At 61.5% G+C, this 42,721-nt stretch carries 31 protein-coding genes (1 of these 31 only partly in view); 12 read left to right on the top strand and 19 right to left on the bottom strand.

Annotated elements, in window-relative coordinates:
- Positions 1–152 precede the first annotated feature (152 nt).
- From OP498_RS06830 to OP498_RS06815, 4 genes are all read right to left on the bottom strand, one after another.
- Positions 153–779 (bottom strand): amino acid ABC transporter permease, encoded by a 627-nt coding sequence (locus tag OP498_RS06830; protein WP_280549887.1) that lies wholly within the window; start codon positions 777–779, stop codon positions 153–155.
- Positions 780–841: 62 nt separating this feature from the next.
- Positions 842–1,699 carry an ABC transporter substrate-binding protein gene (locus OP498_RS06825; RefSeq protein ID WP_280549889.1) on the bottom strand — a complete coding sequence of 286 codons (858 nt, stop codon included), beginning with the start codon at positions 1,697–1,699 and terminating at the stop codon, positions 842–844.
- Positions 1,700–1,999: 300 nt separating this feature from the next.
- A complete protein-coding gene (locus OP498_RS06820) occupies positions 2,000–3,496 on the bottom strand; it encodes a protein adenylyltransferase SelO (RefSeq protein ID WP_280549891.1) in 1,497 nt (498 codons plus the stop codon).
- 97 nt (positions 3,497–3,593) lie between these two features.
- Complete coding sequence (locus tag OP498_RS06815) at positions 3,594–4,466, bottom strand: LysR substrate-binding domain-containing protein (protein WP_280549893.1); 873 nt, start codon at positions 4,464–4,466, stop codon at positions 3,594–3,596.
- Positions 4,467–4,573: 107 nt separating this feature from the next.
- Here OP498_RS06815 and OP498_RS06810 point away from each other — a divergent pair, with 107 nt between their 5' ends.
- Positions 4,574–5,458 (top strand): DMT family transporter, encoded by an 885-nt coding sequence (locus tag OP498_RS06810; protein ID WP_280549895.1) that lies wholly within the window; start codon positions 4,574–4,576, stop codon positions 5,456–5,458.
- Positions 5,459–5,558: 100 nt separating this feature from the next.
- Positions 5,559–6,065: a methylated-DNA--[protein]-cysteine S-methyltransferase gene (locus OP498_RS06805; RefSeq protein WP_280549897.1), complete on the top strand. Its 507-nt coding sequence runs from the start codon at positions 5,559–5,561 to the stop codon at positions 6,063–6,065.
- A gap of 51 nt (positions 6,066–6,116) precedes the next feature.
- Here the strand turns inward: OP498_RS06805 and OP498_RS06800 are convergent, their stop codons facing one another.
- Positions 6,117–6,791: a GntR family transcriptional regulator gene (locus OP498_RS06800; RefSeq protein ID WP_280549956.1), complete on the bottom strand. Its 675-nt coding sequence runs from the start codon at positions 6,789–6,791 to the stop codon at positions 6,117–6,119.
- A 202-nt stretch (positions 6,792–6,993) separates the two neighbouring features.
- On the opposite strand from OP498_RS06800, the gene dctP reads away from it, so the two are divergent.
- The 7 genes from dctP to OP498_RS06765 all read left to right on the top strand — a co-directional run bounded on the left by dctP (position 6,994) and on the right by OP498_RS06765 (position 14,184).
- Positions 6,994–7,989: a TRAP transporter substrate-binding protein DctP gene (gene dctP, locus OP498_RS06795; RefSeq protein WP_280549898.1), complete on the top strand. Its 996-nt coding sequence runs from the start codon at positions 6,994–6,996 to the stop codon at positions 7,987–7,989.
- A gap of 91 nt (positions 7,990–8,080) precedes the next feature.
- A complete protein-coding gene (locus tag OP498_RS06790) occupies positions 8,081–8,602 on the top strand; it encodes a TRAP transporter small permease (protein WP_280549899.1) in 522 nt (173 codons plus the stop codon).
- The gene (locus OP498_RS06785) at positions 8,603–9,931 is read left to right on the top strand and encodes a TRAP transporter large permease (protein ID WP_280549900.1); all 1,329 of its coding nucleotides are present in this window, start codon (positions 8,603–8,605) and stop codon (positions 9,929–9,931) included.
- Between the two features lie 13 nt (positions 9,932–9,944).
- Positions 9,945–11,300, top strand: a complete 1,356-nt coding sequence (locus OP498_RS06780) for a malonyl-CoA decarboxylase (protein ID WP_280549902.1) — start codon at positions 9,945–9,947, stop codon at positions 11,298–11,300.
- Complete coding sequence (locus OP498_RS06775) at positions 11,297–12,814, top strand: malonyl-CoA synthase (RefSeq protein ID WP_280549904.1); 1,518 nt, start codon at positions 11,297–11,299, stop codon at positions 12,812–12,814. Before OP498_RS06780 ends, OP498_RS06775 begins: the two co-directional genes overlap by 4 nt.
- A 9-nt stretch (positions 12,815–12,823) precedes the next feature.
- Positions 12,824–13,423, top strand: a complete 600-nt coding sequence (locus OP498_RS06770) for a 2-hydroxychromene-2-carboxylate isomerase (protein ID WP_280549906.1) — start codon at positions 12,824–12,826, stop codon at positions 13,421–13,423.
- Complete coding sequence (locus OP498_RS06765; protein WP_280549908.1) at positions 13,423–14,184, top strand: haloacid dehalogenase type II; 762 nt, start codon at positions 13,423–13,425, stop codon at positions 14,182–14,184. Before OP498_RS06770 ends, OP498_RS06765 begins: the two co-directional genes overlap by 1 nt.
- A gap of 214 nt (positions 14,185–14,398) precedes the next feature.
- Here the strand turns inward: OP498_RS06765 and OP498_RS06760 are convergent, their stop codons facing one another.
- Both OP498_RS06760 and OP498_RS06755 read right to left on the bottom strand, forming a co-directional pair.
- Positions 14,399–15,049 (bottom strand): flavin reductase family protein, encoded by a 651-nt coding sequence (locus tag OP498_RS06760; protein WP_280549911.1) that lies wholly within the window; start codon positions 15,047–15,049, stop codon positions 14,399–14,401.
- Positions 15,046–16,362: a DUF2252 family protein gene (locus OP498_RS06755; protein ID WP_280549913.1), complete on the bottom strand. Its 1,317-nt coding sequence runs from the start codon at positions 16,360–16,362 to the stop codon at positions 15,046–15,048. Before OP498_RS06755 ends, OP498_RS06760 begins: the two co-directional genes overlap by 4 nt.
- Positions 16,363–16,503: 141 nt before the next feature.
- Between OP498_RS06755 and recC the strand changes: the two genes are divergently transcribed.
- From recC to recD, 3 genes are read left to right on the top strand one after another with little or no spacing between them, the layout of a single operon-like run.
- Positions 16,504–20,229, top strand: a complete 3,726-nt coding sequence (recC, locus tag OP498_RS06750; RefSeq protein WP_280549915.1) for an exodeoxyribonuclease V subunit gamma — start codon at positions 16,504–16,506, stop codon at positions 20,227–20,229.
- Complete coding sequence (locus OP498_RS06745; RefSeq protein WP_280553022.1) at positions 20,226–24,200, top strand: UvrD-helicase domain-containing protein; 3,975 nt, start codon at positions 20,226–20,228, stop codon at positions 24,198–24,200. Before recC ends, OP498_RS06745 begins: the two co-directional genes overlap by 4 nt.
- Positions 24,193–26,562 carry an exodeoxyribonuclease V subunit alpha gene (gene recD / locus OP498_RS06740; protein WP_280553021.1) on the top strand — a complete coding sequence of 790 codons (2,370 nt, stop codon included), beginning with the start codon at positions 24,193–24,195 and terminating at the stop codon, positions 26,560–26,562. The genes OP498_RS06745 and recD overlap by 8 nt, the downstream gene beginning before the upstream one ends.
- A 210-nt stretch (positions 26,563–26,772) precedes the next feature.
- Here the strand turns inward: recD and OP498_RS06735 are convergent, their stop codons facing one another.
- From OP498_RS06735 to OP498_RS06680, 12 genes are all read right to left on the bottom strand, one after another.
- The gene (locus OP498_RS06735) at positions 26,773–30,540 is read right to left on the bottom strand and encodes a hypothetical protein (protein ID WP_280553020.1); all 3,768 of its coding nucleotides are present in this window, start codon (positions 30,538–30,540) and stop codon (positions 26,773–26,775) included.
- Positions 30,541–30,905: 365 nt separating this feature from the next.
- A complete protein-coding gene (locus OP498_RS06730) occupies positions 30,906–31,556 on the bottom strand; it encodes a uracil-DNA glycosylase (protein ID WP_280553019.1) in 651 nt (216 codons plus the stop codon).
- Position 31,557: 1 nt separating this feature from the next.
- Entirely contained in the window at positions 31,558–32,718 is a 1,161-nt protein-coding gene (locus tag OP498_RS06725) for a nucleoside triphosphate pyrophosphohydrolase family protein (RefSeq protein WP_280553018.1), read from the bottom strand.
- 54 nt (positions 32,719–32,772) lie between these two features.
- Positions 32,773–34,779, bottom strand: coding sequence for a TIR domain-containing protein (locus tag OP498_RS06720; protein WP_280553017.1), 2,007 nt, complete (start codon positions 34,777–34,779; stop codon positions 32,773–32,775).
- Positions 34,780–34,839: 60 nt separating this feature from the next.
- Positions 34,840–35,505 (bottom strand): hypothetical protein, encoded by a 666-nt coding sequence (locus OP498_RS06715; protein WP_280553016.1) that lies wholly within the window; start codon positions 35,503–35,505, stop codon positions 34,840–34,842.
- Complete coding sequence (locus tag OP498_RS06710; protein WP_280553015.1) at positions 35,499–35,987, bottom strand: TIR domain-containing protein; 489 nt, start codon at positions 35,985–35,987, stop codon at positions 35,499–35,501. The genes OP498_RS06715 and OP498_RS06710 overlap by 7 nt, the downstream gene beginning before the upstream one ends.
- A 280-nt stretch (positions 35,988–36,267) precedes the next feature.
- Positions 36,268–36,609 carry a DUF427 domain-containing protein gene (locus OP498_RS06705; protein WP_280553014.1) on the bottom strand — a complete coding sequence of 114 codons (342 nt, stop codon included), beginning with the start codon at positions 36,607–36,609 and terminating at the stop codon, positions 36,268–36,270.
- 253 nt (positions 36,610–36,862) lie between these two features.
- Positions 36,863–37,162 (bottom strand): hypothetical protein, encoded by a 300-nt coding sequence (locus OP498_RS06700; RefSeq protein WP_280553013.1) that lies wholly within the window; start codon positions 37,160–37,162, stop codon positions 36,863–36,865.
- A gap of 267 nt (positions 37,163–37,429) precedes the next feature.
- Positions 37,430–38,944: a class I SAM-dependent DNA methyltransferase gene (locus OP498_RS06695; protein ID WP_280553012.1), complete on the bottom strand. Its 1,515-nt coding sequence runs from the start codon at positions 38,942–38,944 to the stop codon at positions 37,430–37,432.
- Positions 38,941–40,926 (bottom strand): ATP-binding protein, encoded by a 1,986-nt coding sequence (locus OP498_RS06690; RefSeq protein WP_280553011.1) that lies wholly within the window; start codon positions 40,924–40,926, stop codon positions 38,941–38,943. Before OP498_RS06690 ends, OP498_RS06695 begins: the two co-directional genes overlap by 4 nt.
- Positions 40,923–42,500 (bottom strand): restriction endonuclease subunit S, encoded by a 1,578-nt coding sequence (locus tag OP498_RS06685; protein WP_280553010.1) that lies wholly within the window; start codon positions 42,498–42,500, stop codon positions 40,923–40,925. The genes OP498_RS06690 and OP498_RS06685 overlap by 4 nt, the downstream gene beginning before the upstream one ends.
- Positions 42,497–42,721 carry the end of a DEAD/DEAH box helicase family protein gene (locus OP498_RS06680; protein ID WP_280553009.1) on the bottom strand. Its footprint extends 2,580 nt past the window's final position, so the window shows 225 of its 2,805 coding nt (coding positions 2,581–2,805); the start codon falls outside the window, past its right edge; its stop codon occupies positions 42,497–42,499. Before OP498_RS06680 ends, OP498_RS06685 begins: the two co-directional genes overlap by 4 nt.

Raw genomic sequence — 42,721 nt, 5'->3', positions numbered from 1 at the left:
TGCGCTTCTGTGCCGTACTGCTCGAGGAAGGCCGGCAGCGACAGGCCGGGCTGAAACTGGATCGGGTTGCGTGCCATGACGTCACCTCCTCTACTGGATATAACCTCAGTATAGGACAAGCTGGCGGAATGGTGGCTGATCAACATGAGTAATCAGGAAAGGCTATTGCCTGTCCGATTGAGGATGAAATACAACAGCGCCACCACGGCAAACACTGTCAACACGTTGCCCTGGGTGCTGGTGATAATGTAATGCGCCTGGCGGGTCAGCTCGACCACCCCGATGACATAGGCCAGAGAGGTCTCCTTGATCTCCGAGGAAAACTCGTTGGTCCAGGGGCCGATGGCATGCCGCGCCGCCTGGGGAAAGAGGATGTAGCGGATCGCCTTGATCTTGGACATGCCCATAGCCCGGGAGGCCATCATCTGCCCGGCTGGCACTGACTGAAAGGCGCTGCGGAATATCTGCGACTGGTAAGCTGCCGAGCGAAGCCCCATGGTCAGTATCGCGGCACCGAAGGCCGAGATGTCGATAACACCCGACATGCCATAGAAGAAGATGAACAGCATGATGATGATCGGAACGCCCCTGAAGACCCGCTCGTAGAGCACCAGCGGCCACTGTACTAGCCGTGTCTTAGGGCCATAGAGCTGCACCAGGCAGATAGCCATGCCCAGCACAAAGCCGATCGTCAGTAGGGCGGCCAACAGCACGATGGCCACCCCCAGCCCCTTCAACAGGAAGGGAAAATCGCGAAGTAGTACGTCGTAGATATCCATGCCGACTTCCCTAACGTGGCGGGCGCCTTCCCGGCCGGGAAGGCACCCGACGTCTCAGCGACTTATTCGTTACCTAGCTCGGGGAGACCGGCCACCGGCTTCTGGTAGGTGTCGACGAAATTCGGCATGTGTCCCGGGATCGGAGGGACGGTGACACCGGGAATGTACTCGTCGACGATCTCGCCCCACTCGCCGGACTCGTAGATGGCCAGGATGCCCTGGTTCAGGTCGCCGAGGATCTCCTGGGGATCATCCTTGGATACCGCCAGCGCCAGGGGCGCACGGATAAAGATCTTGCCCGCCATCTTCACCGGCTTACCAGCATTGATGTACTCCTGGGCGGAGGTATCATCGACGATGACCGAGGAGATACGGCCGATGGCCATGTCGTCCACCGCGGTGACGTAATTGTCGTATTTGGCCAGCTCGACGTCGATATCGCTGGAATTCACCACGTTCTCTTCCATCCAGGCCTGCTGGGAAGAACCACCCTGAACGCCAATGCTGGCCCCGCAGCATACGGCGGTGAAGACGTTGAGATCGGAGCCTTCTGGCACCAGTACCACATCGTTGGTTTCCCACCAGGGAATAGTGAAATCGATATTTTTGCTACGCTGTTCGGTGACGGTGAGGCCGGTAGCAAGGATATCGATCTTCTCCGCCGCCAGTGCCGGAATCAGCGACGGGAACGGCATGTCCTGGAACTCGATTTCGATGCCGATCTCCTCGGCGATCGCCTCCATGGCATCGATGGCGATGCCCTTGAATTCTCCCCCCTCCACATAGGCCCAGGGCGGGAAGGAAGCCTCCACACCAACCGTGTAGGGGTCCTGTGCGTAGGCGGCCGTAGCCAGCCCGCTGCCGATGACCATGGTCCCCATGAGGGCGGCAGGCAGGAGCGATGCTTTTAATCCTTTCATGATATTCTCGCGTGTTGGTGAGTTTTGTTATTCCGCCATGTCAATATGAGTGCGTCGTTTCAAGACTGTCAAATCACCAAAGGTCCTCATCTCCACGAAACTACTGCATGAAGTCTGCTCGAGCCACGTCCACGGAGTGATCGCCGACGCGGGCCGCCGGCATGCAGCATGGATCCTTTCAGTACCCGCTCATCGAATACCAGCCCCGGATAGAACTGCAGCATGCAGGAAACTGAAATGTATCTGGGCTTCATGAACGGATCCGACTGGTAGACGTGCCGCTTATGTACGGATGCCGACTCAGGTCCCGCAGAAGGTGCGGAACACGGCCGCGCTGGACGGCGCCGGCCAAGCGAACGCTTCGCGACCGGGCTGCTCGGTGAAGGGATCGGCCAGCACCTCGCGCAGGGTCTCGAAGGGCGCGAAGTCGCCCTCGGCGGCGGCGGCCAGGGCCTCCTCCACCTTGTGATTGCGCGGGATATAGAACGGGTTGACCGAGCGCAGCCGCGTGGCGATCGCCTCCTTGCCGACGTCCTCACGGGCCAGCCGCTCGCGCCAGCGGGGTAGCCAGGCGCGCAGGCCCTCGTCGTTCTCGAACCGCTCGAGCAGCACGGGGGCGTCTGCCTCGACCGCCTCGCTCAGGCCGCGGAAGGCCAGGGTGAAGTCCGCGCGACCGGCCTGCAGGGCCTCGAGGAAGGCATCAACCAGGGCGCGGTCGCCCTCCTCTGCCTTCTCCAGCCCCAGCTTCTCGCGCATTACCGCCAGCCACTCGGTTTCATACTGCCCCTCGAAGGCCTTGATCACCGCGGTGGCCTTGTCGATGGCCTGCTGCTGGTCGGCATCGATCAGCGGAACCAGCGTCTCGGCCAGGCGCGCCAGGTTCCACTGGGCGATCCACGGCTGGTTGCGATAGGCGTAGCGGCCGCCCTCGTCAATGGAGCTGAACACCGTGGCCGGGTCATAGGCCTCCATGAAGGCGCAGGGGCCGTAGTCGATGGTCTCGCCGGCGATGCTGCAGTTGTCGGTGTTCATCACCCCGTGAATGAAGCCCAGCCCCATCCACTTCGCCACCAGCGCCGCCTGGCGCGCCTGCACCGCCTCCAGCAACCCCAGGTAGCGCTCGGCCTCGTCCCCCTCGGCGAGCTCAGGGCCCAGCAGTTGTGGAAAGTGACGCTCGATGGCCATGTCGGCCAGGGTGCGCACGGCCTCCAGGTCATCGCGGGCGGCGAAGTACTGGAAGGTGCCCACCCGCAGGTGGCTGGAGGCGATGCGGGTCAGCACGGCACCGGGCTCCGGCACGCGCCGGAACACGCGCTCGCCGGTGGTTACCGCGGCCAGGGCGCGGGTGGTGGGCACCCCCAGCACATGCATCGCCTCGCTGACCAGGTACTCGCGCAGCACCGGGCCCAGGGGTGCACGACCGTCGGCACCGCGCGAGAAGGGGGTCATCCCGGCGCCCTTGAGCTGGATATCGCGCAGCCGCCCCTCGCGGTCGACCACCTCGCCAAGCAGCACCGCGCGGCCGTCGCCGAGGCGCGGGTTGAAGTGGCCGAACTGGTGGCCGGCATAGGCCTGGGCCAGCGGATCGGCGCCTTGCGGTACGGCGTTGCCGGAGAACCACTCGGCGGCCTGCCCTTGATCAAGGGCCTCGTCGAAGGCATCCAGGTCGAAGCCCAGCTGCTCGGCCAGCGGCCGGTTGAAGGCCACCAGCCGCGGGGCCTTCACCGGGAGGGGGTCGAAGCGCAGGAAGAAGTGCTCGGGCAGGCGGGCGTAGCGCAGGGTGAACTCGGGAAACATGGCGACTCCGATCGACGGCCGAGGCCCGGCCTGGGGATGAATACCCGAGTATAACGCTCGGGATTGCGGCTTTCGACCTGTCACCCTCTTCTCGGCCTCAGGCGAGGGGGTCGGCCGGCGAGAGCTGCTCGCGGATCAGCTCGGCCAGGCGCCGGGCCGGCTCGGTGGGTCGCCGCGCGGCGCGGTGCAGGGCTAGCTCCACGGCGGGTAGTGGCGGCAGGCCGCTCGACTCGTCCAGGGCACGCAGCTGCGGCGTCAGCATGCTGCGGGTCACCACCACGATGGCCAGCCCCGCCTGCACCACAGGGCCGAGACCAACCATGGACTGGCTCATGTAGGCCACCCGCCAGTCACGCCCGGCGGCGGCCAGCGCCTGCTCGGCCACCTCGCGGAAGAGGTCGGCACCGGGCGAGTAGAGCCCCAGAGGCAGCGGGTCGGACAGTGGGGGCTGGTGCTGCAGCCCCACCGCCCAGGCCAGTGGCTCGCGGCGGATCATCTCGCCGCCCGGGGAATTTCGCTGGCGGGTGACCAGCGCCAGGTCCAGCTCATCCGCGCGCACCCGCTCCATCAGGTGGGCGCTGGTGCCGCAGATCACCTGCAGGCGCACCTCGGGGTAGAGCTGGTGGAACCAGGAGAACACCGAAGTGAGCAGGCTGGCGTAATCCTCGGGAATCCCCAGGTTCAGCTCGCCGGTGACGCGCCGCGCCCGCATGTCGGCCAGCGCCTCGTCATTGAGCGCCAGCAGCCGACGGGCATGGCCCAGCAGGCGATCTCCCTCGGCAGTGAAGCGCAGGCGGCGGCCCTCCCGCTCGTGCAGGGCGACGCCCAGCGCGCTCTCGAGGCGCTGCAGCTGCATGCTGACAGTGGACTGGGTATAGGCCAGGCGCCGCGCGGCAGCGGTGACGCTGCCGGTATCGGCGACGGCCACCAGGGTACGCAGCAGGCCAAGATCGAGGGTCGGAGCACGCATCGATACATCACCAATCTTGATGAATGAGATCAACAATGATCGTTATCGTGATGATTGTGGACCGCCTAGCATGCCCTCGTCACCCATCGGGCAAGGAGTTCATCACCATGCACAGTCAGACATCCCGACTCACGCGCTTCTCCTGGCATGGCACCGGCGCCGCCGGGCTGGCGGTGGTGCTCTGGGCGCTGGTGCCGCTGCTGGTCGCCCAGGCGGGAGAGCTGCCGCCGCTGCGCCTCTCGGCCCTGGCGCTGCTGGCCGGGGCCCTGGGCACCCTGCCCATGGCGCACGGCCGCCAGCGCCGCGGCGCGACGCTCTCCAGGGCCCATGGCGTGGTGGTCCATGTCGGGGTGCCGATGCTGGTGGCCGGGGCGGTGGGCGCCTGCTCCGCCAGCTTTTCCCTGGCGCCCCCCACCGAGGCCGCGCTGATCATCTACACCTGGCCGGTGCTCTTCCTGCTGGCGAGCCGCTGGCTCTTGCAGGGGCGCTTGCCCCTGGCCACGCTCAGTGGCGCCCTGCTGGCGTTCTCGGGGGCCGCCCTGCTGGTCGCGCCCCAGGCCCTGGCGAGCGGGTTCTCCGGCGCCTGGGGTGGCTACCTGCTGGCGCTGGCGGCGGCGCTGTGCTGGGCGCTCTACTCGCTGGCCTGCCAGGTCCCGGGCTATCGGCTCGGCGAGCGCATGCCGCACCTGCTGCTCGTTGCCAGCGTCATGACCGGCGTCGCCAGCCTGGTGCTGGAGGGAATGAGCGAGCTGCCCTCGCCCCCGGCGTTGCTGGCCACCGTGGCCCTGGGCCTGGGCCCCTACGGCATCGCCATGCTCGCCTGGGACCACGCCCTGGGCGACCCGCAGGCGGGGCGGCTGGGCAACCTGGCCCATGCCGTGCCGGTGCTCGCCACCCTGTTCCTGGTGCTGGCCGGGGTCACCGCCCCGGACTGGCGGCTGCCGGTGGCGGCGGTGCTGGTGTTCGCCGGCAGCATGACCGCCTCACGCTGACCGCTGACAGCGCTGCGCATTGCGATACACTCAGGGGTAAAGTCGTTCCGGGAGCCCTGCCCGTGACAGGGCTTCCACCCGCTACCCTGGAGACCAGACGATGAGCCGCGATATCTCTCCCGACCGTTACCTGGATTACTATCACCCGCCCGGCCGCGACGCCCTGGGCCTAATCCGCATCCACGCCAGTGCCCGCGGCATTACCGGAATCGAGTTCGTGGAGAAGGCGGACGCCGCCGCACGGCCGAACGCGCTGACCGAGCGCGCCCGGGAGCAGCTGGCCGACTACTTCGCCGGCGCCCGCCACGACTTCGACCTGCCGCTCTCGCCGACGGGCACCGACTTCCAGCAGCGGGTCTGGGCAGCACTCGCCACCATCCCCTTCGGCGAGACCCGCAACTACGCCGAGATCGCCGAGCAGCTGCGCTGCAAGGGCGGCCAGCGAGCGGTGGGCGCCGCCAATGGACGCAACCCGCTAGCCATCGTGGTGCCCTGCCACCGGGTGATCGGCAGCGACGGTGGATTGACCGGCTATGCCGGCGGCATCGGCCGCAAGCAGTGGCTGCTCGCCTTCGAGGCGGGCGAGGTCCCGCTGGAGCTCACCTGACGGGGACCGGCCCGCTCGAAACGCCGTAAGACGTCCGCCCGGCCGGGCGGCTCAGGCGGTGACTTCCTGGCAGGCCTCGAAACGACGCACGCTGGCGACGAAGTCGCTGAAGCGTTCACCCTGAATCAGCACGTGGTCGCGCATCAGTCGCTCCGCCGACGCGGCATCACCGCCCTCGATGACCGCGAGGATCTCGCGGTGCTCATCCAGGGATCGCCCCATGCGCTGGCGGACCTGCAGCTGCAGGCGGCGATAGGGCTTGAGGCGCTGCTTGAGCTGGCGCGCCTCCTCGGCCAGAAAGCCGTTGTGGCTGGCCACATAGATGGCGTGGTGGAAGCCCTCGTTCTCGTAGTAGTACTCGTCGGTGTCGCCGTCCCTGGCCGCCGCCTCGCAGCGCTCCATCGCCGCACGCAGGGCGGTGAGCTCCTGCTCGGAGATGCGCCGCGCGGCAAGGCGCCCACACATGCCCTCGAGCTCCGCCATCACCTCGAACATCTCGATCAGCTGATCCAGGCCCACCCGGGACACGAAGGTGCCCTTCTTCGGCACCACCGTCACGAGACCACTCGCCACTAGCTGCTGGATGGCCTCCCGCACCGGCGTACGGGACACATCGAACTCCCGGCACAGGGCCTCGGGATCGAGACGTTCGCCAGGCGCCCGGCGGCCGTTGATGATGTCATCCTCCAGGGCATCCCGGAGTCGCTGGGCATTGGATCGCTTGATGTTCACGGATTCTCCCCCTGCCGGTCTGGCGCGCCTCGACGATGGCACATCGGGCCCCTACCCCACTTTTGTCTAACTCCAGACAATTGACACTGGTATGCCCTGAGGGCTATTGAAGTATACATCAGCATAGCTGATGGATGCTTCACAACAACTACACAGGCTCATTTCACAACAACAAGAGTCCCAGGAGATGCCAACCATGAATGCCAAGTTCACACCCGTGGCCGCCGCCGCGCTGACCCTCGCCTTCGCCTCCTCCGCCAGCGCCGAGACCGTGCTGCGCGCCTCCCACCAGTTCCCGGGCGGCCAGGGTGACGTGCGTGACAAGATGGTCCAGATGATAGCCAAGGAGGTCGAGGCCGCCGACGTCGACCTGAAGATCCAGGTCTATCCCGGCCAGTCGCTGTTCAAGGCCAAGGAGCAGTGGGGCGCGCTGGTCAGGGGCCGCCTCGACATGACCTCCCTGCCGCTCGACTATGCCAGCGGCCGCCACCCGGAGTTCTCGGCCACCCTGATGCCGGGCCTGGTGCGCAACCACGAGCGCGCGCAGCGCCTCAACGACTCCGAGTTCATGGGCATGATCAAGAAGGTCATCAATGAGGCCGGTGCCCGCGTGCTGGCCGATGCCTGGCTGGCCGGCGGCTTCGCCTCTGACATGCGCTGCATCACCTCACCGGACACCGTCAAAGGCCAGACCATGCGTGCCGCCGGTCCGGCCTTCGACGAGATGCTGGCGACTGCCGGCGCCTCGATCACGTCGATGCCCTCATCGGAGATCTACACCGCGATGCAGACCGGGGTGCTCGACGGGGCCAACACCTCTTCCGGCTCCTTCGTCTCCTACCGCATCTACGAGCAGGTCAGCTGTCTGACTGCCCCCGGCGAGAACGCGCTGTGGTTCATGTACGAGCCGATCCTGATCTCCGAACAGAGCTGGGACGAGCTCACCGAGGAGCAGCAGCAGGCCCTGACCGCGGCCGGCGAGAAGGCCGAGGCCTTCTTCGCCCAGGAAGCCGCGGCGCTCGACCAGAAGCTGGTGGATGTCTACAAGGAGAACGGCGTCGAGGTGGTGCAGATGTCGCCGGAGGACTATCAGGCCTGGCTGGATATCGCCAAGCAGAGCTCCTACAAGACCTTCGCCGAGAACGTACCCAACGGGCAGGCACTGATCGACGCGGCCCTGGCCGTCGAGTGAACGAGACCACGGGCCGGCCAGGTCCCCCGGCCCTTCCTTCCACGGCTGCCCCGACGGGGGCAGCCCTCCTCTCCTCGATACCGGAACACGCATGATGGACACACAACGCCGCACGATCGCGCCGAGGCGTGGCGTGATCGGCCTCTACATACGCCTGATGGACGGCATCTCGTGCGCCACCGCCGTCCTCGCCGGCGCCCTGCTGCTGGGGGGCGTGCTGGTCGTCTGCCACATGATCTTCATGCGCTACGTGCTGGGCGAGAGCACCACCTGGCAGACCGAGTTCGCCATCTTCGCTATCACCGGCGCCATGTTGCTCGGCGCGCCCTACGTGCTGCTGACTGGCGGCCACGTGGCAGTGACGGTCCTGCCCGACGCCCTGGGCGGCCTGGCCCGGAAGTTGATGAATCTCGTCGCCTCGCTGGTCGGCCTGGCCTTCTGCATCGCGCTGGCCTACTCCGCCTGGCTGTATGTCTTCGAGGCCCTGCATGGCGGCTGGACCACCGGCTCAGTGTGGAACCCACCGCTGTGGCCCGCCCTGCTGCCCATGGCCGTCGGCATCAGCCTGCTGTCGCTGCAATATGTCGCAGAAATCCTTCGCGGAGAGACCTGAATGGACCCGGTAACCAGCGGAATCTTCATCATCGTGGCGCTGTTCGTGCTGATGGCCATCGGGACCCCGATCGCCTTTGCCCTGGGTGGCGTCTCGCTGACCGCACTGGTGCTCAACCAGGGCATCAGCGAGCTGACCTACTTCGGCGAGACCTTCTTCGGCAACCTCGCTTCCTTCGGCTTCGTCGCCATCCCCATGTTCATCCTGATGGGGGCGGCCGTTGCCTCCTCGCCCACCGGCCGCGACCTCTACCGCTCGCTGGACCTGTGGCTCGGCAAGGTGCCCGGGGGCCTGGCCATCTCCAACATCGGCGCCTGCTCGATCTTCGCCGCCCTCTCGGGCTCCTCGCCGGCCACCAGCGCGGCGATCGGCAAGCTCGGCATCCCCGAGATGCGCAAGCGCGGCTATCCCGACGGCGTGGCCGCGGGCTGCATCGCCGCGGGCGGCACCCTGGGCATCCTGATCCCGCCCTCGGTGACCATGATCGTCTATGGCATCTCCACCGAGACCTCCATCGGCCGCCTGTTCATCGCCGGCGCCATCCCCGGGCTGATGCTGGCCGTGCTGTTCATGGTCTGGACGCTGATCGCCTGCAAGCTGGCCGGCGGCTATGACACCCCGAGCGCGTTGACCGCTGCAGCGAATCAGGTGAAGGAGAACGTCGAGGGCAACATGAAGGCCCTGGTGCGCGTGCTGCCCTTCCTGGTGGTGGTTACCGGCATCCTCTTCGCCCTCTACGGCGGCGTCGCCACGCCCTCCGAGGCAGCGGGTGCCGGCGCCTTCCTGTGCCTGGCGTTGGCCATCATCGTCTACCGCATGTGGCAGGTGAAACCGCTCAAGGTAATCTTCCGCGACGCCCTGCGCGAGAGCGTGATGATCATGCTGATCATCGCCTGCGCGGAGATCTTCGCCTATGCGCTCTCCTCGCTGTTCATCACCCAGACCGTGGCCGGCGCCATCGCCGACCTGGAGGTCAACCGCTGGGTGCTGATGGGGGTGATCAACCTCTTCCTGCTGGTCGCCGGCTTCTTCCTGCCGCCGGTGGCGGTGATCGTGATGACCGCCCCGATCCTGATGCCGATCATCCTGTCCGCGAACTTCGATCCCTACTGGTTCGCCGTGATACTGACCATCAACCTGGAGATCGGCCTGATTACCCCGCCAGTAGGACTCAACCTTTTCATCATCAAGGGAATCGCCCCGGATATCGCCCTCAAGGACATCCTGCTCGGCAGCCTGCCCTATGCGCTGTGCATGGTGCTGGGCATCCTGCTGCTGTGCCTGTTCCCGGGTATCGCCTTGTGGCTGCCCGACCTGATCATGGGCTGAAGGAGTCGCCGCCATGAACATGACCTTCCTGCAGGAGATGTTTCAGTCGATCACCCAGCGCGACGCGCTGCTGCGCCGCCGCCAGGGAGACGGGACGCCGCCGGACCACCGCCGCCTGGTGGAGGCCTGCCAGCGCCTGCTGGAGAGTGACGGCGAGGCCTCGAGCATCGCCCTGGCCAGCCGTGCCCTGGGCATGTACCAGCGCCTCGCGCCGGCCGAGCGACTGCGCTTCTTCGAACGGCTGGCCAGCGACTTCGCCGCCGAGCCGGCACAGATCGACGCAGCCTACGCGCGTTATGCCGAGCAGCGCGACAACGCCAGCCTGGAAGTGCTGTTCGAGGCCTGCGAGCCGCGCCGCCAGGAGCTGATCCGCCGCCTCAACCTGACCAGCGGCGGCACCGTCGAGCTGGTGCGCATGCGCGAGGACCTGCTCGGCCTGCTACGCGAGCACCCCGAGCTCTCGGCCATCGACGCCGACTTCGCCCACCTGTTCGGCTCCTGGTTCAACCGCGGCTTTTTGATGCTCAAACGCATCGACTGGGACACCCCGGCCTCGATCCTGGAAAAGATCATCCGCTACGAGGCAGTGCACGAGATCCGCGACTGGGACGACCTGCGCCGCCGACTGGACGCCCGCGACCGGCGCTGCTTCGCCTTCTTCCACCCGGCGATCGGTGACGACCCGCTGATCTTCGTGGAGGTGGCCCTGCACAAGGGGCTGCCGGCCCGCATCCAGCCGATCCTGGCCGGCGAGGATACCGGCATCGAAGACCCCGAACTCGCCGACACCGCCGCCTTCTTCGGCATCAGCAACTGCCAGACCGGCCTGCGTGGCATCTCCTTCGGTAACTTCCTGATCAAGCAGGTCGTTCAGGAGCTCAAGCAGGCGCTGCCCCAGCTCAGGCACTTCGTCACCCTCTCGCCAGTGCCCGACTTCGCCCAGTGGCTGGCCGAACGGCGCGACGACGAGGCCCTGCCTGAGGCAGTGCGCAAGAGCCTCGCCGAGTTGGAAGACCCCGACTGGCACCGCGACGCCGAAAGCGCCGAGCGCCTCAAGGCGGTGGTCAAGCCGCTGGCCGCCCGCTACCTGGTCGACGAGAAGAACGCCCGCGGCCTGCCGCTCAACCCGGTGGCCCGCTTCCACCTGGGCAACGGCGCCGAGCTGCACCGCATCAACTGGCTGGGCGACGTCTCGGCCAAGGGCCTCAAGCAGGCCGCCGGCCTGATGGTCAACTACCTCTACGTGCTCGACGACATCGAGCGCAATCACGAGAACTACACCGCCAACGCCACCGTGGCCCGGTCGAGCGAGGTCAAGGACCTCGTCCGCAAGGCCAGGAAGCTGGCCAAGGGAGAAACCGCCCAATGAACCAGAACCTCTTCGCCACCTTCGCCCGGCGCATGCGCGAGCGCGGCGACGCCGACTTCATCACCACCCGCCAGGGCCGCGGCTACCGCCACGCCGAGGCCCTGGCCACCACCGCGCGCCTGGCCGGCGCCCTGGTCGAGCTGGGCGTGACGCCAGGCGACCGGGTGGCGGTGCAGGTCGACAAGAGCCCCGAGGCAATCCTGCTCTACCTGGCCACCCTGCGCGTGGGCGGGGTCTACCTGCCGCTCAACACCGGCTACACCGGGGAGGAGATCCACTACTTCCTCACCGATGCCGAGCCGGCGCTGTTCGTCTGCCGGCCGGGGGATGCCGAGAATGCGCGCAGCATCGCTGCCGACACCGGCTGCCCGCAGGTCGCCACCCTGGGTACGGCGGCCGACGGCAGCCTGATGGAGGCGGCCGAGAAGGCCACGCCCCATGACGACATCGTCGAGCGCGACGACAACGACCTGGCGGCGATCCTCTACACTTCGGGCACCACCGGGCGTTCCAAGGGCGCCATGCTCACCCACCGCAACCTGGGCTCCAATGCCGCCACCCTGGTCGAGGCCTGGCACTTCAGCGAGGAAGACCGGCTGATCCATGCCCTGCCGATCTTCCACACCCACGGCCTCTTCGTGGCCTGCAACGTCACCCTGATGGCCGGTTCCAGCATGCTCTTCCTGCCGAAGTTCGACGCCGACGTGATCTTCGAGGAGATGCCCCGCGGCACGGTGCTGATGGGCGTGCCGACCTTCTACACCCGGCTTACGGCCGACGCGCGCCTGACCCCGGCGGTCACCGCCAAGATGCGCCTGTTCGTCTCCGGCTCGGCGCCGCTGACCGCCGAGACCCACCGCGAGTTCGAGCAGAAGACCGGCCATGCCATCCTCGAGCGCTACGGCATGACCGAGACCAACATGAACCTCTCCAACCCCTACGACGGCGAGCGCCGCGCCGGCACCGTGGGCATGCCGCTGCCTGGCGTGGAGTACCGCATCACCGACCGCGAGACCCATGAGCCGATGCCGAAGGGCAAGATCGGCATGCTGGAGATCCGCGGGCCCAATGTCTTCGTCGGCTACTGGCGGATGCCCGACAAGACCCGCGAGGAGCTCCTCGAGGACGGCTTCTTCGTCACCGGCGACCTGGCGATGGTCGACGAGCGCGGCTACGTGCACATCGTCGGCCGCGACAAGGACCTGGTGATCTCCGGCGGCTACAATGTCTATCCCAAGGAGGTCGAGCAGGTGATCGATGAGCTCGAGGGCGTCCACGAGTCCGCGGTGATCGGCCTGCCCCACCCCGACCTGGGCGAGGGTGTCACCGCCGTGGTGGTGCCCGAGCCGGGGGCAAGCCTCGACGAGGCGCGGGTGCTCGACCACCTGCAGGGCCAGCTGGCCAAGTACAAGCAGCCCAAGCGGGTCTTCTTCGCCGACAGCCTGCCGCGCAACACCATGGGCAAGGTGCAGAAGAACCAGCTGCGCGACCAGTACCCGGACACCTACCGCTGAGGGGCGCCCATGCCGACCACGATCCGTTACTACTACACCCACGTCTCGCCGTGGAGCTACCTGGGCCACGCGCGCCTCGGCGAAATCGCCGCCCACCACGGGGCCCGCATCGACTACGTGCCGATCACCCTCGGGGCGATCTTCCCCAGGACCGGCGGGATGCCGCTGGCCAAGCGCGCCCCCGAGCGCCAGGCCTACCGCATGGCCGAGCTCAGGCGCTGGCCACAGCGGTTGGGCATTCCCCTCAACCTGGAGCCGGCGCACTTCCCGACGGATGACCGCCCGGCGGCGCGGCTGGCGCTGACGGCCAAGGCCCAGGGGCATGACATCGCCGACCTGTCGCTGGCACTGATGCGGGCCTGCTGGGTCGAAGAGCGGGACATCGCCGACCCCGGCACCCTGCGCGAGATCGCCGAGGCCTGCGGGCTGGACGGCACGGCCCTGCTGGAGGACGCCGAGAGCGAGGCGGGCCAGCGGCGCCTGGACGAAGCCTGCCAGGCGGCGCTTGCCGATGGCTGCTTCGGGGCGCCCTGGTACCTGCTCGAGGGCGAGCCCTTCTGGGGACAGGACCGCCTGGAACTGCTCGAAGAGGCCCTGAAGAGCAGATGATGCCACAACCGCCTGCCGCCCTGGCCGATGTCAGGGCCCTGACCTTCGATGTCTTCGGTACCGTGGTGGACTGGCGCAGCAGCGTCATCCGCGAAGGCGAGGCGCTGGGCGAGCGCCTGGGCCTGGCGGTGGACTGGGCGGCCTTCGCCGATGCCTGGCGCGGCGGCTACGCGCCGGCCATGGATCGGGTGCGCCGCGGCGAGCTGCCCTGGACGCGCCTCGATGCGCTGCACCGCATGACGCTGGACCGCCTGCTGGACGCGTTCGGCATCAGTGATGCCCTCGACGAGGCCGAGCGCGAGAGGTTCAACCGGGTCTGGCACCGCCTGGACCCCTGGCCGGACAGCGTGGCCGGCCTGGCCCGGCTGCGCGAGCGCTACGTGCTGGCCACCCTCTCCAACGGCAATATGTCGCTGCTGGTGAACATGGCAAAGCGCGCCGGCCTGCCCTGGGACTGCGTGCTCTCGGCGGAGCTCGCCGGCCACTACAAGCGCGACCCCGAGGTCTACCAGATGGCCGCCCGCCTGCTCGACCAGCCGCCTGAACGCATCCTGATGGTCGCCGCCCACCAGGACGACCTCCAGGCCGCCCACCGTGAGGGCTTTCGCACCGCCTTCGTCAAGCGCCCCCTGGAGCACGGCCCCGACGCCACCCCCGACCTCTCGGTGGATCCGGTCTTCGACCTGGTGGCCGACAACTTCCACGATCTGGCCGACCGACTCGGCCTGATGGGAGCCCTGCCCATGCGTAAGAAGCGGTGATGTCGCAGGAGCACAGCTTGCTGCGCGATACATCGCGATACGCCGGGCGCCTGGCGGCGCCAATCGCTCAGTAAACTGAGCTCCCACATGGTGGTATCGCTCGTTGCTTGAGACTCATTATCGACGTGCGATTGCCTTGTAAGATGAACCTTGACCATGACCCTTGACTATGACCCCCTGGGGGGGCCGGTCAGCCGGGCCGCGTGGAAGGGCTTCAGCCGCCGCGCTGCTGGCGGCTCATGGCGCTGCCCGAGGCGGGGCGCTCCACCTCGAAGAGGTCGGTGCAGCGGGCGTAGTCGTTGCCGGCCATGCGCCCGATCGGCCTGAGCCCCTCGGTACTGACGTGGCGGCCGTCCCAGAGGGCGTCATCGACGTGGATCGACACCACCTCGGCCAGCACCAGGTTGCCGGCCAGCGGCTGGTCGCCGAAGCGGATGATCTCGCGCAGCCGGCAGCCGAAGGCCACCGGCGCCGAGGCCACCCGCGGCACCGAGACACCGGGTATCTCGGCCTTCTCCAGCGCCGCCAGGGTGAACTCGTCCTCGCCGCGCGCCAGCCCCGCGCTGGTGGCGTTCATCTCCTCGACCAGTCCCTCGCCGCTGATATGCACCACGCACTCGCCCACCTCGTCGAGGTTGCGGATGGTGTCCTTGGGACTGGCGTCGCCGTCGAGCAGCGGCGAGAAGCCCAGCACCGGCGGGTTGACGCTCACCACGTTGAAGAACGAGAAGGGCGCCAGGTTGGTATTGCCCGCCGCGTCCCGGGTCGAGACCCAGGCGATGGGGCGCGGGCAGATGCTGCCCGAGAGCAGGCGGTAGATCTTGCCCGGGCTCAGGGCGTGTTCCTCCAGCAGGTAGTCGCTCATGACGGCGTCTCCTCGTTCCACTCCATGAAGGTACGATAGTCCTGGCGCACGCAGTCGGCATAGCTGAGCGCCAGGGTGGTCACCATGTCCACGCAGCGCTCGCCCCGCCCCTCGACACAGGTACCGACAGCGCGGGCGAAGCGTCCGGGATCGTCGGGGCTCAGGGCATGGGCGCCGCGCAGGTGTTCCCGGGCCAGGATGCGCCCCCACTGCGTGACCAGCTGGCGGTAAGGCTTGGCGCCGTCGAGCTTGTGGGTCGGGAAGTCCTCCTTGTAGGGCGAGCGCTCGCGCACCGAGAACACGGTATCACCCAGGTGCAGCCAGCCCAGGTAGGGGTCGGGATGCTCGGCGATGGCCACGAAGGCGGCCGCGTGCCGCATTCCCTCGTGGGGAAAGGCGCGGCGCCAGGCGCGCTTCTCGGCGCTGTCCATCAGCCGCCAGCCCTCCGGCGCGGTCTGCTGCTTGACGTCGAGGATGACGTCGTCGTGCTCGTGGTCCTGCCCGCCCTCGATCAACACATAGTAGCGCTCCAGGCCCAGCGAGCCGGTGCCGGCATCGAGGCGCTGGGCCATGTCCTTGACGCGGAAGTGCCCCGCCTCGGCCTCACGCCGGGCACCGCCCAGGGTCTGGCGGTACTCCTCCTCGACCGCCTTGCGCAGCTGGCTGGCCAGGTGCGCCGGCATGGCCGCCAGCTTCTCGGGGCGCTCGGCGAAACGCCGGCCGTCGTCGCTCAGCACGGTCCATTTCTCGAGCATCTTCGCCCGGCTCTTCTTCCTGCCCACCTTCTTCATGAAGGGCTCGAGCGGCCCCTTGGCGGTGGCCAGGGTCACCGCGCCGGGCACCTCACCCTCCACGTGACGGGCCAGCTCGTCGTGGTAGCTGGTGACCAGCGCCTCCAGCGCCTTGCGAATCCCCTTGCCCGACAGACCGGTATTCTCCCGGGCATCCAGTACCAGGCTGATGGCCAGGCGCCACAGGTCATACTGGTAGTCGCCGATCATGGCGTCGTCGAAGTCGTCCATGCCGTAGCGCACGGCGTCGTCGTGATGACCGTAGGCGCCGAAGTTGTAGGCGTGGGCATCGCCCTGCAGCCAGGTCTGGGTCTCCGGCAGGCCGCCGAACAGCGCGAAGCGCCAGTCGTGCCAGACGTCCCACCAATAGAGATGGTTGGTGCCGCGAAAGAAGCGATAGGGCGACTCGGCGAGCTTGGCGTACTTGGCCGCCCGGACCTGGTCGGAGAGCGGGGCATTGGCCGCGGTGATCTCGTCGAGGACCTGGCGGGCGCGATTGTGGCGGGTCAGCGGTTGGGACATGCCTGGATTCCATTCGTTAGCGGGTGCGAAGGCCAGTCAATCAGGCCCCCGGGAAAGTGGCAAGGACGCAAGGCAACCCATGCTCCACGAATGTGGCACCATGAAGGGCACCGCTCCGGCACCCAGCGAAGGAACCGCGCCATGCCCCTAGATCTTCAGGGCCCCGAGCTCAAACCCGGCTTTATGGTGATCCATGGCAACCGCCTGGAGGCCCTGCGCGGCCTGGCGGTGGAGTGGATGCGCCGCCACCCGCTGGGGCCGCTGGAGAACGAGACGATCCTGGTGCAGAGCAACGGCATCAGCCAGTGGCTCAAGCTCGCGCTCGCCGAGGACCGCGCCCAAGGCGGTGCCGGCATCGCCGCAGCACTCGACGTCACCCTGCCGGCGCGCTTCCTGTGGCAGGCCTACCGGGCTGTGCTGGGAGAGGAGCAGGTGCCGCCGGTCTCGCCCTTCGACAAGCCGCGGCTGATATGGCGCCTGATGCGCCTGTTGCCCGCCCTGCTCGACGCCCCCACCTTTGCGCCCCTGGCGCGCTTCCTCGCGGATGATAGCGACCTGCGCAAGCGCCACCAGCTGGCCGAGCGCCTGGCCGACCTCCTCGACCAGTACCAGGTCTACCGCGCCGACTGGCTAGCGGCCTGGGCGGCGGGCGAGGACGTGATCCTCACCGCCCGCGGCGAGGCCCGGCCGCTGGCCGAGGAGCAGCGCTGGCAGGCCGAGCTGTGGCGGGCGCTGCGTGACGACATCGGTGAATCCGGCCTGGCCTCCAGCCGCGCGGCGGTGCACGAGCGCTTCCTCGAGGCGTGCCAGGCGCTGACGAGCGAGAGCCCTCAGCTGTCCTTTGAGAGCCCTCAGCTGTCCTTTGAGAGCCCTCAGCTGTCCTTTGAACAGCGCCGGCCGGCAGGCCTGCCGCGCCGGGTCATCGTCTTCGGCATCTCCTCGTTGCCCGCCCAGACCCTGGAGGCGCTGGCCGCCATGGCCCGGGTCAGCCAGGTGCTGCTCTGTGTGCACAACCCCTGCCGCCACTACTGGGCGGATATCATCGAGCACAAGGACTTGCTACGGGCCGAGAGGAAGCGCCAGCAACGCCGTCCCGGCATGCCGGCGGACCTCGCCGAGACCGAGCTGCACCTCCACGCCCAGCCGCTGCTGGCCGCCTGGGGCAAACAGGGCCGCGACTACCTGCGCCTGCTCGACGAGTTCGACGAGCAGCAGGCCTACCGGGGCCTCTTCGAGGGCGAGGCGCTGCGCATCGACCTCTTCGACTCCCCTCTCCACAACAACGCCGAGCCCAGCCTGCTGCGCCAGCTGCAGGACGATATCCTCGAGCTGCGCCCGCTCGCCGAGACCCGCGAGGCCTGGCCCGCCGTGGACCCGGCCCGCGACCGCTCGCTGCGCTTCCAGGTCGCCCATAGCGCCCTGCGCGAGGTGGAGATCCTCCACGACCAGCTGCTCGCCGCCTTCAGCGAGGACCCGACCCTCAAGCCCCGCGACATCCTGGTGATGGTGCCCGACGTCGACCAGTACGCCGCCGCGGTCCAGGCGGTGTTCGGCCGCCTCGACCCCGACGACCCGCGCCATATCCCCTTCACCCTCTCCGACCAGGCCAGCCGCCACCGCCTGCCGCTGCTGATCGCCCTGGAACAGCTGCTGCGCCTGCCGGAGCTGCGCCTCTCGGTGAGCGACCTGCTCGACCTGCTGGAGGTGCCGGCCATCCGCGCGCGCTTCGCCATCCCGGAGGGTGGCCTGCCCACATTGCGCCGCTGGATCGAGGGCGCCGGCATCCGCTGGGGGCTCGATGCCCGCCAACGCCAGAGCCTCGACCTGCCGGAAGGCCTTACCGCCAACACCTGGGCCTTCGGCCTGCGCCGGCTGCTGCTCGGCTATGCGGTGGGCGACGCCGCCGAGGGCCACTGGCAGGGCATCGAACCCTACGACGACATCGGCGGGCTGGAGGCGGCCCTGGCCGGCCCCCTGGTCAGCCTGGTCGACACCCTGGCGGCCCAGTGGCAGACCCTGGCCGAGCCCTGTGACGTGGCTACCTGGGGCGAGCGGCTGCGCGACCTGCTGGAGGCCTGTTTCCTGGCCGAGTCCGACCAGGACCTGATGGCGATGACCCGGCTCGAGCAGGCCCTCGACGCCTGGCAGGAGAGCGCCGAGGAGGCCGAACTCATCGAGCCCCTGCCGCTCTCGGTGGTGCGCGAGCACTGGCTCGCCCAGGTGGACGAGGCGAGCCTCTCCCAGCGCTTCCTGGCCGGCGCGGTGAACATCGCCACGCTAATGCCGATGCGCGCCATCCCCTTCCGCCACGTCTGCCTGCTGGGCATGAACGACGCCGACTACCCCAGGGTGCAGCGGCCACTGGACATCGACCTGATGGCCCAGGACTACCGGCCTGGCGACCGCTCACGCCGCGAGGACGACCGCTACCTCTTCCTCGAGGCGCTGCTCTCGGCCCGCGACCGGCTGAGCATCAGCTGGGTGGGGCGCAGCATCATCGACAACAGCGAGCAACCGCCCTCGGTGCTGCTCGGCCAGCTGCGTGACCACCTGGCCCGCGGCTGGCGGCTGGCCGGAAAGGCAGACGATACCGACGGCAAGGCGCTGCTGGCGGCGCTGACCACCGAGCACCCACTGCAGCCCTTCAGCATCGAGTACTTTCGTGGTGCGGCATCGGGCACCGGTGGAGAGGGCTCCCGCCTGGCTACCTTTGCCCACGAGTGGCGCGAGCTGCACCGACCCGACTTCAAGCCCGCGCCGGCCAAAGCGGGGCCGCTGCCCCCGTTCCGGCAGGAAAGCCCGCTGACCCTGGCCCAGCTGGGCAACTTCCTCAAGGCGCCGGTACAGGCCTTCTATACCACCCGGCTCAAGGTCTTCCTGGAGATCGAGGCCATGGAGCGGCTCGACCACGAGCCCTTTACACTCGACGGCCTCGACCACTGGCAGCTCCAGCATGCGCTGATCGAGGCGAGCCGCGCGGCGGTGGAGGCCGGCGAGCCCCATGAGCCCACCATGCTGGCCACCCTGGAACGCCTCGAGCGCCAGGGGCGCCTGGCCATAGGCGGCTTCGCCGAGCAGATGCGTGACAAGCTCGTCGAGCCCATGGACACCCTCTTCGCCGACTATCGCCAGGTGCTCGGTGAATGGCCCCACGCCCTGGACGAGCCGCTCGGTGTCTCGCTGGACCTGCAAGAAGCGCTGGGCGAGGGTCTGGCGCTGGAGGACTGGCTGGGCGAGCTGCGCGTCAACGACGCCATGGAGCGCTGCCGGGTGCTGCTCACCACCAGCAGCCTGGTCAAGAAGAGCAAGTACCAGTGGCGGCACTGGCTTACCCCCTGGGTGGCCCACCTGGCGGGTCAGCTGGAGGGGCCCATGACCACGCGTCTGCTCTCCCGCGCCGGCGGTGGCACCCTCGCCCCGCTCCCCGCCGAGCAGGCCCGCGCTCACCTGGCCGACATTGCCGCGGCCTGGCAGCTCGGCATGGCCACCCCCCTGCCGCTGGCCCGGGACACCGCCTTCGCCTGGCTGGAGAAGGGCGGCACGCCCCAGGCCATGGCCCGCTGCCTCGCCGACCGGGCCAGCGAGGAGGACGACAAGGCCTGGAAGGCCGCCGACACCGCCTTCCACGGTAGCGGCTACCACAACGACCACGGCGAGCGCGGCCGCGACCCCTACCTGATGCGCCAGTGGCCGGAGCTCGAGGCCATGCTGGATGCCAAGCTGTCGCCAATGGGGTCTGACCCCGCAGCCGGCACCATTGGCTTCGCCGAGCTGGCCGAGCGGCTCTACGCCCCGCTATTACAGGCGGTACGCAAGCCGAAGGAGAAGAAGGGAAATAGCGGCAAGGGCAAGGGAGGCCAGGCATGAGCACGCAGGACCATAAGACGCCCCCCACCCTGGACCCGATCCACCTGCCGCTCACCGGCAGCCGGCTGATCGAGGCCAGCGCCGGCACCGGCAAGACCTTCACCATCGCCCTGCTCTACGTGCGCCTGGTGCTGGGCCCGCGGGACGAGGCCGACGCCGAGAGCTTCTCCCGCGCCCTCACCCCGCCGGAGATCCTGGTGGTGACCTTCACCAACGCCGCCACCCGGGAGCTGCGCGACCGCATCCGCGCCCGGCTGGTGGAGGCTGCGGATGCGTTTCAATCGGGGACAGACCCCCATTTCGCAGAAATGGGGGTCTGTCCCCCATTCGACCCGCTGCTGGCCCTGCGCGATAGCTACCCCCGCGAGCGCTGGCCCGCCTGCGCCCGCCGCCTGCAGCTCGCCGCCGAGTGGATGGACGAGGCCGCGGTCTCCACCATCCACGCCTGGTGCCATCGCATGCTGCGCGAGCATGCCTTCGAGAGCGGCAGCCTCTTCTCGCTGGAGATGAACCTCGACCAGTCGGAGCTCGAGCTCGAGGTCGCCCGGGACTACTGGCGCAGTTTCTACTACGCCCTGGACGCCGAGGCCCTGGCGGTGGTCACCCACTACTGGGAAACCCCCGATGCCCTGGCCGAGGACGTGCGCCGCCTGCAGGGCGACGCCGACCTGCTGCCCGATGCCCCGCCTCCCGCCAGTGCCCTGGCCGCCATGCAGGCCGAGCGCGAGCAGGTGCTGGGCGAGCTCAAGGCGCCCTGGCCCGCCTGGGTGGATGAACTCGCCAGGCTGTTCGATGAAGGTCAGCAAGCCAAGGCGTTCAATGGCAGCAAGATGCGCAAGGACCATCGCAGCAACTGGCTGGACAAGCTGCGCGAGTGGGCCACAACCGACATGGATTGGCCGGACCTGGATCGCAAGGCCGCTGCCTGGCACCGTCTGACACCCGCGGGCATCGCCGAGATCTGGAAGACGGGCGAGCCGCTGGACCACCCGGCCCTGCACGCCCTGGCCGAGCTGCCGACACACCTCGAGGCCCTGCCCGACGCCCACGCCGACCTGCTGGCCCACGCCGTGCACTGGATGAGCGAGCGCCGCGAGCGCATGCAACAACGCCGCGCCGAGCTCGGCCCCGACGACCTGCTCGAGCGTCTCGACCGCGCCTTCGAGGGCCCCGCCGGCAAGGCGCTGGCGGCCCACGTGCGTCGCCAGTTCCCTGTAGCCCTGGTGGACGAGTTCCAGGACACCGACCCGGTGCAATATCGGCTCTTCGACCACGTCTACCGCCTGGCCCAGGCGCCGGATCCCGAGGACCCCAGCGCCGTGCTGCTGATCGGCGATCCCAAGCAGGCGATCTACGCCTTCCGCGGCGCCGACATCCACACCTACCTGCAGGCGCGACGCGACACCGCGGGTCGCCACGTCACCCTAGGCACCAACTTCCGCTCGGCCACCGCCATGGTGGAGGCCGTCAACCGGGTGTTCCGCTTCGCCGAGTCTCACCCCGCCGGCCGCGGCGCCTTCCTGTTCCGCTCGGCCGAAGGCGACAATCCAGTACCGTTCTTCCCGGTGGCGGCCAAGGGCAGGAAGGATTCCCTGACCCGCGACGGCGAACCGCTGCCGGCCATGACGTTGTGGCATTTGACGGGCGGGCACCTTGAGTCCGGGAGCGACGCGGCTGAAGGGATGAGCAAGGGCGCCTACTTCAAGGCGATGGCCGCGCGCTGCGCCACCCGGATGGCCGAGCTGTTGCGCGAGGGCCAGGCCGGGCGAACCGGCTTCAGCGAGCCGGGCGAACCCTTCCGACCCCTCAAGCCGTCGGATCTCGCCGTGCTGGTCAACAACGCGAACGAGGCCAGGGCGATCCGCAGCGCGCTGCTCGAGCGCGGCATCAAGAGCGTCTACCTCTCCGACAAGGAGGGGGTGTTCGAGACCCCCGCGGCCCTAGAGCTGGAAGTGTGGCTCGCCGCCTGCGCCGAGCCCGACAGCGAGCGGCGCCTGCACGCCGCGCTCGCCATGCCCAGCCTGGGCATGGGCCTCCACGATCTCGATGCCCTGCAGCACGACGAGCTGGCCTGGGAGGAGCGCGTGCTGCAGTTCCGGGCTTACCACCGCCAGTGGCAGCGCCAGGGCGTGCTGCCCATGCTGCATCGGCTGCTGGCCGACTTCGCCGTGCCCACGCGGCTGCTTGCAAGGAGGGACGAATCGGCGAGCGGGATGCAGCACAAGGCGCACGGAGCACAGGAAGCGAGACATAACGAGGGGTTAGGCGAGCTTTCGAGCACCGCGCAACGCAGTGATGCGCCCGCGCAGCGATTCGTCAACGGCGAGCGGCACCTGACGGACCTGCTGCACCTCGGCGAGCTGCTGCAGCAAGCCAGCGCCGAGCTGGACGGCGAGCACGCCCTGCTGCGCCATCTCAGCGAGGCTCGCGCCCAGCCTCCGGCGCAGGCCGACACCCACCGCCTGCGCCTGGAGAGCGACGCCGACCTGGTGCAGGTGATCACCATCCACAAGTCCAAGGGGCTGGAGTACCCGCTGGTCTTCCTGCCCTTCATCTGCGCCTTCCGCGAGAAGAAGGCCAGCGACCTGCCGCTCACCTGGCACGACGAGGCAGGCCGGCGCCACCTTTCGCTGGAGGCCGACGAGACGCTGCTGGCCCGCGCCGACGACGAACGCCTCGGCGAGGACCTGCGCAAGCTCTACGTGGCCCTGACCCGCGCCCGCCATGCCACCTGGCTGGGCATCGCCCCGCTCAAGGGGCTGGAGCGCAGCGCCATCGGCCAGGTGCTCACCGCCGGTGCGCCGCTCTCGCCAGACGGCCTGCTGGATGCCCTCTTCCCCCTCGCCAAGGGGGCTGAGGAAACGGAGCTGACGGTGGAGCCGGCGCCCGAGCCCGATGACCTGGTGGTGCCCATCGAGGCTCACGACGAAGCCCTGCGTGAGGCACTCAACCCCACACGCCGCGCCCGGGAGCACTGGTGGATCGCCAGCTACTCGGCGCTGCGGCTGGGCGTCGAGCGCATCGGGGGTGAGGAGGAAGCGCCCGAAACGGCGCTCTCCATGGAAGAGCCCGAGACCGCGCTCCTGACCCCGCTATTGAGAGAAGAGCCCGAAACCGCTCTTGAGGCCACCGCCCGGGAGATGCGCGACGAACCCCAGGACCCGGCCGGTGCGTCCATGGCGGTCAGCGAGGCCTCACTCCACCTGTTTCCTCGAGGGCCGGCAGCGGGCACCTTTTTGCACGGCCTGCTGGAGTGGGCCGGGCACGAGGGCTTTTCACGGCTGGCCGCCGAGCCCGAGCGCCTGAATGACACCCTGGCGCGGCGCGCCAACCTGCGCGGCTGGCGCGAGCGCATCCCCGCGCTGCAGGCCTGGCTGCGCGGGCTGCTGACAAGCGAATTGCCGGTGCCGAGCGCTCCCGACGGGCCGGTCGCACCGCTGCACCTCGACCGGTTGGAGAGCGCTCACTATCAGGTCGAGCTGGAGTTCTGGTTTGCCGCCCACCAGGTCGACACCGCTCGCCTGGACGCCCTGGTGAGCGCTTACACACTGGGCGGCGCCGCCCGCCCAGCGCTGGAGCACGACCGGCTCAACGGCATGCTCAAGGGTTTCATCGACCTGGTGGTGGAGCACGAGGGGCGCTTCTACGTGCTCGACTGGAAGTCCAACCACCTGGGCCGCGACGACGCGGCCTATTCCGAGGCGGCCATGGTTGATGCGGTCCGCGAGAAGCGCTACGACCTGCAGTACTGCCTATACCTGCTGGCCCTGCACCGCCTGCTCAAATCGCGGCTGCCGGACTACGACATCGACCGCCACCTGGGTGGGGCGCTCTACGTCTTCCTGCGCGGCCAGCACGCCCCCTCCCGCGGTGTGCACCGCGAGCGCCCGCCACGCCAACTGATCGAAGCACTGGACGCCCTGTTCCGCGACGCCCAGCACGTCACGACAAAGGAGCCCAGCCATGAGTGACCACCCGCACACCGACGAGGCCACCCCCAACGAGGCCGCCACCGCCGAGGCCCTGCACGACAGCGAGGCGCTGTTCGCCCTGCTCGACCGCTGGGTGGCCCGCGGCTGGCTGCGCGCCCTGGACCGCGCCTTTGCCGCCTTCCTTGCCCGGGAGGTGCCGGACGCCCCCGCCCCGCTGCTGCTCGCCGCGGCACTCGCCAGCCACCAGCTCGGCCGCGGCCATGTCTGCCTGGATCTCGAACTTACCCTGGCCGAGCCGGACCTGGCGCTCTCGCTGCCGCCCGAGGGCGACAGCCTGGAGGACCCGCCGCCGCGGCCCAGCCAACTGCTCGGCGAGCTCACGCTGTCCGGCTGGCAGGAAGCGCTCACTCACCCGCTGATCATCGGCCACGGCCCCGGCAACACCCCGCTGGTGCTCGACGGCACCCGGCTCTACCTGCGCCGCTACTGGCACCACGAGCGCTCGATCCAGCAGCACATTGCCGCCAGAGTGGAGACCCCGACACCTCGCGATGGCGCCGATCGGCGCCCGGATGATATCTCAGAAACTGACGCAAGCCCTTGTGGGAGCTCACGGTCCGGCGTTCCGGCTCTGCTGCGCGATGGCGCCGCCAGGCGCCCTGATTTAAGCATGAACCTCGAGGCTCTCTCCCAGGCCCTCGATGCCCTCTTCCCCTCCAGCACCCGGCTGGACTGGCAGAAGGCCGCCTGCGCCCTGGCCGCCCGTTCGCCCTTCGCGGTGATCACCGGCGGCCCCGGCACCGGCAAGACCACCACCGTGGTCAAGCTGCTCGCCCTGCTGCAGACCCTAGCGCTGGGCGAGGGCCAGCAAGCGCTGCGCATCCGCCTGGCCGCCCCCACCGGCAAGGCCGCCGCGCGGCTCAACGAATCCATCGCCGGGCAGGTCAGCTCACTGCAGCTGGATGGCCTGGCCCCCCTGCTGGCTGCCTTAGAGAAGGATGAGGGCAGCAACCCATTGTGTGAGCCCAATTTATTGGGCGATGGCGGTGTCAGCAGGCTCAGATCCGCCATCCCCACGGAGGTCACCACCCTCCACCGGCTTTTGGGTTCCCGCCCCGACACTCGCCATTTCCGCCACAACGCCCGCCACCCGCTGCCGCTGGACGTGCTGGTGGTGGACGAGGCCTCCATGGTCGACGTGGAGATGATGGCAGCACTCCTCGACGCCCTGCCGCCCCGTGGGCGACTGGTGCTGCTGGGCGACAAGGACCAGCTCGCCTCCGTAGAGGCCGGTTCCGTGCTGGGCGACCTCTGCGCCAGTGCCGAGGGCGGCCACTACACGCCGGACACCGCCGACTGGCTCGCCGAGGCCACCGGCCAGGCGCTGCCCGCGGAGATGCTCGACGCCGAGGGTGCCCCGCTGGACCAGGCCATCGCCATGCTGCGCGTGAGCCACCGCTTCGATGCCGAGAGCGGCATCGGCCAGCTCGCCAGCGCCGTCAACCGCGATGAACAGGGCAAGCAGAAGCGCACCGCCATCCGCGGCGTGCTCGACCACGGCTATGCCGACCTCTCCCACCTGAAGCTCGAGACCGACCACGACCGGAAGCTGGAGCGGCTGGTGGTCTCGGGCCACGCCGCGGGCTTCCCTGATCGAGGAAAGAGCCGCGGCGAGGGCCGCACGCTGCGCGGCCGGCCCCTGCCGCCGCCAGTGGGCTATCGCCACTATTTAGAGGTAATGCAGAACCTGGAAGCCATGAAGCACGCCGCGCCGCAGGCAGGCGCGGATGGCGAGATCGACCGCGAGGCCCTGGACGACTGGGCCCGCGCGGTGCTCGCCGCCCACGGCCAGTTCCAGCTGCTCTGCGCCCTGCGCCGCGGCCCCTGGGGCGTGGAGGGGCTGAACGAGCGCATCCGCGTCGCGCTGGAGAAGGAAGGACTGATCGACACCTGCGACGGCCGCCGGCTCTGGTACCCCGGCCGCCCGGTGCTGGTAACGAGCAACGACTACGGCCTGGGGCTGATGAACGGCGATATCGGCATCACCCTGGCGCTGCCGCAACCGGCAAGCTGCAGCGATGGCGCAAAACGCGGCCCGGCGCTGCGCGTGGCCTTCCCCGCCGGGGACGGCAGCGGCGATATCAAGTGGGTGCTGCCCAGCCGACTGCAGGCGGTAGAGACGGTCTACGCCATGACGGTGCACAAGTCCCAGGGCTCGGAGTTCACCCACACCGCCCTGCTGCTCCCCGACGCCCCCAACCCGATCCTGACGCGGGAGCTGGTCTACACCGGCATCACCCGCGCCCGCCACTGGCTGACGCTGGTCGAGACCGGCCGCGGCCAACTGCTGGAGGCGGTAGAGAGGCGCGTGATGCGGGTGAGTGGTTTGGGGAAAGTATAAAAGGCTGCCATTGCCTCTACAGGCAATGGCAGCATTCGGCCAAAAGCGGCCACTGAGAGTTCTCTGATATATAAAGCTACGGCCCTTCCCCGCTATCAAGCAAGCTGAAAACTCAGCAATTGTTATGTGATAACATAGCCATAGCAATTGAACCATGCAAATCGGACGAAAAACCAGGCTGACTATTTATGACATAGTCAACATGTTTCTTTAATACAAACCAATATCTCTCTCTTCATCTCTCATAGATTCTTCATCTATCTGCCTATCAATATAATCAAGATGATTTTTAACCCAACGTCTAACATCCCCATTACCATGCTCAAGCAGGGGGCTTAACGCCGCTCTATCAGATTCTAAATAAGGAACAAGTGAACCCGACCAGCCTCGCGTACCCATATTAGCACTAAGCGCACTAGCTACGCGTTGGTCATCCCCAAACCTCTCCAGCAATGCTACAAATAGAGCCGATGGTTGCTGTTTACCATCAACAATTTCGAGGATGTTAATACTAGTAGCAACAAAACCGGGACCTAATTGCGGATTCTCCTCACACCATGCAATTAAGTTATCTATTGGAACCACAGACAATACACTCGGAATCTGGTTAGAGAAGCTATTTTCACGATCAAGGATCTGTTGCAACCAATACCGTTCCATCCCTTCAGCCTGGACGATAGCATCACCAAATATCGGCCAAAGCACATCGCTATAACTTCGCATTAGGTCAAGTAACAAAGGCTTTATATAGCTCCAGATATCACTATGATTTAAACCATACTGGCAAGCCGCAATTAGCTGATTGGTCAAAGCAACTGCAAAATCTTCATCCGGTTCCATCAACAGCTTTTCGGCCAAATCATGCCAGTGATGTGCATCAGTTACTGTATTTTCCTGACCTTTATACAAGGGAACATTAGAAACCAGTTTTTTAAGTGGGTCACGCAGACTATCGACACTGCCTTTGTTAGAAAAGCAATACATATAAATTACATTTAACGCTGACCAGCTCGCTTGCCCCCCAAGATCTGATAATTTTAAACAAAAATCGGCGATTACATTTTGAGCTATGCCATCCGTTACACTTCCATAACTAAGGGCATTTGCACTATTAGGTGGTAAATCTCCACTACGAATCAGATCGAGCAATATTTCAAGGTGCGACTTCTGAATTTTACCAGTGCGAATAAATTCAGGATACAAATATACAAGCCGTTCATCACCCAGTAATTTATCAAGATGTTTTTGCCACGCCTCATACGACTGCTCGAAAATCCCGCTGTACATTCCTAGGATAAACCTAGGATTCGCCTGATCGACAAGTAACATCTTTTCTAAGGACGACTCTATAAGTAAGTCCAGGTCACACGCACTGAGAGCTAACTGATATCCAAAAGAGAAAGACTGCTTTTGCTCACCCTGCAATAGCGAATGCAGATTTGGCAATAGCTCATCGATATTATTCGACACTTCCATGGCCAGGGATTTAGCATTTTCCGATGCTACATCTATATAATGTCCATCTTCACCTTTCCGGTGCTCCCAAGGCGGATTAATTACGACTATTTTGAGCTTTTCTGATAATCCGGCATCATCAGGGCTCAATATTTGTAGCCAGCTTTTCAATGCATCTCCCGCCTGCTGCCTCAATCCTTCTGAGTCATACTCAAACGTACTTTTAATGCTATCCAATGCTGCAGGCCAATAACGGCCGTTAACGGATACTATATGCCTAATAGCCGAATCCAACATCTCAATTCGGCCTCTAGCCACAAATCCACGGATAGAATAACCAATATCGGTTAACACTTTTTGTTTTTGCACTTCCCCCCGATCTAACAAAATCAGTAATAGATCGAAAGCTTCTTGCCAAACATCAAAAATTTCTTGCCAAATCTCAGGTCGCCATTCTTCGAGCGGCGCTTTGGTTCCCTGATACTCAGCCCCTACCATTCTGCTACCACCGTGAGTGTCGATTGCCTGGTTTAAAGCTTCTAGCAGTATCATATCAACATCAGGCTGATTCAAGTCTAATGCTCTTTTTAATAACGCAAACCGAGCTTCAGGCTTCGCAGCCGTTCCTGAAAGGTGAATGCGATACAATTGGGCAAACATTCCTGTTGCATTATTACTCCAGCTCTCATTTTCTGCAGATGCTAGAAGCAACATGCACCAAGCAGCTTCTGGAAATATTTCGGAGTGATAACACAATTTTTCCAGTGACCATACTAGATTTCGGCGAACATCACCTTCAATAGCAAATAACTGTTCATGGGTAAAGTGTTCAAGTGCTGCATATAATGCTTCGCTAGTAGATTCTGGGTTCACGTTTACAAATGCGCGAAAGAGCCTAGAACCCCGAACCGACAAGATCACTTCCGCTTGGCCAAAAGGGCCTTGTGGCCCACATAATTTTTCGGTTAGCTTTTTTACATCGGTGTGAAAATCCATTTTTTCAACCTGATGACAAAATCCCTCGACCATACCTTCAGGTATTCCATCAACAAGCTCCAACTGTTTCGCTTCCCTGGATTTAGTCCACCACTGTCCAGCAAGCCGAATGGCTAGAGGCTTTGGTACCACCTGTCCAAACCGCCCCCGCCGATCAATCAGCCCTCGTTTGGAGTATTCCTGGACACATTCGTAAACTTGATCAATGTCGATCCCTACCAAATTGGAAATATACTCAAGTTGGTTTTCTACTTCTTTCTCCACACCAAAAACATCAAAAAGAGAGCACGCCTCCAAAATCTTTAATTTGTCAGCATCTTCATGCTCGTCACGGCGCCATAACAGCTTGTTTGCTAATTCCTCTTCTGTTAATTCGCCTATTCTGGGCTCTTCAGATAACCTCGCTTCCGCTAACAACACGGCCATTTGTGGAAACCCCTGAGCAAACGCGACAATTCGATCGAGGTCAGGCAACTGATCTTTATATACGGGACTTAGCAATAATAAAAGCTCTTCGTCCGCCATCGGATCTAGCTTAAAGCACACCGTAGAAGATGAAACTGAATCAAAGTTATAATCTAGAGTCAGCAAACTGACCTGGCTGTTTTCTCGGCGGACTTCCTTTGCAAGGCTTTCATGTAGGCGATACTCACAGTTGTCTACAATTACTATTGCCTTCAAACCCAGACCAACCCAGTCAGCTACTAGCCCACCAATCGTGGGGGTGTGAACAGCATCAACATAAACGACGAGGTTTCTGATAGCATCGTTCTCTTCAAACAACTGAAATGCTGTCCTGGTTTTACCAAGCCCTGATAACCCCATTATTCGGAAGCACGACTTAGGCTGCTCTATTTTCTTAGACAAAGTATCAATAACGTCTTTTCTGCTTTCTACAGGAGCAAACGGAAGGCGAGATAATTCTTCATGCTCACTCCATAAATCAAAAGTCTTTAACCCTCGCTCAACTGGGTTGCCGATCCAATTCTGAACAGACACTACAGCTGGTATAAATTGATTTACCCAAGCAGCAACTTGAGCAGCATCATAGATTATAATTTCGCAATTATCTGCATAATCCTTACTTTGTTCACGAAGCTTTTCTCTTACTGCAGAAATACGCTCATTTTTTTGCTGATTATTTAGCTCTTGAGTTGTAAAAACAATATAGGCTCCTTTTTGATCAAGAACTTCTTCTACCTTTGGCTTTAATACACTTGGATTATCCCGCCCCCCAGCTGTCATTATTTCTTTCGCATATGCTGCAGCCCCCATATCGGTTGCTTTATTCTGAAACATGGTTAAACGATTCGGCAAATAATCCGTTTTTTCTGGCCCGCCGACCCAACTAATACGGCCGTCTTCTCCGCCATCGCCAACACGTATGTTTAGTGCTACCTCAACCGACCTCTGAGCTATGTCAAATTTATACGCCTCTGATTGTAGTAGCTCATTAAGCAGTTGAGTTAACTGAATATCATTCAGACGATTTATATCCGACGATTCGATCTTAAATGGTCTTGTCATTGGGTAAATCCGTTACTAAGGCATTAGTGATTTTTGGTATAGCATTGCATGTAGATGGAGAAGGTTCGTGCATTTCCGACATCTTCCCCAATAATAGGCATTACAATGCGCATTTTTATATTGACTTGAACGAGCATGCTGCCTTTGCCGGCATGGCCGCTTAGGGACGTTACCTGCCAATTCCATTCCATCAGCGCAGCCTAAAGTTCGGCATCCGGCCAAGAGCGGTCGTTCCTTAAGAAATAACATAACGCCTCATCAAAGGCCTAAAAAATCAGAATGAGGAACGAGCAACGCTGCTTAATATCGACCCATTTATAACCATTCGACATATTTCGCCACCGCAACCAATCCCTTAAAATTCTTCAACAACACTCAAATTCTTTGATGTTATATATTGACTTAATTTGCGAAAGAAATATATTCTTCCCGCCATAACTAGGATGCCTAACCTTCAAAACTTCACATTGCGACTTATAGCTCATTGCTGATTTTTCAGCATCATTTCCAATCGCCACCATCCGCTTAGGCTTCAATAACCTAACTAGCATTGCTAACAATTCTTGTCCGGCCATTCTTTCCTCAGAATTATGTGGGCGATTGCTAAAAGGGTTACCTTCTTCAAATGGGTGTAACGGAAAAACATTCCACAGAAAAATTGGACTCTTTATTTCTTCTAGAGCATTCCAAATAGCTGCTGCTGTTCGTTCTGGGACTGCCTGTCCTTTCGTTAAAATTTCAATCTCTACCCCCCATCTTTCTGCGTGATGAGAAAGGTGAACATCATCGGTAAGCGCTAACCCCGTTCGCCGGCCACCTCTATATCCCAAATCCCTACCAATCCATATTGAATCAACCTCCACCTCGGTTGCAGAGATCAACATTTTCTTCAATAGAGCACACCGTCTACTTGGGGCATCATAAACGTCATATACTTCACAGCGATCAGAATATGGGTTAAAAGTATTCTCGAACGCCATACTACCTAACTCTTCGACAAAAGATACAGGATCCATATTACACCCCTATAGGACGATAGGTTATTGTTCTATTTTCTCGATCACCGATGACAACGCCCCCATTATTTCTCTTCACTTCCCTAAATACGGAATAACCATGAAGAATAGCATTCTCCCACAATTTTAGAGGGCACTTCTCCACCTCATAACCTTGCACAAACTTCTGGATGGTCTTAAGTGCATCGAAAGACACACTATCATGGCCTTCAAAATAATCAAGCCCTTTTGAGTAAGAATAAAGCCAGGCGGTAAGCCCCTCCTCAACAACAACTGCTCTCCCTCCGTCCTGTGCTTCATCAAAGACGGGGTCACTTTTCCTTTTATGCTTAATCAACGCTCTAAAAGTCGGAGACCAATGCAGAATTGCGGCATAAGCCAAGTGGAAAACATCATGGAAGCGATATCCGTCAGGGTCTCGTATACTGTCAGTCAACGGCGACCCTATAAAAACATCATTCCACCTTAAATAGGTCTGCCCACTCTCTCTCTGAGTTATATGAATTTCAAAGCATCTTGGTAGCTGCTCTTCTTCGGGAAATTTAATGTCAAAATCAGGCAGCGAATCATTATCTGGAACAGCGAATCTACCAAGCGTTTTGATTATATTTTCATTTACCACTTTTGGAAATGAAAGGCCTGTAGCCTGCACCGCTTTCAGGTAGAGTCGAGCAAAATCAAGAAGTTCCCGTCGGACATTAAACGAGTCTTTCTCAGCTCTAAGCAACTGAGCTGCCACACATGCAAGATCGATAAGCGCATAATCTAATCTATTTGCTTTTTCAAAATTATCAAATTGTGAAATTGCTGAAACTCCATTATCATGCGCAGACATAATATTTGTAATCGCTTTATTTGAAGCAGTCTCAAATACTTCCGCTAACTCAATACCCATACGCCGGCACAATGCAGAGAAATACCAGAGCGCATCTCCAAACTCTTCTTCAACTGCTTCTTTATAAGCAGGATAAGCCTTACTCTCACGACGATATTTTTTTGAAGCGGCCATAATGCTACCTACTTCACCATAAAGCCCCATAAGAATCGGCCTGATATCTTCAATTAAAAACCTATCTGTTTCAACAACCACTCTCTCATAATCCTGCAGGGAAACAACTTTGTCTTTAGATTTTATCAAGCTACTTGCACTTATGGTTTCCATGAATCACCACCTTTTAACTACATGTTAGTCAGCCCATGTTTCTACAAACACATACTAATTTTCATTGAGCCCTTTAAGAATTAAATAGACACACTCGTCAACATAGGGGGATTTCATCAGCTTCTTGTATTCCTTATCATTAAGGCCACAGCGCGATGCAAGTTCAGATACACTGTGACTGCGTATGGATGCTATTATAGTATCGTAATCACTTTCATGGCCAAATGAGCGTGCCAAATTTTGCAAATCAGAATACCCCTCATTATGGGATATCTGCCATTCTTCAGTTAACGTTTCTGGCACATCAGAAGTCAGTAAAAGGTTGCAAACATCGCCAACTACACCACCAAACGCCCCAAGCAAAAATATTGATTTCTGTGCATCAAGAGCTAATGAAATTTCCTCTAAAACACCTGGCATCTTACCCTTGTACGCGGCAACCCTTCCTCCGGCACATATCCTAGCTGTAGAAGAAGAAATCGACCTCTCTCTCATTTCAGTCAAACATCGAGACCAGACATATGAATTCTGGGGTGTATTAGGAGGTAAAAAAGCTTCCTTATCTATATTGTTAAAGACATCACCAGCAACTTCATATTCGATAGTTTCCATGACCTGCTGATACTTAGCCCTCCAAGCAGTAATTTCTGGATCCGACACATACAGCGGCCATGCCAAATGGTTTTCAATAGGCGGAGCTGTTTCTCCTAACCTGTCCTTCAAGATTCTAGCTTCATCAAGGATAAATTCAGTGAAGCCACCAGGTCGTAAATCTCCGCCATAAAGCAATGTTGCGGATCGCGCTAGCAAATGCCTGGCGAGGTCTTGTGAAAGGCGAACTAGATGATCTGCATGAATATGGTGGTCTGCAAAGCTTTCCCGAGGAACATCAGAAATTGATATACCAATCCTCTTACCAGAAAGACTGTCCCGCTGCAAAGGGCTCCAAAGAGGAGTGAATGCTTGAACTCCTAATTCCTCATGCCAATCCGCTTCAATTGAATAGACAGGTGGCTCTGGATAGCACATTTTCTCTACACCATCCATTTTAAAATTTAGTACTTGCCTAATTTCAGGAGGGCGAGCAATCAACTCACTATCTTCATCAATCCACCCTGCGTGCTTATATGCCTCAAGACACTGCATTGAATAGCTATACCGAAGTGTCTCGATAATTGCCGTCGATAGAATTCGAAGAATATCCCTTTCTGACATTGGCACAGTAGATGAAATATGAACACATGGAACATTGGACGCGGCAGGAAAAATGCGGTCCTCAAAATCTTCAAGGCAATTAACCACAACTACAGGACGATTGTGTTGTTTTGCAATCAATATTTCCCGCTGACACCAATATCGAGAAGAATAAGCATCGCTTTCAATTGCGAGCAAGGTTGCATCTTTAATGTGATTTTCAATTTCTTGATCGAAATGATACCCAGGCGATATCTCATTGGCATCAAAGAAACGACCCATATTCGTATTATCGATAAATCTCTTTATCTCTTCGGAATGAAGCTTCCCAGTATCGCCTGATTTGGAATGACTTAAAAATATTCTTATGGAAGAATTTACCCCTTTATTTTCGAATGTCAATGATTTACAACTAAAGCGGTATATTTCGTGAGCCAAGGCAACCACCGCATTGAGGTCTCTGTTTTCGACAGCCCAGTCATTTTTTCGAATACAGTTCAACCCTGTCAGCGCACCTCCATGCCCATATCCGTCAGCATCAACCGCAATTGGAATAATTTTAATTGAAGGTGATTGCGGCAAGTTCTCAATGTAACGTCTCCATTTTTTCCTCCCTGCGGTGTTTACGCTTGTAAACACGAAGAGAATATTTGTATTTGCTGATTCATCAGGATAGTTGGATGGAGTCTCACCGCTGCTCTCCGAACTAAAGAAGAAAAGCGGAATATTGAGCCCTCGTGAAAAAGGTTTATCCTTGTCCCTAGAAAAGCTTATCCTTATAACATTTAGAATAGGGTTTACTTCCTCGGAGTCAGATGGGTGCCAGATAAAACTGACTGCTAATGGCGGAGAATACCCTGTTATCATAGACTTTCTCCTCCACACTCGCGAGTTTGCTCTTTTAATATCATCATGACCTCCAATATTTTAATTAACTTTACCGGTAATCTGATCGACTCGGTGGTGAGACTCCATAAACTGACATGGATCAGAAAGCACCATACTGATATCACCTCGATGCCCTTGAAATATAGAAGTTATTAAAGCGCGAGCTTCACCTGACTGCGAGAGTCGTATTTTTTTATAATTTCTAACTCTTCCGTATCCAATTGAAGCCAAATCTATTGCTATAGCACTGTCGCCAAAGTACAAGAACTGATTCGATATTAACACTTTGTCTGTCTTCCCAGTGTCTCGATTTAAATTCTCGATGTTTGGTGTTCCGTCTGGATTACTGTGATGAGAATCTTCTTGTACCCAGCTCCCATTTTGATCTATATGGTATATATTATCGCCTAGCATTTGAACTCTACTTCCGTTGCGCACTGGCTTTTTTAGTGAAAAACGCTCATGGTCCCAGTAATTCTGAAAGCTGACTTTTTCTGATACTTTCATAAGTAGAATGCATCGTCTTTTTACACTGCGAAGTGAACTGCCTCCAACACCCATGATCCAGTCTCCGACTTTAGCTGATTTACGAATGTCCGGCTTACACGTTGCCAAAGTGCATGAACCATGGAAGGGATTAGGGGCAAAACCATAGTCTCTTGTAATAGCATAAACGTATAAATGAGAGTTTGGGTCTATCAACACACTACATTTCCTCCATCAGTCCTTGGAGATGGAGAACCATCTGGATTCTGGAATTGGCTCCCCCCGCCTAGGGCGTCGATAACAGAATCCGACCTCCACCCAACTATCGAGGTGGCGTATTTTTTTAAATTCTCTGGAATCTCGACTTGATTTTTCAGGCCATTCTCATAGACCCCAATTATAGGCTTTCCTAGCTGGTGGGCTACTTTAACTTCCCAGTTAACCCATGGTCGCTTATGTGTGTCTTTACCGATTACTACAATTATTTTCCCTGCCCACCGCATTTTCATTCTCAAAAGCCGTGCGATAGTACGATCACTAACCTTTTTTTGATCAAGGCGTTTCTGGTTTTCCGGTTTGACACGTATAGAGCTATTCCTTAACTGATACCCCTTGCCTGATAACATACCTGTCAAACCGTCGACGCTAGCGTCATCTTTGTGATGATGACTTACAAAAACATTCTTTACTATATCGGCCATACTTATCTCCCTGCGTTGATAAAAATCATAGAAATCACATTTATTGAACCTCCCTTTCTTTTCGAATCGGCATTAGACTTCTTGCTAAATATTAAATATGAACATATACGCGAGTTCAACAATGTTGCGATATCCTTGACCTCTATCTGAGCCCGCTCAAAGCTCGAAACATCAAGAGCACCCCGGATGTATTATTGCTGATCTTCATGCTTTTTTCATAACATGAATAAACTCGCATGATGCCCTTTCCGACATGTCCGCTTAGGGTCGATATCTGACCTCACTCTACAATCTCCGTCGCCTTGTCGGCGTCAAACGCCAGCCGGCCGGCAATCGCCTGCATCTCCTCAGTCGGCTGTTCATAGCTCCAGGCCATATCGGCGATATCGGGAAGTGAGTAATAGGTAGTGTCGCCCTTGAACGGACAATGGGTGACGGTCTCGGAGGGCGTCAGCAGGTCCATGCGCACATCATCGCGGGGTAGGTACTGCCTCGGCGGATAGCCACGTTCGCGCAGTTCGATAGCGTTGTGGGTATCGGCGATCAGGGTGTCGCCATCAAGAATGCGCACCCGTCGGGTATGCGGCTGCAAGCTGATGCGGGGTGCAGTGTGGTCGGCCATTGACAGCTCCCTTGCTGGTTGGCGTCTCAACCAGCTTAGGGAACATGGGGGAAGCTGTCACTCGATTTGGGGCAAGTGCGTCTTCGTCATTGGTCATACCCGCCGCCGTGGTCGCGGGGTATCCTCGCCGAATCTCCGCTGACGCTGAACGTCGGCGTGGCCGGCGAAGTATGGCTGGTGCCCGACGATGGCAAGCCGCTGCGGATCGGCGCGGGTACATGGCGATGAAGGGCACTGCAGCCCAGCGAGTCGCCTACACCACGGCTAACCAGAACAGGCCGCCGATGACGGCAAGGGCGACCGACGCCACAACACCGGCGTGTCCACCTCCCCTGCCAACCAGAATTCGGGCGGCGATAGCCAAGCCCATCAGGATCCAGCCCACACCGATCAAGACGGTATCCGTGCCGTGCACACGGTGGTCGCCTCCGAATTTCGCCGGTGTGGTGACCGAATCCGACAGAATGGCATCCACGCCACAAAACATCGCCCCAGCGGCCAGCAAGGCCAATACGATCGAGCCAGCCACGCCAGGCGGCCCCTTGGGGTTCATACACCATCGCCCTGTGGGTTACGCGGCCCCTCGCTGGAGGGCTCTGTGAAGAAAAATCGCCGCCGAGGCCATCCGGTAGCGTTACTGGGTCCCGTATCTTGCCTGGCCGGCGGTTCAGCAAGCGATGGTCAGCAACCACTGGCCAGGCGCCTGCACCTGGTGTCTTGAACGGGTCGGGATGGGAATCCCAAATTCCCGATGGCTCACGGCTGGCGTCGCTCCCTGGCGCAGCGCTTGCACAACGTCAAGCAGCGCTTGGCTGACCTGTCAGTTGGTCTGCTGGATCGGCGCCACATCAGTGTCGGACTGCAGCGCCGATAACACGCTCCTGAAGCTTTCCAGGCCGGATTCCAGGTTTTCGATGATCTCTTCGGCAATGTCGTCGGGCTCGGGCAGGTTGTCCAGAGCGCCCAGGGACTTGTCGCGCAGCCAGAAGATGTCGAGGCTGGTCTTGTCGCGCTGGAAGATCTCGTCCCGGCGGTAGCGGCGCCAGCGGCCTTCGGGGTTGTCCTCGCTCCAGGTCTCTTCGCGCAGGTGACGTTCGCCCGGCTTGTAGCACTCGACGAACTCGCGCAGGTGTTCGTCGCGCAGCGGCTTCTTCTTCAGCGTGTGATGGATGTTGGTGCGGTAGTCATAGAGCCAGACCGCATCCGTCCAGGGTTCGGCGCGGCCGGGGCGGCCATCGAAGAACAGCACGTTGGCCTTCACGCCATGAGCGTAGAAGATGCCCGTGGGCAGGCGCAGGATGGTGTGTAGTTCGGTGGTTTCCATCAGCTTGCGGCGTACCGTCTCCCCCGCCCCGCCTTCGAACAGCACGTTGTCCGGCACCACCACGGCGGCCTGGCCGTTTTCCTTCAGCAGCGTCCTGATGTGCTGGACGAAGTTGAGCTGCTTGTTGGAGGTAGTGGCCCAGAAGTCCTGACGGTTGTACTCGAACTCCTCGCGCTCCTGCTCACCGGCCTCGTTGGTGATGGTAAGCGTGCTCTTCTTGCCAAAGGGCGGATTGGCCAGCACGTAGTCGTGCCGCCGGGGATTCTCCGCCAATAGCGCGTCGGTGGGCGATATGGTGGGGTCATCGCTGATGTCGCCGATGTTGTGCAGGAAGAGGTTCATCAGGCACATACGCCGCGCGCCGGGGACGATCTCGTTGCCGTAGAAGGTGTGATGCTTGAGCGCCTGCTTCTCCTCGGCGGTCATCTCCGCCATGTGGTGGTCCTTGATGTAATCATAGGCAGCAAGGAAGAAGCCGCCGGTGCCGCAAGCCGGGTCGCAGATCGTCCTGGCGGGTTGCGGGCGCACGCACTCCACCATGGCGCGGATCAGCGGTCGCGGGGTGAAGTACTGGCCGGCGCCGGACTTGGTGTCCTGGGCGTTGCGCTCCAGCAGGCCCTCGTACATGTCGCCCTTGACCTCGGCATCCAGCATCACCCAGATTTCGGCATCGATCAGCTCGATCAGCCGCGCCAGCTTGGCCGGGTCCTGGATCTTGTTCTGGGCCTTGGTGAAGATCTGGCCGAGCATGCCCCGCTCCCTGCCCAGCTGGCGCAGCAGCTCGATGTAATGCCCCTCGAGCTCCGCCCCCTTGCGGGCCTTGAGACTTTGCCAGTTGTATCGCTCGGGGATGCCCACATCCCGATGCCAGGGCGGGCTGCTGTATTCGTCCGCCATCTTGAGAAAGATCAGGTAGGTGAGCTGTTCCAGGTAGTCGCCATAGCTCACGCCGTCGTCGCGGAGCATGTGGCAGAAGTTCCAGACCTTGGAAACCAGGTTTTCGGCGTTCATGACTGCTCCTCGGTGGCGATGTAGGCCTGATCCGGGCGGTTGGGTTCATTCGGAAATTTGCGCTGCAACTGGCCCTTGCGCACCATCGGGGTGAGATAGCGGTGCTGCAGATAGGCAGGATTGCGCTTGGTGGCCATTGCCAGTTCTCGCAAGGACCAAGGCCGATGGGCACACAGGGCCAAAATTGCGGATTCCAGGCGGCCGGTGTCGCGGCTCCTCTGGCCCAGGGTATCCAACTGCCTACGGAGTGATTCCGGCAGCTCTGCTAACAGAGACTCCCTGGATAAGCTTTCGGACTCCCTAGGCAAGCTCTCGGACTCCCTAGATAAGGCTTCCGACTCCCTAGACAAGCCGCCGGACTCCTGTGATAAGCCTCCAGACTCCTGCGATAAGGGCCCGGGCTCCTGTGATAAGGGGGCAGACTCCCTAGATAAGCCCCCCGACTGCGTAGATAAGGGCGTGAAGAGATCGCCTTCCCCCTCCTCCGCCAGGGGTTCGAGCCGCTCGCCCGGCACGTAGTACGTCGCCGGCCCGCGCGGCACCTGCTCGACGAGCTTCAGGTCACGCAGGTGCGCCAGGCGCTGACTGGCGGCCAGCGTATCGACCCGGTTCAGGTCGCGGTAATCGGAATTGGTGATGCGGCCGGTCTCGCGGAGGAAGATCAGCGCTCGCTGCTCGTCCTCACCCAGCCCCAGGTGCCGGAACTGCCCCAGCCAGGCAATATCCGCCTCGCTCAGGAAGTGGTGGAACAGGTAGGTGGAGGCGAACTGGTCGTGGTGACGGTCCGAATCGAAGCTGGGTGGCGAAAGCCCGGCCTCTTCCATCAGCCGGCGCATGACGCGGATGCCGCTGCCCTTGGTCTCCGCCAGCCCCATCTCGTGCAGCACCGAGGCGATCACCGGGTTACGCCATTGCGAGCCAGGCTCGCCCAGATTCTCCAGTGCCTTGAGGGAGTAGCCCGGGTTCTGCACTTCCAGCCGGTTGCTGTAGCGCAGCAGCTGGACGGGCTGCTGACGCTGGTAGTTGCGATGCATCACCGCGTTCACCACCGCCTCCCGGACCACCTTGTCCGGCAGCACCGTCTTCTCGTCCCGCCGGATCTCGCCCTCCGGCAGCTGAAAGGCCCGCGGCAGGTCATCCAGCACCGCCGCGGTGGCCCGTTGTATCAGCCGGGGCAGCGTATCGCGCAGGTCCAGGGTGGTGAAACGCTCGTGGGGGTCCTCGATCCACTCCTTGCCGGGAATGCGGATGTAGTCCACGCGGTTGGCGGGGAACAGCCGGCGCAGGGCCCCCCGGCGGCCGAACAGCAGCACGCCGGCCACCGTCGGGTGCAGCTGGCCCGACTTGCGGACCACGGCGCCCAGCGCCTCCAGCAACTCCGGGTCGGAAAAGGTCAGCTCTTCTGCCGCCGGATTCACCGCGCGGCGGGCATCGCGGTAGTGCTCGATGGCGTCCGCGTCCAGGTCTTCCAGGCTGGCGCCGGAGACGACCGAGGCATCGTGGCTCTGGCCGGCCCGCCCCAGATACAGCGCCGCCAGGTCGTCCTGGTTGCAGCGGTAGTCGCCGCTGGGCCCACGGCGCCACGCCGAGCGCGGCAGGGGCTTGTTGGCGAAGTGGATGGGACGGGACGCCGGATCGGCCTCCGACACCTCCACCACGATGACCGTGCCCTCCTCCAGCGCCTCCGCCCGGGCCTGAATCCGCACCGGCACATTGAAGGCATTGGCGCACTGCGAATGCAGGTCACCCAGCAGCTTGTCCGGGTCCGCGATACCGGTCACCCGGTAATCCCCCGGCTGGTCCGATGCCTTCTCCACCCCCAGCAGCAACCAGCCACCGCCCAGCCCGGGCTCGTTGGCCAGGGCGCAGACCGTCTCCATGACCGACTTGCCGATGGCCGAGGCCCGCTTGGCCTCGATGCGATCGGATTCATCGAGCTGCCGGAGCTGGTCGAGCAGCGCGCGGGCCGTGAACGTATTCATGCCGAGGCCTCGGCCTTGCGCCTGCGGCGACCGGGTTTGGGCGTATCCGCCTGTTCCTGGCGGATGCGCTCCAGCAACCGGCTTGCCGGTTCGTCGTCGGGGTCCTGAGGGACGAGCTTGCCTTCGAAGGCGCGTTTCAGGATGGATTGGCGGAGCGTCGACGAGCGGCCAATAGCCGCATCGATCTCTTGTTCCAAATGCTTGATTCTCGAAAAGCGTGAATCCAAGTACTTCAACAGAACGGCCGACTCCGCTTTTGACAGGATCGGAACTTGAGCCGAAAGAACATCAGTTTGATTTATGCTGGCCTGGTTTACAGCATGTTTCGCATTTCGTGTAACTTCTGATCTACCTTGTCTTGTGCTTAAGTATGTTGAATATAGCTTAGGATCAATAAGGTCGGGCAAAAAACGCAACCGCATCATGTTGCTCTCGAATAGCATTCCCGCATGCCTATCTTGAACAAGCCCGGTCTTACCCAAGTACTCAATGCTATTGACCCTGTTAACCAGCAAATCGCTTTTTTGGATGGAATAACCCTGGGCTTCCTCTACATCAGCTCTAACTTTCTTAAACTCCCCTTCCTCACGCAATACGCCATCGTAAAAATCGTCAATGCGAACGATCTCACAACCAGAACCATACTGGGAGCTCGGTTTGTATAGTCCGTTTTTTGCACTCTCAATTAGCTCGCTGAGAGTCACCCATAACCAGGATTCAGGTAGCGAGGGTAAATGGTAAGTCGATTGTGATTCATAATTTTTCAGAGCAGATGGCTTTCTGGGTTTTCGGCTCGTTTTCCCTGTTTCCTCCCACTCCGCCAAGGCGGCTTTCCACTCTTCCAGCTGCTGCTCATAGCGCGCTTCGCGTTCTTCGCGGATACGCTGGAGGAGCTGGTCGGCGGATTCGAGTTTGTCGGCATTATCACGGCGCCACTGCTCGGTGAGGCGGCCTTCGAACGCGGCCTTGAGCAGGGACTGGCGGTAGGTCTTGAGCTGGGCACGAGCTGTTTTCAGGCTTTCCAAGCCCTTGTCCAATTCGGAGAAGAGCTCTTCGACTTTGGCGACGATGCGGCGTTGTTCGCTAAGTGGAGGGACAGCAATCGCTATTCTTCGCATAGCGCGCTGATTAAGCTTCAGCCTTGTCGTCCCGGTTACAACTGGCGCATAATCTGCAGAATTCAGATAATAGCAGAAGAAGTCAGGATTGATTCTCGGTGAGAGAATGTGAGCATGATTGTTTACCCATACTTTCCCTTCAACGATGTACGCTTTCGCCTTCTCCGGCTCTAGGAAGGGAGCACCATCCTCCCCCAAGAGGACGTATTTCCCATCAAGTTTGTAATCATCAATGTAATCAACCTGCCCTGTAGCGCCGTAGTACGGGAAAAGTTCGGAGACGCCCTTACCATCAATTCGTTGTTGACGTTCCTTGTTATTAACAGGCTCTCGATAGGAGTCCAATATCAAGGCCACATCATCAAGCGCAGCCACTTTCCACCATTTTGGAGCAGGAAAACGCTGCCCAAGCAAGTCCAGTCTCACTGATGGTGCTCCTTCAGGAACTTCACTCACGCCGCCATCTCGTCATTTATCTGGTCCAATACGTTCTCCATATCCTCTCCGAATAGCTGCCACATGCGCCCGCGTCCGCCTTCGGCGTCGAAGGGGGCGTAGTCCAGGTCTTCCACGCCGATGTGGAAGCTGGCGGTGATGTGGTCGCGGATCTTTTCGAGCCAGGCCATCTGTGCCTCGTTGAATTTGGGCTGGTTGCCGGAGTGCCGGCCGAAGACCCA

It is taken from the genome of Halomonas sp. 25-S5, assembly GCF_029889845.1.
GTDB lineage: Bacteria > Pseudomonadota > Gammaproteobacteria > Pseudomonadales > Halomonadaceae > Halomonas.
This window is presented reverse-complemented; position numbering and strand designations above follow the sequence as displayed.

Excerpts from the sequence above, each read along its gene's own strand:
- OP498_RS06810 (WP_280549895.1), top strand. The coding sequence starts at position 4,574 with ATGCACAGTCAGACATCCCGACTCACGCGCTTCTCCTGGCATGGCACC.
- OP498_RS06700 (WP_280553013.1), bottom strand. The coding sequence starts at position 37,162 with ATGAACCCCAAGGGGCCGCCTGGCGTGGCTGGCTCGATCGTATTGGCC.
- OP498_RS06790 (WP_280549899.1), top strand. The coding sequence starts at position 8,081 with ATGATGGACACACAACGCCGCACGATCGCGCCGAGGCGTGGCGTGATC.
- recC (WP_280549915.1), top strand. The coding sequence starts at position 16,504 with ATGCCCCTAGATCTTCAGGGCCCCGAGCTCAAACCCGGCTTTATGGTG.
- OP498_RS06760 (WP_280549911.1), bottom strand. The coding sequence starts at position 15,049 with ATGAGCGACTACCTGCTGGAGGAACACGCCCTGAGCCCGGGCAAGATC.
- OP498_RS06785 (WP_280549900.1), top strand. The coding sequence starts at position 8,603 with ATGGACCCGGTAACCAGCGGAATCTTCATCATCGTGGCGCTGTTCGTG.
- OP498_RS06695 (WP_280553012.1), bottom strand. The coding sequence starts at position 38,944 with ATGAACGCCGAAAACCTGGTTTCCAAGGTCTGGAACTTCTGCCACATG.
- OP498_RS06755 (WP_280549913.1), bottom strand. The coding sequence starts at position 16,362 with ATGTCCCAACCGCTGACCCGCCACAATCGCGCCCGCCAGGTCCTCGAC.
- OP498_RS06745 (WP_280553022.1), top strand. The coding sequence starts at position 20,226 with ATGAGCACGCAGGACCATAAGACGCCCCCCACCCTGGACCCGATCCAC.
- OP498_RS06775 (WP_280549904.1), top strand. The coding sequence starts at position 11,297 with ATGAACCAGAACCTCTTCGCCACCTTCGCCCGGCGCATGCGCGAGCGC.
- OP498_RS06770 (WP_280549906.1), top strand. The coding sequence starts at position 12,824 with ATGCCGACCACGATCCGTTACTACTACACCCACGTCTCGCCGTGGAGC.
- OP498_RS06815 (WP_280549893.1), bottom strand. The coding sequence starts at position 4,466 with ATGCGTGCTCCGACCCTCGATCTTGGCCTGCTGCGTACCCTGGTGGCC.
- OP498_RS06720 (WP_280553017.1), bottom strand. The coding sequence starts at position 34,779 with ATGATAACAGGGTATTCTCCGCCATTAGCAGTCAGTTTTATCTGGCAC.
- recD (WP_280553021.1), top strand. The coding sequence starts at position 24,193 with ATGAGTGACCACCCGCACACCGACGAGGCCACCCCCAACGAGGCCGCC.
- OP498_RS06765 (WP_280549908.1), top strand. The coding sequence starts at position 13,423 with ATGCCACAACCGCCTGCCGCCCTGGCCGATGTCAGGGCCCTGACCTTC.
- OP498_RS06710 (WP_280553015.1), bottom strand. The coding sequence starts at position 35,987 with ATGGCCGATATAGTAAAGAATGTTTTTGTAAGTCATCATCACAAAGAT.
- OP498_RS06825 (WP_280549889.1), bottom strand. The coding sequence starts at position 1,699 with ATGAAAGGATTAAAAGCATCGCTCCTGCCTGCCGCCCTCATGGGGACC.
- OP498_RS06805 (WP_280549897.1), top strand. The coding sequence starts at position 5,559 with ATGAGCCGCGATATCTCTCCCGACCGTTACCTGGATTACTATCACCCG.
- OP498_RS06725 (WP_280553018.1), bottom strand. The coding sequence starts at position 32,718 with ATGGAAACCATAAGTGCAAGTAGCTTGATAAAATCTAAAGACAAAGTT.
- OP498_RS06830 (WP_280549887.1), bottom strand. The coding sequence starts at position 779 with ATGGATATCTACGACGTACTACTTCGCGATTTTCCCTTCCTGTTGAAG.
- OP498_RS06735 (WP_280553020.1), bottom strand. The coding sequence starts at position 30,540 with ATGACAAGACCATTTAAGATCGAATCGTCGGATATAAATCGTCTGAAT.
- OP498_RS06705 (WP_280553014.1), bottom strand. The coding sequence starts at position 36,609 with ATGGCCGACCACACTGCACCCCGCATCAGCTTGCAGCCGCATACCCGA.
- OP498_RS06820 (WP_280549891.1), bottom strand. The coding sequence starts at position 3,496 with ATGTTTCCCGAGTTCACCCTGCGCTACGCCCGCCTGCCCGAGCACTTC.
- OP498_RS06730 (WP_280553019.1), bottom strand. The coding sequence starts at position 31,556 with ATGGATCCTGTATCTTTTGTCGAAGAGTTAGGTAGTATGGCGTTCGAG.
- OP498_RS06690 (WP_280553011.1), bottom strand. The coding sequence starts at position 40,926 with ATGAATACGTTCACGGCCCGCGCGCTGCTCGACCAGCTCCGGCAGCTC.
- dctP (WP_280549898.1), top strand. The coding sequence starts at position 6,994 with ATGAATGCCAAGTTCACACCCGTGGCCGCCGCCGCGCTGACCCTCGCC.
- OP498_RS06780 (WP_280549902.1), top strand. The coding sequence starts at position 9,945 with ATGAACATGACCTTCCTGCAGGAGATGTTTCAGTCGATCACCCAGCGC.